This is a genomic window from Delftia tsuruhatensis, assembly GCF_903815225.1.
Lineage (GTDB): Bacteria > Pseudomonadota > Gammaproteobacteria > Burkholderiales > Burkholderiaceae_C > Comamonas > Comamonas tsuruhatensis_A.
In genome coordinates this window covers 502,978-559,750 of sequence record NZ_LR813084.1, presented here as the reverse complement: position 1 = coordinate 559,750, position 56,773 = coordinate 502,978, and the positions used below count along the sequence as shown (strand labels likewise).

The 56,773-nt window shown below is 69.6% G+C and carries 48 protein-coding genes and 1 riboswitch (2 of these 49 running past the window's edge); of the genes, 19 read left to right on the top strand and 29 right to left on the bottom strand.

The genetic code is table 11. The features are described from left to right. Positions 1-88 carry the 3' end of a uroporphyrinogen decarboxylase gene (gene hemE / locus L1Z78_RS02595; RefSeq protein WP_234640013.1) on the top strand. 1,025 nt of this gene lie to the left of the window's left edge, so 88 of the gene's 1,113 nt are visible here — the last part of the coding sequence; its start codon lies beyond the left edge, outside the window; the stop codon is at positions 86-88. Here the strand turns inward: hemE and L1Z78_RS02590 are convergent, their stop codons facing one another. Then, positions 89-922 carry a hypothetical protein gene (locus L1Z78_RS02590; RefSeq protein WP_234640012.1) on the bottom strand — a complete coding sequence of 278 codons (834 nt, stop codon included), beginning with the start codon at positions 920-922 and terminating at the stop codon, positions 89-91. Between the two features lie 712 nt (positions 923-1,634). Here L1Z78_RS02590 and priA point away from each other — a divergent pair. Then, positions 1,635-3,827, top strand: coding sequence for a replication restart helicase PriA (gene priA / locus L1Z78_RS02585; RefSeq protein ID WP_234640011.1), 2,193 nt, complete (start codon positions 1,635-1,637; stop codon positions 3,825-3,827). 212 nt (positions 3,828-4,039) lie between these two features. Beyond that, positions 4,040-5,176, top strand: coding sequence for an asparaginase (locus tag L1Z78_RS02580; protein ID WP_234640010.1), 1,137 nt, complete (start codon positions 4,040-4,042; stop codon positions 5,174-5,176). A gap of 166 nt (positions 5,177-5,342) precedes the next feature. Here the strand turns inward: L1Z78_RS02580 and L1Z78_RS02575 are convergent, their stop codons facing one another. From L1Z78_RS02575 to L1Z78_RS02535, 9 genes are all read right to left on the bottom strand, one after another. Then, entirely contained in the window at positions 5,343-6,182 is an 840-nt protein-coding gene (locus L1Z78_RS02575) for a ChbG/HpnK family deacetylase (protein WP_234640009.1), read from the bottom strand. Continuing rightward, positions 6,179-6,601 carry a GtrA family protein gene (locus L1Z78_RS02570; RefSeq protein ID WP_234640008.1) on the bottom strand — a complete coding sequence of 141 codons (423 nt, stop codon included), beginning with the start codon at positions 6,599-6,601 and terminating at the stop codon, positions 6,179-6,181. Before L1Z78_RS02570 ends, L1Z78_RS02575 begins: the two co-directional genes overlap by 4 nt. Before the next feature lie 2 nt (positions 6,602-6,603). Further along, entirely contained in the window at positions 6,604-7,608 is a 1,005-nt protein-coding gene (locus L1Z78_RS02565; protein ID WP_234640007.1) for a glycosyltransferase family 2 protein, read from the bottom strand. After that, complete coding sequence (locus L1Z78_RS02560) at positions 7,605-9,218, bottom strand: glycosyltransferase family 39 protein (protein WP_234640006.1); 1,614 nt, start codon at positions 9,216-9,218, stop codon at positions 7,605-7,607. The genes L1Z78_RS02565 and L1Z78_RS02560 overlap by 4 nt, the downstream gene beginning before the upstream one ends. A gap of 124 nt (positions 9,219-9,342) precedes the next feature. Next, complete coding sequence (locus tag L1Z78_RS02555) at positions 9,343-10,293, bottom strand: AEC family transporter (protein WP_234640005.1); 951 nt, start codon at positions 10,291-10,293, stop codon at positions 9,343-9,345. A 121-nt stretch (positions 10,294-10,414) separates the two neighbouring features. Next, the gene (locus L1Z78_RS02550; RefSeq protein ID WP_234640004.1) at positions 10,415-10,774 is read right to left on the bottom strand and encodes a hypothetical protein; all 360 of its coding nucleotides are present in this window, start codon (positions 10,772-10,774) and stop codon (positions 10,415-10,417) included. A 92-nt stretch (positions 10,775-10,866) separates the two neighbouring features. Then, entirely contained in the window at positions 10,867-11,268 is a 402-nt protein-coding gene (locus L1Z78_RS02545) for a roadblock/LC7 domain-containing protein (RefSeq protein WP_234640003.1), read from the bottom strand. Then, the gene (locus L1Z78_RS02540; protein ID WP_234640002.1) at positions 11,265-11,828 is read right to left on the bottom strand and encodes a GTP-binding protein; all 564 of its coding nucleotides are present in this window, start codon (positions 11,826-11,828) and stop codon (positions 11,265-11,267) included. The genes L1Z78_RS02545 and L1Z78_RS02540 overlap by 4 nt, the downstream gene beginning before the upstream one ends. Further along, the gene (locus tag L1Z78_RS02535) at positions 11,825-12,571 is read right to left on the bottom strand and encodes a hypothetical protein (RefSeq protein WP_234640001.1); all 747 of its coding nucleotides are present in this window, start codon (positions 12,569-12,571) and stop codon (positions 11,825-11,827) included. The genes L1Z78_RS02540 and L1Z78_RS02535 overlap by 4 nt, the downstream gene beginning before the upstream one ends. A gap of 289 nt (positions 12,572-12,860) precedes the next feature. Here L1Z78_RS02535 and L1Z78_RS02530 point away from each other — a divergent pair, with 289 nt between their 5' ends. From L1Z78_RS02530 to L1Z78_RS02515, 4 genes are all read left to right on the top strand, one after another. Next, positions 12,861-14,927: an ATP-dependent helicase gene (locus L1Z78_RS02530; RefSeq protein ID WP_234640000.1), complete on the top strand. Its 2,067-nt coding sequence runs from the start codon at positions 12,861-12,863 to the stop codon at positions 14,925-14,927. 22 nt (positions 14,928-14,949) lie between these two features. Continuing rightward, positions 14,950-15,450, top strand: coding sequence for a hypothetical protein (locus L1Z78_RS02525; RefSeq protein ID WP_234639999.1), 501 nt, complete (start codon positions 14,950-14,952; stop codon positions 15,448-15,450). A 28-nt stretch (positions 15,451-15,478) separates the two neighbouring features. After that, the gene (locus L1Z78_RS02520; protein ID WP_234639998.1) at positions 15,479-16,699 is read left to right on the top strand and encodes a phospholipase A; all 1,221 of its coding nucleotides are present in this window, start codon (positions 15,479-15,481) and stop codon (positions 16,697-16,699) included. 166 nt (positions 16,700-16,865) lie between these two features. Further along, complete coding sequence (locus L1Z78_RS02515) at positions 16,866-17,279, top strand: hypothetical protein (RefSeq protein ID WP_234639997.1); 414 nt, start codon at positions 16,866-16,868, stop codon at positions 17,277-17,279. Between the two features lie 21 nt (positions 17,280-17,300). Here L1Z78_RS02515 and L1Z78_RS02510 read toward each other — a convergent pair whose 3' ends face one another. Further along, a complete protein-coding gene (locus L1Z78_RS02510; RefSeq protein WP_234639996.1) occupies positions 17,301-17,765 on the bottom strand; it encodes a universal stress protein in 465 nt (154 codons plus the stop codon). A gap of 140 nt (positions 17,766-17,905) precedes the next feature. Here L1Z78_RS02510 and tgt point away from each other — a divergent pair, with 140 nt between their 5' ends. After that, positions 17,906-19,078, top strand: a complete 1,173-nt coding sequence (tgt, locus tag L1Z78_RS02505; RefSeq protein WP_234639995.1) for a tRNA guanosine(34) transglycosylase Tgt — start codon at positions 17,906-17,908, stop codon at positions 19,076-19,078. Between the two features lie 19 nt (positions 19,079-19,097). Here the strand turns inward: tgt and L1Z78_RS02500 are convergent, their stop codons facing one another. Then, positions 19,098-20,048 carry a LysR family transcriptional regulator gene (locus L1Z78_RS02500; protein WP_234639994.1) on the bottom strand — a complete coding sequence of 317 codons (951 nt, stop codon included), beginning with the start codon at positions 20,046-20,048 and terminating at the stop codon, positions 19,098-19,100. Between the two features lie 113 nt (positions 20,049-20,161). Here L1Z78_RS02500 and L1Z78_RS02495 point away from each other — a divergent pair, with 113 nt between their 5' ends. Together L1Z78_RS02495 and L1Z78_RS02490 are read left to right on the top strand one after the other, a co-directional pair. After that, complete coding sequence (locus tag L1Z78_RS02495) at positions 20,162-21,292, top strand: aryl-sulfate sulfotransferase (protein WP_234639993.1); 1,131 nt, start codon at positions 20,162-20,164, stop codon at positions 21,290-21,292. Next, entirely contained in the window at positions 21,289-22,296 is a 1,008-nt protein-coding gene (locus L1Z78_RS02490; protein WP_234639992.1) for a Bug family tripartite tricarboxylate transporter substrate binding protein, read from the top strand. Before L1Z78_RS02495 ends, L1Z78_RS02490 begins: the two co-directional genes overlap by 4 nt. On the opposite strand, the gene L1Z78_RS02485 is transcribed toward L1Z78_RS02490, so the two are convergent. From L1Z78_RS02485 to L1Z78_RS02455, 7 genes are all read right to left on the bottom strand, one after another. Next, on the bottom strand, positions 22,293-23,045 hold the full coding sequence (locus L1Z78_RS02485) for a hypothetical protein (protein WP_234639991.1): 753 nt from the start codon (positions 23,043-23,045) through the stop codon (positions 22,293-22,295). The two genes, L1Z78_RS02490 and L1Z78_RS02485, sit on opposite strands and share 4 nt — an antisense overlap. A 57-nt stretch (positions 23,046-23,102) precedes the next feature. Then, positions 23,103-24,299, bottom strand: coding sequence for a GGDEF domain-containing protein (locus tag L1Z78_RS02480; protein WP_234639990.1), 1,197 nt, complete (start codon positions 24,297-24,299; stop codon positions 23,103-23,105). Between the two features lie 160 nt (positions 24,300-24,459). Continuing rightward, positions 24,460-25,641 (bottom strand): GGDEF domain-containing protein, encoded by a 1,182-nt coding sequence (locus L1Z78_RS02475; RefSeq protein WP_234639989.1) that lies wholly within the window; start codon positions 25,639-25,641, stop codon positions 24,460-24,462. A 135-nt stretch (positions 25,642-25,776) separates the two neighbouring features. After that, entirely contained in the window at positions 25,777-26,871 is a 1,095-nt protein-coding gene (locus tag L1Z78_RS02470; protein ID WP_234639988.1) for a zinc ribbon domain-containing protein, read from the bottom strand. Between the two features lie 62 nt (positions 26,872-26,933). After that, positions 26,934-27,734, bottom strand: coding sequence for a DUF2145 domain-containing protein (locus L1Z78_RS02465; protein ID WP_418921668.1), 801 nt, complete (start codon positions 27,732-27,734; stop codon positions 26,934-26,936). A gap of 17 nt (positions 27,735-27,751) precedes the next feature. After that, on the bottom strand, positions 27,752-28,222 hold the full coding sequence (locus tag L1Z78_RS02460; RefSeq protein ID WP_234639987.1) for a hypothetical protein: 471 nt from the start codon (positions 28,220-28,222) through the stop codon (positions 27,752-27,754). A gap of 38 nt (positions 28,223-28,260) precedes the next feature. Next, positions 28,261-28,734: a YiaA/YiaB family inner membrane protein gene (locus L1Z78_RS02455; RefSeq protein ID WP_234639986.1), complete on the bottom strand. Its 474-nt coding sequence runs from the start codon at positions 28,732-28,734 to the stop codon at positions 28,261-28,263. A gap of 295 nt (positions 28,735-29,029) precedes the next feature. Here L1Z78_RS02455 and L1Z78_RS02450 point away from each other — a divergent pair, with 295 nt between their 5' ends. After that, complete coding sequence (locus L1Z78_RS02450; protein WP_234639985.1) at positions 29,030-30,202, top strand: saccharopine dehydrogenase family protein; 1,173 nt, start codon at positions 29,030-29,032, stop codon at positions 30,200-30,202. Here the strand turns inward: L1Z78_RS02450 and L1Z78_RS02445 are convergent. Together L1Z78_RS02445 and L1Z78_RS02440 are read right to left on the bottom strand one after the other, a co-directional pair. After that, positions 30,199-32,151 carry an MFS transporter gene (locus L1Z78_RS02445; RefSeq protein WP_418921667.1) on the bottom strand — a complete coding sequence of 651 codons (1,953 nt, stop codon included), beginning with the start codon at positions 32,149-32,151 and terminating at the stop codon, positions 30,199-30,201. The genes L1Z78_RS02450 and L1Z78_RS02445 overlap by 4 nt on opposite strands. Before the next feature lie 11 nt (positions 32,152-32,162). Then, positions 32,163-32,966, bottom strand: coding sequence for a hypothetical protein (locus L1Z78_RS02440; protein WP_234639983.1), 804 nt, complete (start codon positions 32,964-32,966; stop codon positions 32,163-32,165). A 115-nt stretch (positions 32,967-33,081) separates the two neighbouring features. Here L1Z78_RS02440 and L1Z78_RS02435 point away from each other — a divergent pair, with 115 nt between their 5' ends. From L1Z78_RS02435 to L1Z78_RS02415, 5 genes are all read left to right on the top strand, one after another. Further along, the gene (locus L1Z78_RS02435; protein ID WP_234639982.1) at positions 33,082-33,822 is read left to right on the top strand and encodes a helix-turn-helix domain-containing protein; all 741 of its coding nucleotides are present in this window, start codon (positions 33,082-33,084) and stop codon (positions 33,820-33,822) included. A gap of 182 nt (positions 33,823-34,004) precedes the next feature. Next, positions 34,005-34,394 (top strand): YXWGXW repeat-containing protein, encoded by a 390-nt coding sequence (locus L1Z78_RS02430; protein WP_234639981.1) that lies wholly within the window; start codon positions 34,005-34,007, stop codon positions 34,392-34,394. Between the two features lie 159 nt (positions 34,395-34,553). Continuing rightward, the gene (locus L1Z78_RS02425; protein ID WP_234639980.1) at positions 34,554-35,558 is read left to right on the top strand and encodes a Bug family tripartite tricarboxylate transporter substrate binding protein; all 1,005 of its coding nucleotides are present in this window, start codon (positions 34,554-34,556) and stop codon (positions 35,556-35,558) included. A gap of 54 nt (positions 35,559-35,612) precedes the next feature. Then, positions 35,613-37,094 carry a SidA/IucD/PvdA family monooxygenase gene (locus L1Z78_RS02420; protein ID WP_234639979.1) on the top strand — a complete coding sequence of 494 codons (1,482 nt, stop codon included), beginning with the start codon at positions 35,613-35,615 and terminating at the stop codon, positions 37,092-37,094. A 7-nt stretch (positions 37,095-37,101) separates the two neighbouring features. Continuing rightward, positions 37,102-38,268 carry a CMD domain-containing protein gene (locus L1Z78_RS02415; RefSeq protein ID WP_234639978.1) on the top strand — a complete coding sequence of 389 codons (1,167 nt, stop codon included), beginning with the start codon at positions 37,102-37,104 and terminating at the stop codon, positions 38,266-38,268. Positions 38,269-38,371: 103 nt separating this feature from the next. On the opposite strand, the gene L1Z78_RS02410 is transcribed toward L1Z78_RS02415, so the two are convergent. Beyond that, complete coding sequence (locus tag L1Z78_RS02410) at positions 38,372-40,948, bottom strand: PepSY domain-containing protein (protein WP_234639977.1); 2,577 nt, start codon at positions 40,946-40,948, stop codon at positions 38,372-38,374. Between the two features lie 290 nt (positions 40,949-41,238). Continuing rightward, a riboswitch (glycine riboswitch) is annotated at positions 41,239-41,349 on the top strand. Positions 41,350-41,440: 91 nt separating this feature from the next. Here L1Z78_RS02410 and L1Z78_RS02405 point away from each other — a divergent pair. After that, entirely contained in the window at positions 41,441-42,772 is a 1,332-nt protein-coding gene (locus tag L1Z78_RS02405; protein ID WP_234639976.1) for a D-amino acid dehydrogenase, read from the top strand. A gap of 15 nt (positions 42,773-42,787) precedes the next feature. Here the strand turns inward: L1Z78_RS02405 and L1Z78_RS02400 are convergent, their stop codons facing one another. The 4 genes from L1Z78_RS02400 to L1Z78_RS02385 all read right to left on the bottom strand — a co-directional run bounded on the left by L1Z78_RS02400 (position 42,788) and on the right by L1Z78_RS02385 (position 46,093). Then, entirely contained in the window at positions 42,788-44,023 is a 1,236-nt protein-coding gene (locus L1Z78_RS02400) for an FIST signal transduction protein (RefSeq protein WP_234639975.1), read from the bottom strand. A 76-nt stretch (positions 44,024-44,099) separates the two neighbouring features. Further along, positions 44,100-45,011: a PhaM family polyhydroxyalkanoate granule multifunctional regulatory protein gene (locus tag L1Z78_RS02395; RefSeq protein WP_234639974.1), complete on the bottom strand. Its 912-nt coding sequence runs from the start codon at positions 45,009-45,011 to the stop codon at positions 44,100-44,102. Between the two features lie 145 nt (positions 45,012-45,156). Then, the gene (locus L1Z78_RS02390) at positions 45,157-45,648 is read right to left on the bottom strand and encodes a copper chaperone PCu(A)C (protein WP_234639973.1); all 492 of its coding nucleotides are present in this window, start codon (positions 45,646-45,648) and stop codon (positions 45,157-45,159) included. Between the two features lie 76 nt (positions 45,649-45,724). Then, a complete protein-coding gene (locus L1Z78_RS02385; RefSeq protein WP_234639972.1) occupies positions 45,725-46,093 on the bottom strand; it encodes a hypothetical protein in 369 nt (122 codons plus the stop codon). 113 nt (positions 46,094-46,206) lie between these two features. Here L1Z78_RS02385 and L1Z78_RS02380 point away from each other — a divergent pair, with 113 nt between their 5' ends. Further along, positions 46,207-46,869, top strand: a complete 663-nt coding sequence (locus L1Z78_RS02380) for a glutathione S-transferase family protein (protein ID WP_234639971.1) — start codon at positions 46,207-46,209, stop codon at positions 46,867-46,869. A gap of 4 nt (positions 46,870-46,873) precedes the next feature. Here the strand turns inward: L1Z78_RS02380 and recD are convergent, their stop codons facing one another. From recD to recC, 3 genes are read right to left on the bottom strand one after another with little or no spacing between them, the layout of a single operon-like run. After that, the gene (recD, locus tag L1Z78_RS02375) at positions 46,874-48,937 is read right to left on the bottom strand and encodes an exodeoxyribonuclease V subunit alpha (RefSeq protein WP_234639970.1); all 2,064 of its coding nucleotides are present in this window, start codon (positions 48,935-48,937) and stop codon (positions 46,874-46,876) included. Further along, on the bottom strand, positions 48,934-52,731 hold the full coding sequence (gene recB, locus L1Z78_RS02370; RefSeq protein WP_234639969.1) for an exodeoxyribonuclease V subunit beta: 3,798 nt from the start codon (positions 52,729-52,731) through the stop codon (positions 48,934-48,936). Before recB ends, recD begins: the two co-directional genes overlap by 4 nt. Then, entirely contained in the window at positions 52,728-56,243 is a 3,516-nt protein-coding gene (gene recC / locus L1Z78_RS02365; protein ID WP_234639968.1) for an exodeoxyribonuclease V subunit gamma, read from the bottom strand. The genes recB and recC overlap by 4 nt, the downstream gene beginning before the upstream one ends. Before the next feature lie 415 nt (positions 56,244-56,658). On the opposite strand from recC, the gene L1Z78_RS02360 reads away from it, so the two are divergent. Continuing rightward, positions 56,659-56,773: the 5' portion of a cupin domain-containing protein gene (locus L1Z78_RS02360; protein ID WP_234639967.1), read on the top strand. 221 nt of this gene lie beyond the right edge of the window; only the first 115 of its 336 coding nucleotides appear in the window; it begins with the start codon at positions 56,659-56,661; its stop codon lies beyond the right edge, outside the window.

Sequence of the window (56,773 nt, the reverse complement as noted above, 5' to 3'; positions counted from 1 at the left end):
TGGCATCAGCCAGTTCACGCCGCCCGAGCATGTGGCGGCCCTGGTGGAGGCCGTGCACAGCCAGTCGCGCGCCTTGCGCCTGGCCTGACTACCGACCGCCCCTTCGCTGGCGGCGGCGCGCCATGACGCCGCCCAGGCCTCCCATGGCTGCGCCGGCCAGCCACAGTGCCGCCCCGTCCAGCGCGGGCACCGCCACGGCGCCCCCGCCCGGGCCTGGCGGCACGACAGGGCAATGGTGGGTGAGGCTGATGTCATCCAGGCCCAGGTCGGCGCCGGATGCGCTGGGGTTCCGGGCCTCGTGCAGATGGATGTCCTGCGTGGTGTGGCTGGCCGTGAAGCGCAGGCTCACCTGCTGCCAGGGCAGGTCCGTGGCCGTGTTGTCCGTGACGTTGGGCAGCAGCGGGCTGGCCTGCTGCACGACGCTGCCGCCGCCATCGAGCAGATCCACAGTCACCTGGGGCGAATTGGCATGGTAGGTGCTGCTCAGCCACAGGCTTACCGTGTAATCCTGGCCGGGGACCAGGTTCGTCAGCTGGTTGGAATACACCGTCTGGTTGCTGTTGGCGACGATGTCGAACAGCAGAAAGTAGCCATCGCGCGGCGTCTGTCCCATTGAGCTGTGGTCGCCGCCAACGCTTGGCCACCAGCCCGAGCGGGCCGCCCTTGGAGTCACCGTCTGCCACCACTCGCTCGCGGCCGCGGGGTTGATCTGCCCTATGCCGGCGGCTGCGCCGGGCATGTAGATGCTGGAGCTGCCACCATGCGCCCTCGCGTTCGAGAAATCCAGGATGGACACGCCGCAGGACACGGCGGCTATCTGTGCCTGGGCCGGCATACCGGCCAGACCTGTGGTCAGGCCTATCATCAGGGCGGCGCCAAGCGCCAGGCGGCGGCGTGGCCGCGTCGTCTTCCATCGTCCCATGTGCAACTCCCTCCGGTGAAATCCGGGCGAGGAAAGACATCCGCTGCGGACCTCCTGCTGCAGCCGCATGGAACGGGCGCATGCGCCAGACCCCTCGCCATTCGTCTTGTTATTTGTCTTTCCCGGACTTCGCCAGCCTTCCAGGAAAGTGAGAGTTGATTCTCGATGAAATAGCAAAAATCAATTGAAAAAAAATATCAATATTTCCAATCAATTGAAACAAAAGATGACGTACCCCTTCCCGCTGCCGGTTGCCCACAACGGCCACCGCCAGCGCCACCACTGTGGACAACGCCCCCGGAACCAGGGGCGGACGGACTCCAACCAGCCCATGCACAGATGGCCACAGACCATCTTATGCACAGAGAGGCCCGGGCACCGCCTGCCGCCGTGCACTTGTCATCCACGCCTACACATTGGCGACATATCGATATAAGCCTTTGTTTTTGAATAAATTTCTTGATAGCACCCCTTTCAACCAAAGCCCAGTGGCCCGAGGAGTCCAGACCATGCAGGCCCATAGCCCCGAATAATCCCCACAAAGTTATCCACAGAAATTCATGATCTACCCAGAAACCCTCAGCCGTGGGCCGACCGTCTGGTGTAATAGGTCAGCGACCCGCTTTTTTGACAACCGGAAGGCTTATGCTTGATGGCCTTGCCGCCGTGGCGCCGCTGCCGGTCGCCCGCGCTTTCAGGCCGTTTTCCCCGCATGTCACTCCCCGCCCATACTGTCCATGTCGCCGTTCAGACGCCGGCGCACAGCGCCGTTGGCGAGCTGCTGAGCTACGCCAGCGCGCAGCCGCTGGCGCCCGGCACGCTGGTGCGCGTGCCGCTGGGACGCAGGGAATTGCTGGGTGTGGTCTGGGACACGCCGGCACTGCCGCCCGACATGCCTGAAGGCCTGGAGCTGCGCCCTGTCAGTGCCGTGCTGGATGGCATCGCGCCGCTGGCGCCGGCCTGGCGCCGGCTCGTGGCCTTCGCTGCCTACTATTACCAGCGCAGCGTGGGCGAGATCGCCGTGACGGCGCTGCCGCCGCAGCTGCGCGACATGACGGCCGAGCAGTTGGCGCGCCGGCTCAGGCCACCCAAGGCTGCGACGAAGTCCAGGGCTTCCTCCAGGAAGGCGGCCCAGGCATCCGCACCCGATGCAGGGCAGGTGCAGGCCCCGTCGGCACCTGTCCCGGATACCGCCCCCATTGCCCTCAGCGCCGAACAGGCCGACGTGTTCGCACAGATCGCGGCCCATCCCGGGCCCTTCCTGCTCCATGGCAGCACGGGCAGCGGCAAGACCGAGGTCTACCTGAGGGCCGCCCAGGCCGCGCTGGAGGCGGACCCCGGCGCCCAGGTGCTGGTGATGGTGCCCGAGATCAACCTCACGCCCCAGCTGGAGCAGCGCTTCACCGCCCGCTTCGCGCCGCGGTACGGCGCATCCTGCGTGGCCAGCATGCACAGCGGCATGACCAACCCACAGCGGCTCAAGAGCTGGCTGGCCGCGCACACGGGAACGGCGCGCATCGTGCTGGGTACGCGCATGTCGGTCTTCGCCAGCCTGCCGGGGCTGTCCCTGGTCGTGGTCGACGAGGAGCACGATGCCAGCTACAAGCAGCAGGAAGGCGCACGCTACTCGGCCCGCGACCTGGCGATCTGGCGCGCGCGCGACTGCGGTGCCAAGGTCATCCTCGGAAGCGCCACGCCTTCGCTGGAGAGCTGGCATGCCAGCCGCCCGCCCAGCCCCGAGGAACCGCAGGGCGGGCGCTACCTGCGGCTGCACATGCCCAGCCGCATCGGTGCCGCCGCCCTGCCGCGCGTGCACCTGGTGGACATGGGCCAGCAGCCGCGCAAGGCCGTGTTCTCCCCGCCGCTGATCGAGGCCATCACCGAGCGCGTGCGGCGCGGTGAGCAAAGCCTGGTGCTGCTCAACCGCCGCGGTTTCGCGCCCGTGCTGTTCTGCGCGGACTGCGGCTGGAAAAGCGACTGCCCGCACTGCAGCGCCCACCAGGTCTTCCACAAGGCCGACCGCACGCTGCGCTGCCACCACTGCGGCTTCACCCAGCGTGTCCCCAGGGCCTGCCCCGGCTGTGGCAACCCCGACATCCTGCCGCTGGGCAAGGGCACGGAACAGCTGGAGGAAGAGCTGGCACGGCTGCTGCGCAACGTGCAGCGCCCTGATCGCGAGCCGGCCCGCGTGGCGCGCATAGACGCCGACACCACACGTGCCAAGGGGGCACTCGAGCAACAGCTGGCCCAGGTGCACGCGGGCGACATCGATGTGCTCGTGGGCACGCAGATGGTGGCCAAGGGACACGACTTCCGGCGCATCACCCTGGTGGCCGCCGTCCAGCCCGACAGCGCCCTGTTCTCCAGCGACTACCGTGCGCCCGAGCGCCTGTTCAGCCTGCTGATGCAGGCGGCCGGCCGGGCCGGGCGCGATGCGCAGTACGTGGCGGCCCAGGCCAGCCATCCACAGATGTGGATACAGACCCACGACCCTTCCCATCCCGTCTACACGGCGCTGCGCTCGCATGACTATCCGGCCTTTGCCGCGCGCCAGCTGCGTGAGCGGCGCGACGCCGGCATGCCGCCCTTTGCCTTCCAGGCCATCGTGCGCGCCGACGCGCGCAGCCAGCAGGAAGCCCAGGCTTTTTTGCTGGCCGCCACCGAGGCGGCGCGCGAGGCCGGCCTGCCCCATATGGACGAGGTGTTCCTCTATCCGCCGATTCCCATGGCCGTCCAGCGCGTGGCCAACGTGGAGCGCGCCCAGATGCTGATCGAGTCGGCCCGGCGACCGGCCTTGCTGCGTTTCCTCTGTGCATGGCAAGGGCATTTGCACTGGATCCGGGCACAGCCGGCGCACCGGGCCCTGGTGCGCTGGCTGGTCGATGTGGACCCCCTGTCCATCTGAAGCGCGGCAAGCCCGTGAAATCACAAGGTTTTCATTGCACCACACCGCATCAGCAATGAATTGCATGCTATTTATTCGGAAGCGCTTTTAGCGCAAACACCAAGCAGCTCCCATCGGGATTTGCGCCAATGCGGCCACGGCATGTTTATTGCATCGTGCCGGACTTCAGCCCACAAGGCTGGAACATCCAAATGCAATTCCAGGAGCGATACATGCCGTTCACCCCCTTCCGTTTGTCTCTGGTGGCCGTCGCGCTGGCGCTGGCCGGCTGCGCGTCCCAGCCCGGCGCGGGCCAGTCGTCCGCCAGCACGGCCCCCATCACGGCGGTCGCACCTTCTCCCGCGCCCGCTGCCCAGGCCGGCAAGCCCAACGTGGTCGTCCTGGCCACGGGCGGCACGATTGCCGGCGCCGGCGCCAGCGCCGTCAACAGCGCCACCTACACGGCCGCCAAGGTGCCCGTGGACAAGCTGCTGGCCGGCCTGCCCGAGTTGAGCAACATCGCCAACGTCTCCGGCGAGCAGGTCTTCCAGATCGCGTCCGAGAGCTTCACCAACAAGGAACTGCTGACACTGGCACGCCGCGTCAACGAACTGGCCAAGCAGCCCGGCGTGGACGGCATCGTCATCACCCACGGCACGGACACGCTGGAGGAGACCGGCTACTTCCTGAACCTGGTGGTGCCTACCGACAAGCCCATCGTCGTGGTCGGCTCCATGCGCCCCGGCACCGCCATCTCGGCTGACGGCGCGCTGAACCTGCTGGGCGCCGTGGCCACGGCCGCCTCCAAGGATTCCGCCGGCAAGGGCGTGCTGGTCAGCATGAACGACAACATCGACTCCGCGCGCGATGTGTCCAAGCTCACCAACATCAAGACCAATGCCTTCGCCAGCCAGTGGGGTCCGCTGGGCATGGTGGTCGAGGGCAAGACCTACTGGTTCCGCGCCCCCGTCAAGCGCCACACCAAGGGCAGCGAGTTCAACATCGAGCAGATCACCGACCTGCCCGCGGTGGACATCGTCTACGGCTACGGCAACGTGCCCGCCACGGCCATCGACGCGCTGGGCAAGGCCGGCGTGAAGGCCATCGTGCATGCCGGCACGGGCAATGGCTCGGTGGCCGACCGCATCGTGCCCAAGCTCAACGAACTGCGCCAGAAGGGCGTCATCATCGTGCGCAGCTCGCGCGTGCCGGCCGGCTTCGTGCTGCGCAACGCCGAGCAGCCCGACGACAAGTACGACTGGGTCGTCGCCCATGACCTGAACCCGCAGAAGGCCCGCCTGCTGGCTGCCGTGGCCCTGACCAAGACGCAGGACACCAAGCAGTTGCAGCGCATTTTCTGGGAGTATTGAGCCCCCCCTGAGGCGCTGGCGCGCCTTCCCCCTCTCTCGCTACGCGGGAGGGGGACGACAGCCTCGCTGCGGGGCGGCCCTTGCTCGCTGTCCCTGACCTGGGGACAGCGCCAGTCTCTACGGCCCCGCTCAAAGCTCCGTTCGCGGAGCTTTTTCTTTTGTCTTTTCAGTTCGATGTGAACAGCGGGGTCAGGGGGCCCTGGGCGATGTGGCAATGGGCCTGCTCCAGGGCCTGGGCGAAGGCGTCGGATGAGAGATAGGCGTATTCGATGGCGCGCTGGGTGCCTATGGCGTCGCCTTCCACGGGGGCAGTGGCGGGGTGGCACATCATGAGGCTGGCGGGCGGCAGCTGGGCCAGCCATCGGGTCATGTGGTGGCCGTAGCCTTCGGGCGTGGGAGCGTCGAAACCGTAGACGCCGCCGAAGCCATGGTTCGCCGGCACGCCCTGGCGGCGCAGGCGGCGGGTGGTGGCCCAGCCGCCGAGCAGGGCGATGATGGCGGCCTTGGGGTCGCGCCACAGTTGCCCCGCCGGCGCGGTGGAGCGAACCCAGGGCAGGCGGCCCGCCTTGGCACTGTAGCGTTCATGCAGTTCCTGCATCAGCGCCGCGCGCACGCCGGGCAGCTGGTGCACGTGCTGGTGGCCGTCGATGAAGTCAGGGGCCATGCCCAGGGCGTCCTCGAAGGCATCGAGTTGCTGTTTCCATGCACCGCGCAGCGCGACACGGCCCAGGCGGCCCGTGTAGGCTTGCGCGATCACCGCGCCGATGCCGGTGCCGGCATGCACGCCGTGGCCTTCGGTCAGGTTGAAGTGCAGGCCCAGGGACAGGCGCGGATGCAGGTCGGCCAGGGCCGGCGCCGCCTGCCTCCAGCGTGGCGAGGTGGTCATGCAGCTCGTGGCAGAGAGCCGGCCTTGCCGCGCCAGCTGCTGCACGGCTTCATCGACCAGGGGATGCAGCGCATAGTCGTCGGCGCACAATGCGATGGCCTTGGGGGGCTGGGCGTTCATGAAGGCTCCTTGCGTGCGGGCACGGCGAAGGCCCAGAACTTGGCGAAGACGAAGGTCCCCACGGCCACCAGCACCAGCACCAGGGCCAGGCTCCAGAAGTAATGCCAGCCCAGCCAGTGCAGGGCCACCCAGTACAGCAGCTCATTGGCGACGAAGGAGGCGCAGGCCACGGCGAAGTACCGCGCCACCACGGACCAGCCACGGGCGCCGGCCTGCACGAAGGTGAACAGCGCATGCCCGTTGTAGCTGACCACGAAGGCCACGAGAAAGGCCAGTACGTTGGCCTGCAGCGGGGCCATGCCAGCCCCTTGCACCAGCAGGGCCACCACAGCAAGGTGGGTGGCCGCCGCGCAACCGCCGACGAGCACGAACTGCAGCGCCTGCGGCAGGCGGCGCAGTTGCGCGATCACTGCATGCATGGCTACTCCCGCTGCGCCAGCGGGCTGCGGTCCTCGTCGCGTGCCAGCAGGTAGGTGGGGCGGCGCTTGACCTCGTCGTAGATGCGGCCGATGTACTCGCCCAGGATGCCGATGGACATCAGTTGCACGCCGGAGAACAGCATGATGCTGGCCGCCAGCGTGGGCCAGCCGTCCAGCGGATTGCCGAAGATCAGCGTCTCGACGGTGATCCACAGGCCGTAGAGCAGGGCCACCAGCGAGATCATGCCGCCGACGATGCTCCACACGCGCAGCGGCAAGGTCGTGAACGAGGTCAGCCCCAGCAGGGCCAGCGAGCCCAGGCGCCGGAAGTTGAAGCTGGAAGCACCTGCCGTGCGGTCCGCGGGCACGAAGGGCAGGGCAGCGGCCTTGAACCCCACCCAGGCGTACAACCCCTTCATGAAGCGGTGGCTTTCGGGCAGGGCCTTGAGCGCATCGGCCACGCAGCGGTCCAGCCAGCGGAAATCGCCAGCATTGGGCGGGATCTTCACGAGGTTGCCGGCGTTCATGAGCCGGTAGAACAGATTGGTGCCCACGCGCTTGGCGCCGCTTTCGGCCCCCCGGTCCGCGATCACGCCATAGACCATGTCGTAACCTGAGCGCCACAGCTCGCACATCTGGGGCAGCATCTGCAGCGGATGCTGGAAGTCGGCGTCGATCAGCACCACGGCATTGCCGCGCGCATGGTCGATGCCGGCCGACAGCGCCGCCTCCTTGCCGAAGTTGCGCGACAGCGCCAGATAGCGTACGGGAAGCTCCTGGGCCATGCGCAGCGCGATCTCGTGCGTGGCGTCGCGGCTGCCGTCGTTGACGACGATGAGCTCGTAGTCGGGTGTCAGCGTGCGCACCGTCGCATCGAGGGCGCGCAGGAAGGCCTCCAGGTTGCCCTCCTCGTTGTGGGCAGGCACCACGCAGCTCAGCCGCAGCGGCGGACGCGGCAGCATCCCCTTGGGCGCGGCCGGAGCGATGTCAGCATGCAATTCGGTCATAGGCCAGCATTGTCAGCGGGCTGGCCACCCCCGCGGGGCAACACGTCAAAAACCGCATAGGCATAGGGCCTGGCCAGAGGAAAGCGCCAACCCGAGCGTTGCACGGTAAGCACACGCGGCTGCGCGGGCAGGCCCAGCCCCTCCAGCCAGTCGCGGGCCTGCCGTTCGCATGCGAGCGATTGCGCGGTCGGCCCCGGCTCGCCGCTCGCGGGGCCGCGCGGGCACAGCAGCAGTCCGTTCTGGTGCTGCCAGTCCAGCGGAGCCAGCACGCGTGCGTACTCGCTGTGCGGCAGGCCGGGCACGGTGCGCAGATGCGGTTGCGCATAAAAGGACAGCATGGCGTTCTCGGCCCAGTCGCCACCCACCCATTGCAGGGCCTGGCCCGGGTGCCGCTGGCTCCAGGACTGCACGATGGCCTGCGCCGCTTCGGCCGAGGGACGGTAATAGTCCGAGCCGCTCTTGCGCGCATTGCCCCACCCCACGGCCAGCCCGACCAGGGCCACCACCGCCAGGCTGGGCCACCAGGCCCGGCCCAGCGCGGCCAGCGCCGCCTCCGTCACGGCGGGCGCCTCGATGTCCAGGTTGCGCAGCCACAGCAGCACGAAGGCATAGCCTATGGGAATGGCCCAGGGCGTGGACAGCTCCACCACGCCGGCGATGCCGAAGGCCAGGGTTGCCAGCCAGGGCATGAGCGCCAGCCAGAACAGCACGTCCGCCCTGCCCTGCCATGCCCAGCTGCGGCGCAGGAAACGCGCGCTCCAGCGCAGCCAGCCACCCCCCTGGCGGCGCGCCTGCATGAAGCCATAGACCAGGCACACGGCCAGCCAGGCCGGCAGCCAGTAGAAGATGGGCGACAGCGCGAAGCGCAGCACATAGCCCCAGACGACCCGGCCGCCCCCCTGGTCCATGGCATAGCCCAGCGTCACCCAGTGGTGGTGGGCGATCCAGGCCACGTGCGGGGCCAGGGCCAGGCCGAAGGCCAGCAGGGCCACGTAGGGCCGAGACGTCAGCAGCCACTGCCGGCCGGCCGGCGCCAGAAAGATGGGCAGCAGAAAGCCCGCGAGGAACACCCCGCTGTAGTACTTGCTGAGCATGCAGGCGGCCGAGACCACGCCCAGGGCCAGGCTGAAGGCCAGGCCGCGCAGGCCCTTTTCCTGCCAACTCGCCAGCAGCAGCGCCGCGGCCCAGGGCCACAGCGACAGCAGCTGGCTGTTGGCATTGAACTTGCCTGCCAGCGTCGTGTAGGGAAAGCACCACAGCAGCAGGGCGGCGCCCAGCGGCGCCAGGCGCACCAGCCCCAGGCGCCGGCCCAGCACATACACGCCCCAGATGCCCACGCCCACGTTGGCATAGGACAGCAGGCGGTAGAAGCCATCGCTCTGCGGAAACACCATGAACCACAGGCCGACCACCCAGGCGAAGAACGGCGGATGCTTGTGCGTCCCCAGCTGGAGCGGCTGCGACCATGCGTAGTTCTCCAGCATGTCGTTGTAGCCGTCCAGATTGCCATTGGCCAGCCAGGACACCAGGGTCCAGGCCAGACAGGCCAGGGTCACCATCCACAGCGCGCGTGCGCCTGACGTGGACGCGGGAAGCGAAGATGAGGTCATGCGGGACGTCCGCTGCAGGAAAACATGGCCGGCATTGTAGAGAGCAGACCTTTCCAATGCGCCCTCAGACAAGTTCCATGGCTTTTGCGGCAGACCGAAGATTGACAGCCTCCCCTACAAGCGGCTATGTCATCAGTGCCACCGCACCCGAAAAACTCACAAAGGCCAGGGCCGTGGAGACCAGGATGATGCGCGCCACACGCCCCCCATGGGCGCCGAAGCGCTCCGTCAGCAAAGACACATTGCTGGCGCTGGGCAGTGCCGCGAGCAGCACCAGCACCACGAGCGTCTGCCCGTCCATCGCCAGGCCCAGGGCCATGGCCGTGCGCGCGACGGCCCAGACCAGCAGCGGGTGGATGACCAGCTTGGCCATGGCGATAGGCAGGTAGTCGCGCACGGCCACGCGCTCATGGCTGTTCATCTGCGAGCGCGCCAGCACCGCGCCAATGGTGAACAGGGCCACGGGCGAGGCCGCGCCGGCCAGCATGGCCACCGTCCTGTCCAGGGGACCGGGCAAGGTCCAGCCGGCCGCCGACGCCAGGCCGCCCAGCACGATGGACCAGGGCATGGGATTGGAGACCATGCCGACCAGGGCCCTGCGCAGCGCCACCGCCATGCCATGCCCCCCCGACAGGCCCAGGCGCGACAGGGCGATGCACAGCGAGGTGGTGACCACCATGTCGATGGCCATGGTGACGATGACCGGACCTGCGGCGCGCTCGCCCAGCAAGGCCACCAGCATGGGCACGCCCATGAAGCCGGTATTGGGGAAGGCGGCCACCAGCGCCCCAAAGGCCGCATCGTTCCAGCCCACGCGCCGCAGCGTGAGCGCCACGGTCCCCCCCACCATCAGCAGCGCGCACAGCAGGTAGACCGCGGAGACGCCCACATCCAGCAGTTGGGCAATTGGCGTCTGCGCGCCGAAGCGAAACAGCATGCAGGGCAGCGCGAAATACAGGACGAAGGCATTGAGCCCCGGAATCGCCGCCTGCGGCAGCACGCCGCGCCAGGTGGCGGCGAAGCCGCAGGCCACGAGCGCGAAGAAGGGGAAGGTGATCAGCAGGACGGACAGCACGCGGCGATTCTGGCAGCAAGCTGCCACAAACACCGCGCGCCCGTGGCGCCACGGTGACGCCGGAGAAAAAAAACCTGCCGCAATGCGCTTGCGGCAGGCTGGAGCGCGGGACCGCGCGCGCTTACAGCGCCAGGTCCTTCTCGATGTCCTGCACCTTGCGGCGGGCCAGGGCCAGGTTGGAGCGGGCCTTGTCCAGCACCAGGTAGAAGAACACGCCCTCATGGGCCGCCACGGGCCGGATGATGTGGTACTGGTGGGTCAGGGTGATGAGGATGTCATCGATCGCATCGTCGAGCTTGAGCATGCGCATGGTCTTGAGCTTGGCGCGCACCACCTCGGTGTTGCCGGCCGCGGCCAGTTCCATGTCCAGGCCGGAGCCCACGCTGCCCATCAGCATGCCGCTGGTGCTGTCCACCAGGGCCGCACACAGGGCGCCATCGATGCCCAGCAGGCCGTTCAGAGAATCATGTATCGAAGCCATATGCCACCTTTTCAAATTGCGAGGGCGGGCAGTGCGATGGGCCACCGCACCCGCGCCTCGGGGGAGAAAACACCTGGAAAAATATGCGCAAGTCAGCGACGCGCCAGATCGGCGGCCACCTCGCCCGCCGCCCACAACGCGCGGCCCAGCAGGGCGCTCTGGTCCATCACCATGCACAGGATGGCCGGCTGGCTGCCGCCCACGGCCTGGAACAGCACGGTGCCCAGTTCGGTCTCGAAGGTCAGCCGCCGGCAGGACTTGTGGCCTATCTCGGTGGCCACCGCCTTGGCCATGGCCATCAGCGAACCCGCCATGGCTGACAGGCGCTCCGTGGGCAGTTCGCTCTTGACCCGCAAGGCCGTGATCTCGAAACCGTCCAGCGTGCACAGCAAGGCGATGTGCACCCCGTCCAGGGGGGCGACCACGCGGTTGAGCACATCTCTGCCAGCTTCGATCACGGAGGAGGAAATCTGGGGAAGCGTCGGTGTCTTCATGCCTGACTTTGCAAGGAAAGCAAGGAAACGAGCACCCCCAGCGCATCCAGCAGTTGTTGCCGGTCGCGGGGGTCCGCCTGGATGACAGGCACTATACCGTGACCTTTGCCCGCCAAGGCGGTGCTGAAGGCTTCCATCTGTTGTGCGCTGGCGTCACGGCAGCTGAGGACCACGACCAGGGGCTCGGCCTCCAGGCCGGCGATCTCCTGCAGCCGCTGCGCGGCGTAGTCCAGCGCGGCAGCATCGTTCAGGTCCACCATCAGCAGCACGCCCACCGAGGCGGCAAGCACCCAGCGGCGCACGAAATCGAAGCGCTCCTGCCCGGGGCTGCCCACCAGTTGAAGCCGCTCACCCCCGCCCAGATCGATCTCTCCGAATTCGGCGCCCACCGTGGTGAACGCCTTGGAATGGGCCGCCTGGTCGAGGTTGGGGACATCGGAGGCCGCCATCAGCGCTCCGCACAGGCTGCGCAGCGCCGTGGTCTTGCCTATGCCCATGGGCCCCACCAGACTCACGCGCACCAGGCCGGCCGCGGGCCGCGCCTGCATCCACTGGCTCATGCAAGGCCTCCGCGCCGGATCCAGCCGGCCAGCCTCTGCACCCATTGGCGCGGCAGGCCCGCCGCCGTGGCGGGCACCGACGCACGGCCGCGCTGCGCTGCGGCAGCATCGTCCTCGCGCGCTGGCCGCAGGCTGCACTCCAGCAGGCCCTGCAGGCGGGGGTGGCGCAGCAACTCGGCCACGGCGGCCGGCTCCATTCCGCTGTGCTCGCACAACGTGGCCACATCCATGGGACCACGACACAGCATGGCCAGCGCCCTCAGGCATTCGGAGCTGTTCCATGGCGCGGGCAGCGCCACCCAGGCCTTGAGCTGGAAACGGTAACGGCAGTCCTCGCCCTGCTGGCGCACGAGGTCCAGAGCGCGCTCCAGGGCCTGCGAGGATGCCAGCTGCTGGCGGACCTTCCAATCCATCAGGAACACGGCCGCCCTGTCCAGCATGTCGATCAGGTCGGACAGCGTGAAGTCCAGGTCCAGGTAGGTGGCCAGCCGCTGCTGTGTGCGCTCCAGATGCTGGCCCTGGGGAACGCCGCCCACATAGACCACGCAGGGCATCCACACGGCGGCCTCGGGCACGGGCAGGCTGCCATCGACGACCAGCACCTGGGCGCTGACCAGGGGAACCTGCCGCCAGCCGCGCAGCGACTTGCGCGACGCCACGGCGAACAAGGCCTCGAAACGCTGCTTGAGCGAGGGGGACCACAACTCGGCAGCCAGGCCGATCTCGTCCATTGTGCGAGTCATCTTCACCACCTCACCGGATAGGGAAACGGGGTATAGGCAAAAAATATTCATCCACCGCAATTCATTGGCGGATGCTAATATTTTCGATAGTTTTTACACATTGCTCACAAGAACAATGTGAATTTTTCTACCCCTGATGGTATTTGCCGACATCCGCGTGCCCTGCCGCGCCACGGGGATTTGTCGCCAATTTCCCAGGGGGCTTACACCTGGCTCGGTGGCCTGACACCCCGAAGCGGTATGCTCCCGCTTCCCTCACTTTCACGGTTCTCCCCGCGCAGTCGCTCCCATGTCCGCAGGACTCAATCTGGCCCAGCTCCAGGCCGTCCACTACACCGAAGGCCCCTGCCTGGTCCTGGCCGGCGCGGGCTCGGGCAAGACGCGCGTGATCACGCACAAGATCGGGCGGCTGATCGAGACGGGCATGGCCCCGCGCCGCATCGCGGCCATCACCTTCACGAACAAGGCCGCCGCCGAAATGCGTGAGCGCGCCGCCGGCCTCATCGGCCGCCAGGCCAAAGACGTGCTGGTGTGCACCTTCCACGCGCTGGGCGTTCGCATGGTGCGCGAGGACGGCCATGTGCTGGGCCTCAAGCCCCAGTTCAGCATCCTGGATGCCGACGACGTGACCGGCATCCTCAAGGACTGCTCGGGCGGCACCACCGACCTGGCCACCGCCCGCCAGTGGCAGTGGACCATCAGCAACTGGAAGAACGCCGGCTGGGACAGCCGCAAGGCGCTGGCCATGGCCCAGGACGACAACGAGCGCAGCACGGCGCTGATCATGCAGCGCTACGAGGAGCGCCTGACGGCCTACCAGAGCGTGGACTTCGACGACCTGATCGGCATGCCCATGCGCCTGCTCAGAAACCATGCCGAGGTGCGCGAGAAATGGCAGCGCCTGCTGGGCCATGTGCTGGTGGACGAGTACCAGGACACCAATGCCACGCAGTACGAGCTGCTCAAGCTGCTGGTGGGCAGCCGCGCCCACTTCACGGCCGTGGGCGACGACGACCAGAGCATCTACGGCTGGCGCGGCGCCACGCTGGACAACCTCAAGAAGCTGCCCGTGGAGTTCCCGCAGCTCAAGGTCATCAAGCTGGAGCAGAACTATCGCTCCACCTCGGCCATCCTGCGCGCGGCCAACAACGTGATCCAGCCCAACCCCAAGCTCTATCCCAAGACGCTGTTCTCCGAGCTGGGCGAGGGCGAGCCAGTGCGCATCGTGGACTGCGACACCGAGGAGCACGAGGCCGAGCGTGCCGTGGCACGCATCCAGAGCCTGCGCGCGGCCAGCAACCCGCCGCCGGACTGGAAGGACTTCGCCATCCTCTACCGCGCCAACCACCAGGCCAAGCCCTTCGAGAAGGCCTTGCGCAAGGCCAGCATTCCCTACAAGGTCTCGGGCGGCACCAGCTTCTTCGACCGCGCCGAGATCAAGGACCTGTGCGCTTGGTTCCGGCTGTGGATCAACAACGACGACGACCCGGCCTTCCTGCGTGCCATCGGCACGCCCAGGCGCGGCATAGGCCACACCACGCTGGGCAAGCTCGGGGAGTTCTCGTCCCAGCACAAGCTCAGCATGTTCGGCGCCCTGTTCTCCCACATGCTGGAAGCGGCCCTGCCCAGGAAGGCCCACGACAGCCTGCTGGAATTCGGCCGCTACATCAACGACCTCGAATACCGCGCGCGCCACACGCTGGGCGCCGAGCAGTCTCGCGGCTTCATGCTCGACTGGCTCAAGGAGATAGGCTACGAGCAGTACCTCTACGATAGCGAGGACAGCGAATCCGTGGCCGCCGCGCGCTGGAGCAACGTGCTGGAGTTCTGCGACTGGATGGCCCAGCGCGCGGGAGGCCAGATCGAGGATGCGGCGGGCACGACCACGCACACCGAGGTCAAGAGCCTGCTCGAGGTGGCACGCAACATCGCCCTGCTGTCCACCATCAGCGAGCGCGAAAAGGAGCAGGACATGGTCATCCTGTCCACGCTGCATGCCTCCAAGGGCCTGGAATGGCCGCATGTGATGCTGGTCGGCGTGACCGAGGGCATGCTGCCCTTCAAGCTCGACGACGACGATGGCCGCCAGCAAAAGGTCAGCGACGAGACGGCCCAGCGTCTGCAGGAAGAGCGCCGCCTCATGTACGTGGGCATCACGCGCGCCCGGCGATCGCTGGCCGTGAGCTGGACCAAGCGCCGCAAGAAGGGGCGCGAGATGGTCGCCACCCTGCCCAGCCGCTTCATCAAGGAAATGGGCCTGGACGCCGCCACCTCGCGCGAAGACCCGCGCGAGAAGCTGCGCCAGCTGCGCGCCGAATTCGCGCGCAAGGCCCAGCAGCCGACACCAGCCGACTGAACCACGAGACCACCTCCACACCATGCGCCTGCACCGCACTGCCTGCACCCTGGCCCTCATGGCCGCATCCACCTTCCTGCTGCCCGGCGCACATGCCGAACAGCCCGCCGCCCGCATTCCCGGCAAACCCGTTGAACAGCCGCCCGCCAAGGCCACGGAGAAAGCCGCCGACAAGGCGGCCTGCCCCTTGAACGCCGACATGAGCGATGCCCAGTTGCTCGGCGAATGGACAGGCTCCGTCGAGGGCCTGCCCCAGGCCGTGCGCCTGCGGCTGGACACCCACCCCAGGTGGAAAGGCTCGGTCAAGGGCACGATCGAGCGCGCGGGCGCCAGCCGCCCCATGGTCGGCGATGTCGCCGACGGCGAGGTGACGCTGGAGGAAAGCGCCGATGGCCAGCGCATCACCGCCACCTGGCTGGGCGACGTGGTCGAGGGCAGTTGTGCCCGCGAGATACGCGGTGACTACATCGAGGGCGAGGATGCTCCGCGCCGTCCCTTCGTGCTGCGCAAGGTCAGCCCCTGAGAACACGGCCCAACACAGGAAACCATCCATGAAGAACGTCACGCACCTGGATCGCCGCAAGCGCCTGCCCGGCGCCCCTGCCCCCTCGCAATGGGCCCTGGCCCTGGGCCTGTGCGCCGCACCCTGGCTAGGCGCACAGGCGCAGACCGCGCCCCGCCCCCTGCCCGAGGACGCCTGGCGCCAGTGCGCCGCCACCACGGACAACCAGTCCCGCCTGGCCTGCTTCGACGCCTGGGCACAGCAGCAGCAACCGCTGACCGCGCCGCCGGCCACCGGCTGGAGTGCTCCGGCCGCCAGCGCTGCAGCCGATCCTGGCGCCCTGCCCACGCCCGCCCCCGTGGTGACAGCCGACAGCGGCCAGGGCCTGGCGCTGCCCACCACCCCCACCAACGGCGGCTGCCGCGACCCGCGCTACAGCGAACTGTCGCGCTACTTCGAGCTGGAACCGGGCAGCGACTGCGGCACCTTCAGCTTCCGCGGCTATCGGCCCATGTCCGTGTCCGTGGTGACGGCCGACCATGTCAACCGGCAGCCCACCACGCCCGGCAAGGACCCTGCGCAGCCGCAGCCCTACAAGACCGAGGAAATGCGCGTGCAGCTGTCGGTGCGCACCAAGGTCGCCCAGGGCCTGCTGACCGGCAGCACCTCGGCGGGCAAGGACTCGCTGTGGGTCGGCTACACCCAGCAGTCGTACTGGCAGCTGTTCAGCCCCGCCATCTCGCGGCCCTTCCGCAACACGGACCACGAGCCCGAGATCTTCTACGTCTACCCCACCGATGCCCGGTTGCCCTTCGGCTGGCGCTGGCGCTACAGCGGCGTGGGCCTGGCGCACCAGTCCAACGGCCAGAGCGATCCGCTGTCGCGCAGCTGGAACCGCTGGTATCTGATGACCGGCTTCGAGCTGGACAACCGGTGGCAGCTGCACGCCAAGGCCTGGCAGCGCATCCGCGAAAGCGCCGAGCATGACGACAACCCGCGCATCCAGGACTACATAGGCCGGGGCGAAGTGAAGCTGGGCTGGAACGTCAATGCGCAGAACTACCTGGGCTTCACGGCACGCGGCTCCCTGGGCCAGGGACGCGGCTCCGGCCGCATCGAATGGCTGCGCACGCTAGGCGAAGGATGGAACGGTGGCAAGAGCAATTTGCGCCTGCATGTCCAGCTTTTCAGCGGATACGGTGACAGCCTGATCGATTACAACTACAAGCGCACCGTGCTCAGCGTGGGCTTCAGCCTTCTGGACTTCTAGCAGGCCCGCCCTCGCGGGCACGCTTTGCCGCTTGCCCTTCGCCGGGAAGCCCCGCCCCGCTGGCTGCATTGCCAGTGGCGGGGGCCATGCGTCAGAATGCGCCGATGCCCCGGGCCTATCCAGGCAGGCCCGGAAACCGCCCCAGAACGAACCCCGGAGGTCCGCCATGGATTTGCAATACCAGCTCAAGTCCGGCAGCTACTGCCTGTACGACATGCGCGAGACGCCCAGTGCCATCACGGGCGAGCGCCGCTGCCGGCTCAGGACCGAGCTGGTGGCCATCGCCTTCGACCTGGTCACGGGACAGGTCCACGAGCATGGCTCGCCCACCCGCATCCATGCATGGGCGCTGTGCACGCGGCGGCGCCTGCGCGCAGCCGGCGACTGGGAGCAGGCCGACAGCATCGTCGTGGTCTCGGGCCCGTTGCCCGTGGACGAGATCAACAAGTGCCTGGGCATACGCGGCTACTGCCGCCGCATGTTCCAGCGCCTGTCCAGCCTGCCGCACGGCAAGATGCAACACCCTGCCCATGGCGCCTACGCCGGCCGGCACCAGGGGCAGCAGCGGCGGGCCGCCTGAAGGCATCGGCACCTTTCCTGCTCATTCCAGATCCGGCTCCTCGTCCTCGTCGCGGGGCTCCGCATGCTTGACGATGGTCACGGGCAGCGGGCTGTTGCGCGCCACCTCCCGCGAGACCGAGCCGATCAGCACCCGCCGCAGCCCGCCCTGGCCCAGGGCGCCGATGATGATCTGCTCGCAGCCCGTACTGTCGGCGATGTCGGCCAGCACCGCCGCGGGCTCGCCCAGGCCGATCTCCACCTCATGGGAAATGCCCGCCGCCTGCACCAGGGCGACGGCCGAAGCCACCAGATGCGTGCCGGCTTCCACGCTGGCGGCGGCGATCATGTCGGAGTCCTGCGTTGCCAGCTCGAACAGCGAGGCCTCCTGCTGCACATGGGCCAGCACGAAATGGGCCTGCAAGCCCTGGCGCACCAGGGAAATCGCGTGGCGCACGGCGTCGAGCGAGGGCTCGGAGCCATCGACGGCAATCATGATCTTCAGCATGTGGACCTCCTTGTTCTGATGAGAATGGCGAATCACGTTGCATCGCAGTGTAGACCCCGGCAGGCCATGCCGGACGGACGTCGGGGGCAGCCGCGGCGCGTCCGACACGCGGATGCGCCCATCTGGGACAATGGAGGGCTATGCTGCAATTCGACCTGCTCAAGACCGATCCCTCCAGCCACGCGCGCCGCGGCCAGCTCACGCTCAACCACGGCGTGGTGCAGACTCCCATCTTCATGCCGGTGGGCACCTATGGCACCGTCAAGGGCGTGATGCCGCGCAGCCTGCAGGAAATGGGCGCGCAGATCATCCTGGGCAACACCTTCCACCTGTGGATGCGCCCGGGGCTGGACATCATGCAGAGCTTCGGCGGCCTGCACGGCTTCGAGAAGTGGGACAAGCCCATCCTCACCGACTCGGGCGGATTCCAGGTCTGGAGCCTGGGCGCCATGCGCAAGATCACCGAGGAAGGCGTGCACTTCGCCAGCCCCGTCAACGGCGACAAGCTGTTCATGTCGCCCGAGGTCAGCATGCAGATCCAGACGATCCTGAACTCGGACATCGTCATGCAGCTCGACGAATGCACGCCCTACGAGACCAACGGCCACAAGACCACCGAGGCCGAGGCTCGCAAGAGCATGGAGATGAGCCGCCGCTGGGCCAGGCGCTCGCGCGACGAGTTCGAGCGCCTGGGCAACCCCAACGCGCTGTTCGGCATCGTGCAGGGCGGCATGTACGAGAACCTGCGCGAGGAATCGCTGCAGGCCCTGGTCGAGATGGACTTCCCCGGCTATGCCGTGGGCGGCGTCTCGGTGGGCGAGCCCAAGGACGAGATGCTGGCCATCATGGCCCACACGCCCCACCGCCTGCCGGCCCACAAGCCGCGCTACCTGATGGGCGTGGGCACGCCCGAGGACCTGGTGCAGGGCGTGGCCGATGGCGTGGACATGTTCGACTGCGTGATGCCCACGCGCAATGCGCGCAACGGCACCATCTTCACGCGCTATGGCGATCTGAAGATCCGCAATGCACGCCACAAGACCGACCACCAGCCGCTGGACCCCAGCTGTACCTGCCACGCCTGCGCCGGCGCCAGCGGCGTGAGCTGGGAGCAAGGCGGGCGCGACGGCTTCTCCCGCGCCTACCTGCACCATCTGGACCGCTGCGGCGAGATGCTGGGCCCCATGCTCACCACCATCCACAACCTGCACTACTACCTGAACCTGATGCAGGAAGTGCGCAACGCGCTGGAGGCAGGCAGCTTCGGCGAGTTCCGGGCACGGTTCAAGGCGGACCGCGCGCGCGGCGTCTGACGCAGGTGCCGGCCCGCTCTCAGGTTGCCAGGTCCTTGAGCGACCAGGACACGCCGGTCTCGAAGCCGGCCCGCATATCGTCGGCCATGCGTTCCAGTTCATCGAGGAACAGACGCATGGCCGCCGCCTTGGCGTAGCCGGTTCGCTGGTACAGGCAGCTGGGCAGCTGCGCGCCCGCATCGTGCAGTGCGCGCCAGACCAGTCGGCCGGCCGCCACATCCTCGGCCACGTTGTCGGGCACCAGAAACCCCAGGGCCATGCTGCCGGCCACCAGGCGCCGCACCATGGGCACGGAACTGGTCTCCACCAGCGGCCGCTGCGCATGCAGGGCCGCGCTGTCGATGTTCTCCAGCATGCTGCGCAGCTCCATGCCGGGCGCCATCATGATCAAGGGATAGTCCCCGCAGTCGCGCAGCCGCAGCAGGCGCGGCCGCGTGCTCAGCGGGTGCCCGGGCGCCATCACCGCGCCCAGCGGCTGGGGCCAGGCCCGCACCTCCTGCACGCCGGGCGGCGGCGGCCGGCGCAGGCAATAGGCCACATCGATCTCGCCCTGGGCCACGCCACGCAGCAATTCCTCGCCCGTGCCCGAGCGCACGCTGAAGGTGATGCCCGGATAGCGCGCATGCAGGCTGGCGATGACCATGGGCAGCAGGTACTCGGCCGTGGCATGCGACACGCCCACGCGCACATGGCCCCGGCGCAGGGCGCGCAGGTCCTCGACCTGGGCCAGTGCATTGTCGAAGTCGCGCTGGCTGCGCCGCACGGCGGCCAGCATGAGCTCGCCCGCCGTCGTCAGCTGCATGCCGCGCGGCAGGCGGTCGAACAGCGGCACGCCGACCTGGGCCTCCAGGTTGAGGATCTGCTGGTTCACGGCCGCCGCCGTCAGGTGCAAGGTGACCGCCGCCTTGCGCACCGAACCGCGGCGCGCCACTTCATCGAAACAGCGAAAGGCCTGTGAGATTGCCGGCATGGGCGCGAGTGTAAATTTTTTTCTTACGCCTCATCCAAAACAAACAGCTATTCCTGACGCTGGCAACTGCCTAGAGTGGCGTGCATTCCCCGTACCGCTTTGAAAGCAAGCCCATGGCCAGCACCGTAGACCAAGTCACCCAGCGCCGCCGAGGCGTCGGCCTCATCGCCCATGACCCGACCCTGTCGGCCGGCGGATACACCCTGATCGCGCCACAGACGGCCGACGGCCGTGTCTATCTGATCGATACCGAGGGCCGCGTGGCCCACGAATGGAAGCTGCCCGTGCGCGCAGGCCGCCATGCCGTGATCCTGCCCAACGGCAACCTGGGCTACAACGGCAACCATCCGCGCTCGCCCGACCGCTATGCGCCCTGGTCCATGTGGCATGGCGGAGATTTCTACGAGGTCACGCCCGATGGCGAGATCGTCTGGCGCCACGAGGACCCGGACCACCACCACGACGCCCAGTGGCTGCCCGACGGCCACCTGCTGTATGCCGCCTGCGCACCTGCCCCCGAAGGCTTTGCCCGCCGCGTGCCCGGAGGGACCGCCCACAGCCCCGACGAAGTCATGTACGGCGACGTGATCCGGGAAGTGGACCGCGCCGGCCGCCTGATCTGGGAGTGGAAGGCCTGGGAGCACCTGGACCCGGAGGCATTTCCCATCCATCCCGGCTTCGGCCGCTACCACTGGCCCCTGGTCAACGGCCTGGGCGTCATGGCCGACGGCAGCGTGCTCATGAGCCTGCGCACCACCTCCGGCATCATCGGCGTGGACCGGGCCAGCGGCGCGGTGACGCTGCACATCCCGCCTTCGGTGGTCTCGCACCAGCATGCGCCCGTGCCCCTGGCCAACGGCCATATCCTGGCCTTCGACAACGGCAACTTCCGCGAGGGCGCCCATGTGGCCTTCTCGCGCGTGGTGGAGATCGACCCGGTTGACCACCGCATCGCCTGGAGCTACCAGGACGAAATGGTCAACGCCTTCTACACGGCCTTCATGGGCAATGCCCAGCGGCTGTGGAACGGCAATACCCACATCACGGAATCGGCCACGGGCCGGCTGTTCGAGGTCACACCCGCGGGCGAGGTGGTCTGGGAGTACATCCTGCCCTGGTTCGCCGAGTACCCTGATGCCGCCGCGCGCCGCACCGGGCCTGGACGGCTCAACAGCGTGTTCCAGACCTGGCGCTACCCGTCCGGGCAACTGCCCTGGCTGCATGCATCGCGGAGGAGCGCATGAGCCTGCGACGCCGGCAACTGGCCCCCCTGGCTGCCTGGATGCTGGGTACGCCTCTGCTGCCCCCATCCGCCCGGGCCTCCACGGCAGCACCCGATGCCTGGCCCGCCCAGCCGCTGACGGTGGTCGTTCCCTTCTCGCCGGGCGGCAGCGTGGATGTGGCAGCGCGCCTGGTCATGCCACTACTGGCCGAGCGGCTGGGCCAGCCCGTGGTCATCGAGAACACCGTGGGCGCCTCGGGCACCATCGCCACACAGCGCGTCATCAAGGCCCGTCCCGACGGCCACACCCTGCTGTTCGGCGTGGCCAGCTGCGTGCTCATCGCCCCGCTGGTGTCCCCGCAGCGCTTTCGCTATGACGGCCTGCGGGAGCTGCTGCCCGTGGCCCCCGTCGCCGCATCGGCCTTCGTGCTGGCAGGCCGCCCCGACCTGCCGGCCACATCGGCGAAAGAGCTGATCCGGCTGTCGCGCCAGCAAGCCGGCCAGTTGACCATCGGCACCGATGGCGTGGGCACCAGCCTGCATTTGGCCGCTGAAATGCTCCAGCAGCAGGCAGGACTTGCGTGGACGCACGTGCCCTACAAGTCGGGCCCGCAGGTGCTGACCGAACTGGCGGGAAGCCAGATCGACCTGGCCCTGCTGCCCGTGGCCCTGGCACAGTCCTTCGTGCGCGAAGGCAAGGTCCGGGGCCTGGGCGTGACCTCGCGACGGCGTGCCGCCACCCTGCCACGCACGCCCAGCCTCTCGGAGACACCCCCCTGGCAGACCTACGAAGTCGAGGCCTGGCAAGGCCTGCTGTTGCCTGCCCGCACCGATGCACGCATCGCCGGGCGCCTGGCGCGCGAGGTCGCCGCCGTACTGGCCGATCCCGCCCTGGTGCGCAAGCTCGCGGAGGCCGGCTTCCAGCCCATGGCCATGGCGCAGGACCGGTTCATCGCCCATCTGGAGCACGAAAGGCAACTGCTGGAGCAGGCCGTGCGGGCCGCCCAGATCCGCAGCGACGGCTAGAGCGTGTCACGCGCCAAGGCCTGCGGCGCATCGTCCGGCCTGCCGAATACCAGGCAGGCCATCTGCACCAGCGTCCTGCCATCTCCCCAGGGAGATGGTCCATGCGCCATCGCGGGCTGCGGACGCAGCCTGAAGACCCCCTGGGAGCCGCGGCCCTGGCCCTGCATCTGGAAGTTCGCGCCCTCCAGGCAGCAGCCCACCCGCAGGCCGGGCGCCGGCTCATGGGTGATGGTGCGCAGCCCGGACATGGCATGCAGCAGCGCATCGGGCTCGGGCATCACCGTCTGCACGATGCTGCCATCGACATGCTCGACCTGGATGGAGCGGCCTGCCAGCCCCTGGCCCGGATAGAGGATTTCCAGCCCGGCCCCGGCGCTACCGCCGCGCCCGATACCTCCACGCGTGCAAGCCCATGCGGCCAGGTTCAGGCCGTGGGCGGTGCCCAGGATGCGCACCCGCCAGGCCAGGCTGCGCCCCTCGCAGACCGAAACCGCATCGCAGAAGACCTCGAAGCGGCCCACCTCCTGGCGGACATCGATGTCACCCGGCTCGGCCATGCACTTCTCGCCCTCTCCGTCCCGCACCACGAAAGCCAGGGAACGCAGGATCTCGATGCCCCCGTAGCGGACATGGCGCAGGCCACCGCCCGCCAGTTCCGCACGCAACGGCCCTGCCTGCAAGGGCCGCGGCGCGGACAAGTCCCGAGCAAGGCCCGCCATGCCGGCCCCATGGGCCGGTCCATCGGTCATTTCAGCTATCTGATGATTCATGTGCATCCCCCATCGTCCTGAGCATGGTGGTGGATGCTATGGAGGTTCCAGGCGTTTGAATAACGATGTTTTCTGGCCAATCTCGTGATTTGAACTGACAGATCGGCCTGCAGACCCTGTCAGGCCGGACTTCCCCCCCGGGGGCGGTTCGGGCATGGTGCAGTTGCGCCCCGCTGCCTTGCCACGGTACAGCGCGGCATCGGCTCGTGCGATCGTGGTCTCCACCGACTCTCCCGCCCGGTACCGGGCCAGGCCCAGCGTGCAGGTGACCTGCGCCCCCTTGCCCAGGGTCTGCTCCCACGGCGCCTGTGCAATGCATCGACGCAAGCGCTCCAGCAGCTCGCCGGCGCGGTCCAGATCGGTGTCCGGTAGCACCATCAGGAACTCCTCCCCGCCATAGCGGCCGATGCCGTCGCTGGCACGCAGCTGCGAAGTCAGCAGCGTTCCGAAGGCACGCAGCACCCGGTCGCCGCCCTCGTGGCCGTAACGGTCATTGATCTGCTTGAAATGATCGATGTCCAGCAAGGCCACGCACAGCGACAAGCCGCCCTGCTGCGCCGCGCTGCACGCTTCGTGCAGCCGCTCCATCACGCCGCGGCGGTTGCTGACACCCGTCAGCTCGTCATGGCGCAGCAGGGCCTGGATCTGTGCCAGGGCCGTGGCCAGCTTGTCGTTGGCCACCCCCAGCCGGTACTGCATGCTGCGAAAGAAGGTGGCCTGCACGCTGCAACGCACCACGGAGCCCAGCACCACGCCGATGGCCAGCACCTGGCCCGCCGGTGCGTCGGTGGTCATTCGCATCTGTGGCCCCCTCCAGCAGATGATGGAACCCACGGCGACGAGCGTGGCTATCCAGGTCAGCCAGAAACTGGTGCGGCTGCGCGCGAGAAAGCCGTCGGCACTGAAGGCGATCAGCATCACCATGGCCTGGAACGCCAGTGCCGGAGCCGCTATCACCAGGCCCAGCACCCCGATGATGGACACCAGCTGGTGCGTGAGGAACATGCCGGGATCGCGCCGCGTATGGCACCAGTCGCTGGCATAGGCCCAGGTGATGAAGCCCATGCCCATCGCCACCCACAGGCCATAGCACAGCACCGCGGGCCAGGGCGCGTACCCGGCCCAGGCATGGCCCACGAACAGCGAAAAGGCATAGGCGTGGCTGACCAGCACGGACACATGCAGCTGCCAGGTCCGTCGCTTCCAGCGCTGCAGCTGCTGCGCTTCGTCCACCAGGGACGAAGCCGGCCTGGGGCCCCACAGGAGACGGTCCGGGAAATTCCGGGAAATGGAGGAAAGCACGGGCATGCGATGAAGCGCGGCGGGCCGGCGGCCCCGATGGGCGCCCATTGTGACCGCATCCGGGAAATCCCGTAGATCCGGTCTGCCAAGCCTAGGAGGTACGCGGCGGCCGGACATCCTCGGCCACCACGATCTGGTTGCGTCCGCTGGCCCGGCCGTGCATCAGCGCCATCTCAGCGCGCTGCACCAGCCGCTCGGAGGTTTCCCCCGCCTGGAACTCCGCCACGGCCAGGGTCAGTGTCAGCGGATCCCTGTCGGGGTCCGGCACGGGAGCCTCGCTCCAGTGCTGCTGCCGAACGCCTTCACGTACCCGCTGCAGGGCCCAGACGGCCTGGACCGATGCGGTATCGGGCATCACCAGCATGAAGGTATCGTCTCGGTAGCGACCTACGCCATCCACGGCACGCAGATGGGTGACCAGCAGGCCGCTGAGCATGAGCAGCACCCGGTCCTGCAGCGAAGGCCCCTTGGGCGGCCGGTGCGCGCCGGCGCGCTCCACCCAGGGGTCCAGTTCCAGCAGGACCACGCAGAACGGCTCCGGCTTGCGTGCATGGCGCTCGCGCAGTCCGTCCACAGCGTCCATGAGCCGCGAGAAGTTGGCCACGCCCGTCAGCGTGTCGCGCCCCGTGGGCAATTGCAGCGTGCTCACGCGCGCCTGCAACTGCTGCACGTCCTCGGCCAGTTGGCCGCAGTAGCTGGACAGCTGGGCCAGTTCCCGTCCATAGTGGCGCTGCATGCGGTGCAGCGCCTGCCACAGGGCCAGGGCATGCACCGCCAGCGGCAGCATCACGCTGACCATCCACAAGATGCGTGCGGCCACCGAGCCCGGAGCCATCTGCGGCATGGGCCTGGCCACGACCACGGCGCAGAGGATGGCGAGCATGGCGCACAGCAATACCACCTGCGCGGCGGGAAGGTGCAGTGCCTGCTCGCGCTCCCCATCCCAGGGCAGCCAGGCAATGGCCGCCAGCCACATGAGGGCGGATGCCCAGGCCAGGGAAGGCTGCCAGGCGGCCAGCAGCAGGGCCGTCGTGGCCTGGATCCAGCCATGGCCGCGCAGCACGCCGGTCAATGGCAGCCGGACCACATGGCAGCGGACGATCCAGGACAACCCGGCCAGCGCCGACAGTCCCGCATAGGCCGCCCAGGCCTTCCACGAGGCAGGGCCGAAGGCCACATGGCAGGCCAGCAGGGCCGCGCCAGCGGCCCAGGCCAGCAGGGGAGGAACATGCGCAGCCGCCGTGGATGGCGGTGGGGCGGGCTGCGCCGACATGTGTGTTGCGATCTCCGGCATCTGGCGTGACATGGCTTCCTCGCTGAAGACGGGTCTGCGCCCCGGCCGAGCGCGCATGCCATGGTGTACCACAATCCCGCGCCGCTTCAATGGCCTTTGCAGGCCTGCGCCGCCTCAACCCGGTGCCGGCCGGGCAACCTGTTGCGCAGGCTGTACTCCGCGCGTGGCAGAGTCGCCACCCGCCTGCGCGCCGCAGCTGTGGCAAAAGCGCACGAACGCGCTCTTGCGGGTCCCGCAGCCGCCACACCGGTCGAACAGGCCGATGCCGCAATGGGGGCAGAAATCGATGGAGCCATCCTTCAGGTCCACGGGACGCTCGCAGCCCGGGCACACGCCCTTGGCCAGCCGTGCCAGCGCCACGTCATAGCCCAGCTCCTGGCGTCGCTGTGTCTCGGGCAGTGACTCCTGCTGCCTTTGCCGCTCCAGGTAGCGGTTCAGCCCCAGGATGGCTGCGCGCCCCAGCAGCACCGTCACCACGATGCCGACGATGTAGCGCACATAGCCGCCATAGTCGGGCAGGTAGGGGACCAGCTCCACGAAGAAGGCGAACAGCGCAAAGAAGATGAACCCCCAGACGAAGGGCCACCATGTGCTCTTGCGCTGCCTGGCGAACAACCAGCCGGCCACCAGCAGCAGCGGCAGGGTCAGCGCCAGCCGGTACAGGAAGACGCGCAGCTCGATGGCCCGCATCTCCTTGCGCCATGCCTCGCCGGCACCGTCGCGCAGCCCATCCCACTGCCGGTTCGCCGCATCCAGGCGCTGGCGGGCCCGCAGGCTGGCATCCTGCAATTGCTCCACGGATGCGCGTGCCGTGTTCTCCTCCTGCTTGATGGCATCCAGGACCTGGGTGCGCGACAGCAGTTCCGTATCCTGTTCCGGCCGGGCGGTAGCGCGGCGCGTGGCCACCCAGTTGTCGAAGGTCTCGCGCGCCGAGCGGTAGCGCGCCTGCGTGGCCTGGTACTTCAGGCGGGCGTTCTCCAGCGCCGTCTCCGCCTTGTCATGGTCCGCATCGGCGGCCTTGATCTCGGCCTTCACGGGCTCGGCCGCGCCAGGCGCGATGAAGTCCTCCACCGTGCGCGGCGACTCGACCTGGGGCAGGTCGCCCACCACCAGGCCGCCCAGGCCGATCAGAAAGGACGCGAACACCACCGCCACCAGCCACAGGCCGCGGCGGAACCATTTTTCGGGCAGACGCAAGGCCTTGCTCATGGGATGACTCCTGTTTCAATGCCCTGCGGCACCCCCGGGGCCGCAGGTGGTTTCGCGGGGGCTCAGGGCAGCTTGCGCACCGGGCCGGCGAGCTGGCTGCGCTGCAGCCACTGGGTCACCGACTCCACGGTCACGGTCTCTATGCGGCTGGCATAGCGTTTATCGTTGGGATGGTCGTCGAAGGCGATGTTGGCCGCCGTCACGCGCCCTCCCAGCCGGCTCAGCGCACGGATGACCAGCACGCCGGGCTCATAGCCCTTGAACTGCAGCCAGGCCTGGGCCTGCTCGCGCCGCTGCACCGTGGCCGGCTCCATGGCGGCGGCCAGGGTCTCGGTCGCCCACTGGTTGGACTGCTGGTAGCGCTGGCCCCAGGCGTAGCTGACCATGCTGTAGGGCTCGTGCTGCAATCGCAGCACGGTCTGCGGCTGGGTCAGGAAGGTCCACAGCGCCTGCTGCACGGCAGGCGTGGGCACCTGGATGCCGGCCTCATGGCGCCACAGGTCATCGAGAAAGAACTCGCCCAGGCCCTGGCGGTAGACATGGCCGCCGGCCGTGCCGCACTCGTTGAGCTTGTGCGCCACGCGCCAGGGGCCCTCGGGTGTCCTGTACGCCCAGCCATAGTGCGAGTAGTAGAGGTCGTACTTGCTCAGGTCCTGGCCCACGCGCGCCAGCAGCACGACACGGGTGCCGTTCTTCGCGTACTCGGCATCCAGCGCCTGCGACGTGCGCTGGGCCAGGTCCAGACCCTGCTGCAGGGACTGGGGCGTGAGGGGCTTGTCCTCGCAGCTGCGGCCCGCATGGGCCGTGCCCAGCGCGGCGGCCAGCAGCAGGCCCAGGCAGACAGGGCGGGCGGAGGGGGTCATCGGTCGCATGGCGGGCATCACAGTCGTTCGTTGTGCAGCAGGGCCTTGCCCATCTCGTTCGGGATGAAGGCCAGGACCTTGCCGGCGGCCGAGAGGATGGTGCCCGCGCCAATCACGCTGCAGGCCACCACCGTGCCCACGGCATAGGCCGATGCGGACGCGCCACGCCCCACCACCTCCACGCTGGCCTGGGCACCGTCGGAGGCGCGTTCCAGCAGATAGACCGTGCCCGTGGCCGAGGCCTGCACGGCCTTCACGGTCAGCACCGCGCCCCCCACCGACAGCGCCGCGGGCACGGCCACCACGGCGCCGGCGGCCGTCGATGCCACCGAAGCCGTGCCCACCACGGAGGCCACGGGCAGCATGGACAGCGCGACCGAGGCCTCGCTGTGGGCATGGGCCGGTGCCGCGGCCAGGGCGGCGCACAGCGCGCCGGCGGCCAGCAGGGCACGCGGCAGGCGGGCGAAAACGGACGGATCGATCATCATTGCCTGGACTCCTGGAAATTCGGGGAAAGCCGTGGTCATCACTCGGCGTCGACCGGCTGCGAGACTTCGCGGCGGCCCTGCATGCGGGCCTGGGACAGATCGGCCTCGTGGCGGTCGCGCAGCATCTTGGCCAGCGTGAAGGCGGTGGTGATCAGATACAGCCAGCTCACGCCCAGGAAGGCCTTGTAGGTCACGTTGATGTCCATGCTCAGCAGGCCCCAGCCCGTCAGCGCCATGGACACGGCAAAGCCGCCCCAGACCACCAGTTTCCACAGGGGGGTGTCGCCGGCCGCGCGGCGGCTGCCCTCGCTGTCACGCACGAACTTGGCCAGCACGAAGGCGGCCGAGAGGCAGAACACATAGCCCATCACCATGAAGGCCCGCTCCAGCTGCTCGCCCGGCAGCCAGGCCAGGCCGACGGCGCACAGGAAGACCGCGATGCCGAACGAAATCCAGACCTGGAGCTGCCAGGCACGGGTATCACGCTGAACGACGATGGGAGAAGAGGACATTTGCCGAGGCGCCCCTCAAGGGCATTGGTTGAACACGGAACGCATGGTGCCCAGACGTAACTTGCGTGTCTGCATTGAACAGTAACAGTGGCTGCTCGCAGGACATCAAGTATCAAAGTACGATACTTTTCAAGTTTCGAAGCGTTGTTTACAGCCCACCAGTGCGTTCTGATGCCACCCTGCCGGTCCGGCGCCTCGGCGACAGCGTGCGGACGAGAGGCCCCGGAAAATGCCGCCAACCGTGCTGCGACACGGCCTCCTGCCCACTTTTGCGGCCAGAACAGCGGAGACCTCCATGACCAAACCCTTTGACCTCGTCGTCCACGGCGCCACCGGCTTCACGGGCCGGCTGGTGGTCGAATACCTGCTCAGGCGCTACCCGGCAGGCAGCGGCCTGCGCTGGGCCATGGGTGGGCGCAATGCCGGCAAGCTCGCCGCCGTGCGCGACGAGCTGGGCGCGCCGGCCGATACCCCGCTGGTCGTCACCGACACCGCCAACCCCGCCAGCCTGCAGGCGCTGATGGACCAGACCCGCCTGGTGCTGACCACGGTGGGGCCCTACCAGCTGTACGGCAACGCGCTGGTGGCCGCCTGCGCCCGGACCGGCGTGGACTATGTGGACCTGTGCGGCGAGCCCGCCTGGATGCGCCGGATGATCGACGCCCATGAAGCCGAGGCCCGGGCCAGCGGCGCTCGCATCGTGTTCTCCTGCGGCTTCGACTCCATTCCGTTCGACCTGGGCGTGTTCATGCTGCAAGGCGAGATGAAGGCCCGCTTCGGCCATCCGGCCAGCCGCGTGCGCGGCCGGGTGCGCAAGATGAAGGGGACGTTCTCCGGCGGAACGGCCGCAAGCCTCAAGGCCACCATGGCCGCCGCCGCCTCCGATCCCGGCGTGCTGGAGCTGCTGCGCAATCCTTTCTCGCTGACGCCTGGCTTCGAGGGCCCGCGCCAGCCCTCGGGCAACAAGCCCATGGTGGATGAAGCCCTGGGCCTGTGGGTCGCGCCCTTCGTGATGGCGGCGATCAATACGCGCAATGTGCACCGCTCCAACCTCCTGCTGGGCCATGCCTATGGCGCCGACTTTGTGTACGACGAAATGATGGTGACCGGCGCCGGCGAGAAGGGCGAGGCCCTGGCCAACGCCGTGGCGGCCGACAGGTCGCTGGGCTCGGACAGCGGCCCCAGGCCGGGCGAAGGCCCCTCGCGCGAGGAGCGCGAGTCCGGCTTCTACGACGTGCTGTTCCTGGGCACGGATGCGGCCGGCAACAGCCTGCGCGTGGGCGTCAGGGGCGACCGCGATCCGGGCTATGGGTCGACCTCGAAGATGATCACCGAGGCCGCCGTCTGCCTGCTCCAGGATGCTACCGACACCCCCGGCGGCATCTGGACCACCGCGCCGGCCATGGGCGACGCGCTGATCGCACGGCTCAAGGCCAGCGCCGGCCTGAGTTTCACTGTCGAGGATTAGGCCGCCAGCAGCCGCATCACGCGCTCGCGCAGCAGTGCGGGCTGCACCTCGGACTGGGCCATGGGCTGGCCCACGTTCAGTCCCACGCGGTTGAACATGCCGCGCCGGAAGGGCCGTACCATGGCGCCGCCCTGCTCGATGCGGCTGAAGTACGACCCCCAGAGGTTGGTCAGCGCCATGGGGATCACGGGGACCTGCAGGCCCTCGGCCTGGGCGCGCTCGACGATCTTCATGATGCCGCCCCGGAACTCCTGCAGCTGCCCGTCGCGCGTGATGCCGCCCTCCGGGAAGATGGCCAGCAGATCCCCTTCGCGCAGCACCTGGGCGGCGCGCTCGAACGCGGCCTCGTAGGTGGCCGCATCCTCCTTCTGGGGCGCCACGGGAATCGCCTTGGCCAGGCGGAACAGCCAGCCCAGCACCGGCACGCGGAAAATGCGGTGGTCCATCAGGAAATAGATGGGCCGGGGACTGGCGGCCATGAGCAGCACCGCGTCGACGAAGCTCACATGATTGCAGGCCAGGATGGCCGCACCCGTGGCCGGAATATGCTCGTCGCCCCGGACCTTGAAGCGGTAGACGAAGCGCGAGGCCACCCAGGCCACGAAGCGCAACAGGTACTCGGGCACCAGCAGGAAGATGTAGGCCGCCACGACGGCATTGGCGATGCCGGTGATCAGGAACACCTGGGGGATGCTGAAGCCCGCCGCGAGCAAGGCGCCGGCCAGCACGCTGGAGGCGATCATGAACAGGGCATTGAGGATATTGTTGGCCGCGATGATGCGTGCGCGGTGCGTGGGCAGGCTGCGCATCTGGATCAGCGCGTACATGGGCACGCTGTAGATGCCTGCCGACATGGCCAGCAGCCCCAGGTCGGCCATCACGCGCCAGTGCGCGGGCCTGGCGAAGAAGGCGCCCACGCCCATCAGCTCGGAAGGCGGCAAAGCCCGTGCGGCGAAGAACAGGTCCACGGCGAACACGCTCATGCCGATGGCGCCCAGCGGCACCAGGCCAATCTCCACATGGCGGCGGCTGAACACCTCGCACAGCAGCGAACCGATGCCGATGCCCACGGAGAACACCACCAGCAGCAGCGAGGCCACATGCTCGTCCCCGTGCAGCACCTCCTTGGCGAAACTGGGGAACTGGGCCAGGAACACGGCGCCGAAGAACCACATCCAGCTGATGCCCAGCAGCGAGCGGAACACCACGGGCTGCCCGTGGGCCAGGCGCAGATTGCGCCAGGTCTCGGTGAACGGGTTCCAGTTGATGACCAGGTGCGGATCGGTGGCCGGCGCGTTGGGAATGAACTGCGCGCACAGGCGCCCGATCACCGCCAGCGCCAGGCAGGCCACGGCCACCTGCAGATGGCCGACCTGGGGCACGGCCACCAGCAGGCCGCCGGCCACATTGCCCAGCAAGATGGCGACGAAGGTGCCCATCTCCACCATGCCGTTGCCGCCCGTCAGCTCGCGTTCGTCGAGGACCTGGGGCAGGTAGGCGAACTTCACGGGACCGAACAGCGTGGAATGCACGCCCATCAGGAACACACAGCCCAGCAGCACCGGCACCTGGGCCTGCACGAAGCCCCAGGCCGCCAGCGCCATGATGGCGATCTCCAGGTTCTTGACGAGGCGGAACATGCGCGTCTTGTCCCACTTGTCCGTCAACTGCCCCGAGGTCGCCGAAAACAGCAGGAAGGGCAGGATGAACAGCGCCCCGATCGCCAGGCCCGCCAGCGAGGGCGGCAGCCAGGAGACGCTGAGCTGGTAGGTCACCATCACGGTGAGCGCGAACTTGAACAGGTTGTCGTTGGCCGCGCCCGAGAACTGGGTCCAGAAGAACGGCGCGAAGCGCCGCTGGCCCAGCAGGGCGAACTGGTTGGGATGCTCTTGCGCGGCCGATGCCATCGTCTCTTTCGCAGACGCTCTGCCGGTCTCTTGCTGGTACATCTTGTCTTCCCTCAACGTTTGGAGGCGCCGCGCAGGCGGGCATCGGCGCACATTGTGCCTTCAGCGGCCGACCGCAGCGCGGCCACCACGGGCCAGGCCGCGGCGGCAGCCAGCACATGCTTGAGGCTGTGGCCGGAGACCAGGCCGGCCGTGGCCTCGAAGACCGCCGCGTCACCCCACTCCAGCACTTTGGCCGCCGCATACCAGGCGATCACCGCGCCCAGCCGCAACGCCAGCGCGCCATGGCGTGGCGCCACGCAAGCCAGGCCCAGAATGGCCAGCATGCCGCCGCCCTGCACCAGCGCCCAGGGCAGCAGGTTGCCGCCGTACAGCCACACCAGCACAGAGGCCACGGCTGCGGCCAACATGGCCGCTGCGGCGCGCAGGGCCACGCGGTCGGCGATGCGCGATTGCAGCGCCAGCCCCAGCATGCCCGCGAAGGCCATGGACATGCCCAGCCGGTCGCCGGCCAGCGTGGCATCGCCGGGCACCCAGTGGTAGATGGACGAGCCGATGGCCGAGCAGGCCAGGCCCGTGAAGAACAGCGCCGCCAGCCAGCGCAGGGCGGGCGCCAGCCCCTGGCTGCCCGCGCCCAGGAGCAGGCGCGCCCCGGCCACGGCCGCCCAGGCGAAGCCCAGGTTGCTGAGCACGTCCAGCGCATGGGGCAGCGGCCCCCAGGCACGCTGGTCGGCAAAACCGTGGAAGTCCTGCGGCTGCGGCACGCTGGGACCGAACAGCGCGACCAGCAACAGCAGGGCGGCTCCCCAGTGCAATGCGCGCAAGGCGGTGGCGGGTGAGATCAAGGCGGTTGGCATGGGCTGCTCCTGGTGGAAAGTTGGAGCGCAGTGTGACGAGCCACCCACCCTCCAAGCATCGTTTTTCTGCACCCGATGCACCCCGCAGCACTTCTGGTATCGATAATCGCTACCCATGAGCACCACCGCCGATCTCGTCATCGCCCTCAAGAAGGAACTCAAGGCTGCCCAGATGACCTATGCCGACCTGGCGCGAGCCCTGGGCATGGCCGAGTCCAGCGTCAAGCGCATGCTGGCCAAGGGCGACATGCCGCTGTCGCGCATCGATGCCATCTGCCGCGCGCTGAGCCTGGACTTCGCCGACCTGGCACGCCGCGTGGCCGACAGCCAGCCCCTGCTGCAGGAGATGACGCCCGAGCAGGAAAACGCCGTGGTCGCCGACCGCAAGCTGCTGCTCATGGCCATCTGCGTGCTGAGCCAGTGGACGCTGGAGCAGATCGTCGCCACCTACCGCCTGACCGAGGCCGAAGGCATCCGCTACCTGGCCCAGCTCGACCGCATCGGCATCATCGAGCTGCGCCCCGGCAACCGCTACCGGCTGCGCCTGGCCAAGACCTTCCGCTGGCGCGCCCGCGGCCCGGTGATGGAATACTTCCGCGAGAACGCCGTGCTCGACTACTTCGGTGGCGGATTCGATCAGCCCGGCGAAGGCATGCTCATGGTCCACGGCACCATTGCGCGCCACCTGGCGCCCAGCTTCGTGGAGCGCATACAGCGGCTGGCACACGATTTCTCGCAGCAGCATCTCATGGACCAGCGCCTGCCACCGCAGCAGCGCGAAGGCTATACGCTGGTGCTGGCCATGCGCAGCTGGGAGTTCTCGGCCTTCACGGCATTGCGCAGAGGCACGGCCTGACGCTGGCTCCGGCTGGCGGCCGGTTGCATGTGCAGCGCCTGGCAACAGGGCTTCACCAAGGCGATACACAAGATTGCAAGACTTCGCGCCCCGGCAACCCGGGGTTGACGCGGCCCCTGCACCATGCAGTCATGGATGCCTTGCAGGTGTCCTGACAGAAGCAACGCAGACAAGGAGCCGCCATGATTTCCCTTCGCACACCGCTGATTGCCGCCACCCTGGTCCTGGCCGGCTGGACCGGGGCCGCACAGGCCCAGGCCAGCGTCACCTATGCGGCACCGGGCGCCGCCGTCTCCGTGCAGTTCGGCGCACCGCCGCCCATGCGCTACGAGGCCGTGCCGGCACCGCGCCGTGGCTATGTCTGGACCCCGGGCTACTGGCGTCCCCAGGGCCACCGCCACGCCTGGGTCGCCGGCCACTGGGTCAAGGCCCGGCCCGGCTATGTCTATCGCCAGCCCGTGTGGGCGCAACACGGCGGCCGCTGGGACTACGCGCCGGGACGCTGGGACCGCGACCGCGACGGCGTGCCCAACCGCTACGACCGCCGTCCGAACAACCCCCACCGCCACTGATCCGCCACCATGCGAATTCGAGCCCGCCCCATCGGCGGGCTTTTTGCTGCTGGCCAGGCACATGTCCCCACTGGCTTCATACCAACATATGCATATGAAAGTGAATCATTAAGTTCTCACGAAAATAAAGGAATTGATTCACCGGATTCCCTGCATACCATGCGCCCCTCGCTCTTTCGCTCCTGGATTCCCGCCGCCGCCGCGGCCCTGGCCGTCTTCGGCGCCGCCCCTGCCGGCGCCGCCGAGCATGGCGCCTGGCCGCACCAGCCCGTGACCATGATCCTGGGCTTTCCCGCAGGCTCGGGCGTGGACGTGATCGCGCGCGGCGTGCAGGAGCCGCTGTCCCAGCGCCTGGGCCAGCCCGTCATCATCGACTACAAGTCCGGCGCGGCCGGCAACATCGCCAGCGAGATCGTGGCACGCGCCAGACCCGACGGCTACACCCTGGCCTTCGGCACGGCAGCCACGCACGGCAGCAATGCCGCGCTCTACAAGAAGCTGCCCTTCGACGTGGAGTCCGACTTCGTGCCCGTGGCGCCGCTGATCGACGTGTCCAACGTGCTGACCATCAACCCCAACGTGATCAACGTCAGGAACCTCAAGGAGTTCGTGGACGAGATCAAGGCCAACCCCGGCAAGTACAACTACGCCTCCACGGGCAACGGCGCGGGCACGCACATGGCCTTTGCCGAGTTCAATGCGCGCCTGGGCCTGAACATGGTCCACGTGCCCTACAAGGGCGGCCCCGAGGCCATCACCTCGGTGCTGCGCGGCGAGACCTGCTGCATCATGAACCAGGTCCAGACCGTGCTGCCCCACTACAAGAGCGGCAAGGTGCGCCTGCTGGGCGTGACCACGGCCAAGCCCGTGGAAGTCATCAAGGAAGTGCCGACCATCGCCTCCAGCGGCCTGCCCGGCACCAAGGGTTTCGACAGCTCGATCTGGTTCGGCATCTTCGCGCCCAAGGGCACGGACCCGGCCATCGTCGCCCGACTCAGCCAGGCCGTGCGCGAGGTGCTGGAACTGCCCGAGGTGCGTGCGCGCTTCGAATCCCAGGGCAATGCCATCCGCATCGAAACGCCCGAGCAGTTCAGGAAAACCGTGCACAGCGACCGCCTGAAGTGGGCACAGGTGGTCAAAGACGCGAAAATCAGCATCGATTGATGCCCCGCGCGTCCGTCGGCATGCTCCTGCTGGCGCGCTTTCTCTGGTGAGTTTATGTCCCTGACCGATACGGCAGCCACGGCCCCCGCAGGCCTGGCGGCCCTTGAAGAACGCCTGCGCGACGACCTCGTCGCCCTGGGCTGGCCTGCCAAGGCCTGGATCCCCCCTGCCACCCGCGACGGCCAGCCCGTGCACGATGTCCTGGTCATCGGCGCCGGCCAGGCGGGCCTGGCCCTGTCGGCCGCGCTGTCCCAGCTGGGCATCGCGGCCGTTTTGCTGGACAAGGCCCCGCCGGACTTCGAAGGCCCCTGGGCCACGACGGCGCGCATGGAAACCCTGCGCTCACCCAAGGAGCTGACCGGCCCCGCGCTGGGCCTGCCCTCGCTGACCTTCCGCGCCTGGTTCATCGCCCAATGGGGCCGAGAAGCCTGGGCCGCGCTGGACAAGATCCCGCGCCTGCAGTGGATGGACTACCTGCGCTGGTACCGGCGCGTGATGCGCTGCGACGTGCGCAACGGCCACCAGGTCACGGCCGTGCGCCCGCAGGCGGATGGCGTCGTCGAGGTCGATGTGACGGCCGACGGTGCCTCCCGTACCTGGCTGGCGCGCCGCGTGGTGCTGGCCACGGGCCGCGACGGCCTGGGCGGCCCGCAGATTCCCGCCTTCATGCAGGGCGTGGAGCGCAGCCGCTGGGCGCATTCCTCCGACGCAATGGACTACGCCCGCCTGGCCGGCCTGCACGTGGGCGTGGTGGGCGCGGGCTCCTCGGCCATGGACAGCGCGGCCACGGCGCTGGAGCACGGCGCCGCCAGCGTGGACCTGCTGGTGCGCCGCCATGACCTGCCGCGCATCAACAAGTCCAAGGGCTCGGGCACGCCGGGCCTCACGCATGGCCAGTTCCTGCTGCCCGATGCCTGGAAATGGCGCATCCGCCACTACATCAACGTCCAGCAGGTGCCGCCGCCGCACGGCAGCACGCTGCGCGTCTCGCGCCATGCCAACGCCCACTTCAACCTGGGCTGCGCGGTGCAGAAGGTCGAGCAGGCCGGCGACAGGCTGCGCGTGAGCACGCCACGCGGCGTCTTCATGCTGGACTTCCTGATCGTCTCCACGGGCTTTGCCATCGACTGGAGCCAGCGCCCCGAGTTCGCAGGCATCGCGCCCCATGTGCGCTTGTGGAGCGACCGCTTCGCGCCCAAGGCCGGCGACGAGGACCAGGAACTGTCGGACTCGCCCGACCTGGGCCCGCTGTTCGAGTTCCAGGAAAAGACGCCCGGCGCCCTGCCCGGCCTGGACCGCGTGCACTGCTTTTGCTATGCCGCCGCGCTGTCGCACGGCACGGTGTCGGGCGACATCCCGGCCATCAGCGATGGCGCGCGCAAGCTGGCCCAGGGCCTGTCCGCGCTGTTCTACCGCGAGGACATGGAACACCACTACGCCCAGTTGCAGGCCTACAGCGAGCCTGAACTGGACGGCGGCGAATGGACGCCCGCCGACCCCGAGGCCCGCGTGCGGGCCCTGGCCGACAAGAACTGAGACCGATATGACCGCCCAACACAACGACACCATCGACCGCCTGGCCGGCCTGACCGCCTCCTCCCCCGTCTTCGCCACGCGCCGCCAGCGCGACAAGGTGGCCATCGCCACCCAGGCCTGCGAGGACCTGCTGCTGGGCAACGCCCTGGGCGAGCACCTGACCCAGGCCGAGCGCCTGGTGCTGGCCAGCGAGCAAAGCCGCGTCAGCGGCGTGCAGGCCCTGGCCGATGAATACCGCCAGCGCGCCGAAGCCCTGGGCGAGGCCCTGACGCCCGTGCTGCGCAGCGTGCTGGCCCAGCCCGGTGCCCAGACGGGCGACGCGCGCCTGGATGCGGCCCTGCACTTCGTGCGCACGCTGGCCCTGCATCCCGCCGAGAGCGACCGCGCGGCCCTGCTGGCCCTGCCCGAATCCGGCCTGTCCGTGGACGACACCGTGCTGCTGGCCCAGCTCGTGGGCTTCGTCGCCTACCAGCTGCGCCTGTTCGCGGGCGTGCGGGCCATGGACGCCCTGGGCGGCCAGGCCAGCGCCCCGGCGGCCGAAGCCGCCGCCGCACCCTTCGTTCACCCCGCCAACCTGCCGCCGCCCGGCGAGCCGCTGCGACGCAACGGCTACACCAGCGAGACGCTGGACTGGAAGTCCTGGCTGCCCGTGCTCGACCCCGCCACGGCCACGCCCGAGCAACAGGCCGTGCTGGACCTGAGCCACCCCAAGGCCCGGACCTCGGACTTCTACCTGCTGCTGGCCCGCCAGCCGCGCGTGCTGTCGGAACGCTCGCAGGCCTTCAACGCCATCATGTATGCGCCGGGCGGCCTGTCGCGCCCCGAGCGCGAGGTCGCGGCCACGGCCGTCTCGCGTTCCAACGGCTGCGTCTACTGCGCCTCGGTCCATGCCCAGCGCTTCGAGCAGCTGGCCAAGCGCAACGATGTGATGGCCCAGATGTTCGACGACCCGGACACGGCCGGCACCAATGCCCGCGAGCGCGCCATCATCCAGTCCTCGCTGGCACTGACGCGCGCACCCGGCAGCTTTGGTGCCGCCCAGCTGCGGCCGCTGCGCGATGCCGGCCTCACCGACCAGGAAATCCTGGACATGCTGCATTCGGCCGCCCTGTTCGGCTGGGCCAACCGCCTGATGCTGAACTTGGGCAAAGAGGTGTATCTGAACACCCCCTGAGCCGCTGCGCGGCTTCCCCCGTGGCTCGGCACCTCTCTACTCGCTACCGCGAGGGAGGGGGAAGACACCCTCGCTTTGGGCCCGCCAGTTTTTGGACCGCGCCTCAGTACACATCCCTGCGGTAGCGGCCTTCGACGATGAGGTCTTCGACGGCCGTGGCGCCGAGCACTTCGGCCAGCGCGGCGTCCACGCCGGCGGCCATGCCGTCGGCGCTGCCGCAGACGTAGAGCACGGCGCCGTCGGCGATCCAGCGGCGCAGGGGTTCGGCGGCGTCCAGCAGGGCGTCCTGCACGTAGCGGCGCTCGGCCTGGTCGCGCGAGTAGACGAAGTCCGCGCGTTCGAGCTGGCCGGCCGCCAGCCAGCCCGAGGCCTCGGCCTCGCAAAAGCCGTCGTGGGCGCGCTGGCGTTCGCCGAACAGCAGCCAGTTGCGATGCCGCCCGGCACGCAGGCGCGCCAGCAGGTGGCCGCGCAGGCCCGCATAACCCGAGCCGTTGCCGATGAACAGGGCTGGCGCATCGCCATCGTCGCTGGGCGCGAAGGCCTTGTTCTCGACCAGGCGCAGGGACACGGACGCCCCCAGCGGCGCATGGAACGTGAGCCATCCCGAGGCCAGGCCCAGGCCCGCGTCGTGGCGCACCTGGCGCACCAGCAGTTGCACATGGCCGTCCTGCGGCAGCGAGGCGACCGAGTAGCTGCGCGGCGCCAGCGCCCGGAGCGCATCGGCCACGGCCTGGGGCGCGGTGCCCGCAGCGAATTCACCGGGCAGGGGCAGCACGCTGGACGCCAGCGCCTCGCGCAATGGCATGGACTGCCCTCGCCAGCGCACCACGGCCATGCCGTCGCAGGCCTGGCGCAGCAGCCAGGCATCGACCATCTCGGGAGCATGGCGTGGCAGGACCTCGACCAGGGCGCCGGCCTGCCACGCGGGAACCGCGCCTTCGGGCGGGGCCAGCCGCAGCGTGTACAGGCCCGCGCCCTGGCTGCCGGGATTGCAGTGCTCGCGCGCCTGCAGCCGCCATGGCAAGAACACGGGTGCCACCGCCTCGGGCGGCCCGGACACGCCGGGCTCCACGCCAAAATGCCCTGCCAGCGCCTGCTGCCAGGCGCTCCAGGCGGCGGCATCCTCGCCATCCATTTCGATCAGCGGAAACACCGGCTGCGCGCCCAGGCGGCGCAGCTGGTGGTCCAGCGCATGGCCGAAGCCGCAAAAGGCCGCGTACTGCCGTTCGCCCAGCGCCAGCAGGCCGTACTGCAGCTGCGGCAGGGCAGATCCCGAGGCCGCGCCCAGCAGGCGCGCGAAGCGGCGCGCGGCATCGGGCGGGTCGCCTTCGCCAAAGCTGCTGGCCACGAAGAGCACGCGCCGGTGGTGGCGCAATTGCTCGGCATCGAGCCGGGCCACGGACTGCAGCGTCGCGGCCAGCCCCGCGCCGCGCAATGCGGCCACCGTGGCCACGGCCAGCCGTTGCGCATGGCCGGCCTGGCTGGCGAAGGCCACCAGCACGGCATCCTGGCCGGCAGGCGGGATGGCCGCGCCCTGCGCCAGCGCCTGGTGCTCGCGCGCCACGGCGCGCGCCTTGCGGCGGCGGTCCAGGTAGAGCATCCATCCCGTGATGGCGAACAAGGGCATGACCAGCGAGGCCAGCGTCATGACGATGCGCCCCGGGAGGCCGAAGTAGGTGCCCATGTGCAGCGGATAGATGGCCCCCACGGCGCGCCGCCCCGTGGGCAGGTCGGCATGGCGCTCGTCGCGCTGCACGGTGCCGTCTGGCAGCAGGGCCATCTGGTTGCGGGCGCGCTCGTGGGCGGCATCGGCATCCAGCCAGCTGATCTGCAGCGGCTGGCCCGCGCGTTCGGGCAGGCGCAGCTGCGCCAGTGTCCAGCCCCGGGCCACGTGTTCGAAGCCAGCCCAGCCTGGGCCGATGTCCACGGGCTGCGTGGCGGCCGGCTCCGGCCTCGGGCCGCCGCGCGCAGCGGCTTGCGCGGGCGCGGCAGCGCGCGGCGGAACGCCGGCCCAGCCATCCACCGTGCTGCGCACCACGCCGAAGGCCCAGTACATGCCCGTGAGCGTGAACACCACGTAGGCCACCAGCGCCCAGGTGCCCAGCACCGAATGCAGGCCCCACAGGAAGGAGCGGCCCTTGAGCGCCGGATCGAAGGTCAGCCAGGCGCGCCAGGACAGCGGCCGGCGCGGCCAGCGCAGGTACAGGCCCGACAGCGACAGCATCAGCAGCAGGCCGGCCAGCGTGCCCGTGACGGGCTTGCCGTCGTCGCGCGGCAGCAGCAGCCAGCGGTGCAGGCGCTCCACCCATCCGAAGAACTCCGCGCCCTGCTGCCCGGGCAACTGCGCGCCCGTGTAGGGATCGACGAAGACGGTCTGGCCCCGGCGCTGGCCGGCCGCCGGCTTGAAGGCCACCTGGGCCGAGCGCCCAGGCTCGGCAAACACGGTGATGCGCTGGACCGCGCGCTGCTCGCCGGCTTCGCGCAGCGCGGCCACGATCTGCGGCGGCGCCAGCGCTACGGCCTCGCGCACGGGCACCGAGGCCGTGCCGGGATTGAGCCAGTCCAGGATCTCCTCGTGGAATGAAAATACCGCGCCCGACAGGCCGATGACGATGAGCACCGTGCCGGCCGTGATGCCGACGAACCAGTGCAGCTGGAACCAGATTTTCTTGAAGCGCATGAAACAGGCCGGCGACGGGAGACTGGCAGCGGACAGGGAGTGCACGGCACCCGTGCCTCGGCCCCATGGACGCGGGGAGCCGATCAGCGCGCGATTCTAAATCGTTCTCATTCATGGCCTGTGGCATGCCAACCGTTGGCCCGGATGCCGGCCTGGGGTTTTCGCCTAGGCTGGCACCCTGAGGCCAGCGCCTAGAATCGCCAGCAGCAGGAGAGCAGGCGGGTGCCGCGGCATCCGCCTCACCGAAGGCGCAAACTCCCATACACGCTCAGGTACCGTACTGCGAACACATCATGCCGTCTGGAGAGTCGCCGCCCGCAAGGTACGGCGCACCGAAGGAGCAAGCCCCGTCCCCATGGACGGCGGTGAATCTCTCAGGTACCAAGGACAGGGGGAGCGGCAGCTGCGTCACGACGGACGCCGGCTGCTTGCCATGCCCATCAAGCATCCAGCCTCCGTGTGACCGGCACATGCCTTTGAAAGGGCATCGTCATGCGCGTCATCGTTCTCGGAGCCGGCCTGCTCGGCACCACCTCGGCCTACTATCTGCAATCCCTGGGTCACGAAGTGACCGTCATCGACCGCCAGGCCTCGCCGGGCGCCGAGACCAGCTTCGCCAACGGCGGACAGATCTCGGTCAGCCATGCCGAGCCCTGGGCCAATCCCGGCGCGCCGTTCAAGCTGCTGGGCTGGCTGGGCCGCGAGGACGCCCCGCTGCTGTTCCGCCTGCGCGCCGACATGCGCCAGTGGCTCTGGGGCCTGTCCTTCCTGCGCAACTGCACGCCGGCGCGCACGCGCCACAACATCCGGCAGATCGTGCGCCTGGGCACCTACAGCCGCGATGCCCTGCGGCAGCTGCGCGCCGACACCGGCCTGCAGTACGAGCAGCGCACCCAGGGCATCCTGCACTTCTACACCAACGCCCGCGAGTTCGAAGGGGCGCTCAAGCCCACCGAGCAGATGCAGGCCCTGGGCTGCGACCGCCGCCTGATCGATGTCGACGAGGCCGTGCGCCTGGAACCCGCCCTGGCCCAGGTGCGCGAGCGCATCGCGGGCGCCACCTACACGGCGCAGGACGAATCGGGCGACGCCAACCTCTTCACGCGCGAGCTGGCCCGCATCGCCGCCACCACCGGCGTGCGCTTTCTCCACGGCCACCACATCACGGCACTGCGCACCACGGGCGCGGGCGCCAGCCGCCATATCGACCATGTGGAAGTCACCAATGCCGACGGCCGCTACGAACGCATCCAGGGGGACGCCTACGTGCTGGCCCTGGGCTCGTTCAGCCCGCTGCTGGCGGCACCGCTGGGCCTGCGCCTGCCCATCTATCCGGCCAAGGGCTACTCCGTGACCCTGCCCGTGCTGGATGCCGCCAAGGCCTACCAGGTCAGCCTCACCGACGACGAGTTCAAGCTGGTGTTCTCGCGCTACACGGGCGCGCAGGGCGACCGGCTGCGCATCGCAGGCACGGCCGAGTTCAACGGCTATGACCGCAACCTCGATCCCGTGCGCTGCGAGGCCATCGTGCGGCGCGTGCAACAGCTGTTCCCTGGCGCCGGCGACGCCAGCCAGGCCCGGTACTGGAGCGGCCTGCGCCCCGCCACACCGAGCAACGTGCCGCTGATCGGCCGTTCGCCGGTCGCCAACCTGTTCCTGAACACAGGCCACGGGACGCTGGGCTGGACGCATGCCTGCGGCTCGGGCCTGGCGCTGGCCGAGCTGGTCAGCGGCCGACGCCCGGCCGTGGATTTCGATTTCCTCGGGGTGCAGGCACTGGAACCGGCACCCGGTGCGGGCGCCGCGCGTCCGCGTGCCATCTGAGACCTGCTGACGCCGCTACGCCGTGAATACCGTCAACACACCTGCGAAGCGGTGCAGGCGCGCGTCCATGATCTCGGCCTCGGCCACGAAGCCGATCAGCGGCACGTCGCCCAACGCGTGGCGCAGGGTGCGCAGTTCGGCATCGGGGCCTCCGAACAGGCCGCCACCGCGGCCCCGGCAGCTGATGTAGATGGCGCCGCGGATGGGCGGCTGCGATGGCTCCGGCGCCTGGCCGTCGCCGGGCTCCGCCGCATCGCGCAGCGCCGCGCCCAGCTGCAGCAGTTCCTGGCGTGCGACCTGGGCCTGGCGGCGACAGAAGATCACGGAATGCCCGGCCTCCACGGCGCAGGACAGGGCCACGCCCTGGCGCAGCGGATCCAGGCCGACCAGGGTCAGCACCTGGGCCTCTTCCGTCAGCACGCCATGGGCCATGCCCCGGCCCGGCGGCGCAATCGCCGCCAGCGTGGTGCGCACCGTGGTCAGCGCGGGCTGCCAGTCGCTGCCTTCCAGCTCCACGCCCAGCAACTGCAGCAGGCGCTGCAGTGCCGGGTCCCCATCCAGGCCGGTGACCAGGGCGCCACGCGCCTCGGTGATCTCCAGGCCCTCGCCCAACGGCACGCAGCCCTGGGCCATGCCCGTGATGCAGGGCACGGCGGAGCCGAAGGCCACGCCGGAGAAACCGCCCCGGAAGATTCCACGGGCATCGCCCTGCTGCGCGTGCAGCTCTTCGGTGCGGCAGGCGATCTGCACGCCTTCGACGCCGTCATCCCCGCCGCTGCCCAGGCCACCGAACAGCAGACCGGACTCGGTGCGCTCGGACAGCTCGTACAGCAACTCCGCCAGTTCCGGCTGACCACCCTCGGCATGAACCAGCGCGCAGCGGGCCGTGAAGCCGGCCTCCCCGCCCGGCGCGTGCAGCGGTGCCAGGCCGGAGTACAGCCGGTAGTGGGCCGCCGGCACATCGAGCAGCATCACCGCGAGCGCGGGCCCGGACTGGTATTCATGGGACATGGCCAGCACGCCGCCGGCCGAGCAACCGGCCCAGTCCGCCACATGCGGCAACGCCCGGGCCAGATGCTGGAGCAGCGCACGTGCGTGCGCCGCATGTTCATGGGACAGGTACACCAGGCCCAGCCGGGGCCGCTGCGCGTGGTCCGGCCCTGACAGCTGCGCGCGCAGCTGGCGCAGCACCGCATCGGCGGCGACGCGCCAGTCGGCATGGCTGGCATGGCCTACAGGAAACAAAGACATTCCCACCTTCTTTCTGCGCTTGCCGGAAACCGGCCTGCGGCCGGCACGGGCCTTGCGTCCATGGGTCCGCCCCCGTTCAACGCGACGGCCGGCCCTTGGCCGCGGCCTTGCCGGCAGCCGGGGCCCTGGCTGCCGTCTTTGCAGAGCTCTTGCGGGCCGCGGCCTTGGCGGGCGCCGCAGCCCTGGCCGCCGTCTTCGCGGGCTCCGCCTTGGGCTCCTTCTTGGGTGCCGTCGACTTGCCCGCCTGCACCGCCTGCGCCGCCTGCGCCGCGAAGGCACCTGCCTGGGCCGTCATGCGCTCCATGGTCGCCTTGGCCAGGTCCCCGGCCATGCCGGTGGCCCGCTGGGCGGCCGCCACGGCTTCCGGGGCCAGCGGCTCGGCCATGGCCTTGGCCGCGATCTGCTGGAACTGCTGGGTCAATGCGCCCCACCACTGCATGGCCTGGCCCATGGCCGCGGCCTGGGCAGACGCATCCCCGCCCGTCGATGCCTCGGAGGCCGATGCCTCGGGGGCCGGTGCCTGCGAAGGCTTGGAATCCGTGCTCCTGGCTGCGGCCGGCGCCGGGGCGGCCGGCGGTTTTCCCGACTTGCCCGCCTTGGTGCCAGCCGAGGACATGGGCCAATCCGAATGGTCGGCCTGCCCCTGGCCTGCGGCGCCCTTGGCGGCAGCAGCGGGGAACTGGAAGGCCTGGGCCAGCTCGCCCATGCTGACGTTCATGCCCTGCAGCGTGGACAGCGTCATGCGCTGCACCTCCAGCGCCTGGATGGTCGCCGCCAGCGCCTTGCCATTCTGTTCCAGCCAGAACTGCACGGCCTTGAGCTCGGTGATGCGCTTGTCCACCTCCTCGATGCTCACCGTGGGCGCCACCCATTCGGGCAGGCGCCCCAGCGGGCGGGCGGTGGCCGATCCCGCACTCTGGGCCAGGCCCTGCAGGAAGTCGAAACCGGGGATGAACTTGCCGAATCCGAAGGAGGATGCATCACTCATGGCCGCACTCGCTCAAAGTCTGGGTTGGAAGAGCATGCCGGCGGATCCCGCCGGCCATGCTCCCAGCTTAACCCAGGCGCGGCGCAAGTCCACGGCATGTCATGCCGGCGCGGCTGCGCACAAACCCGGTGGATGGCAGAGGGTCTCAGTGCGAATGGCCTGCATGGCCGCCGCCATGGGCCGCGGGCGCCATGGCGCGCACGGGGACCTGCAGGCTCAGGCGCGAAGTCTCGCCCTTGGCGTCCTTGAACACCAGGGTGATGGGCACCTGGCTGTCCTTGACCAGCGGGCTCTTGAGCTGCTGCAGCATGACGTGATAGCCACCCGGCTTGAGCTCCACGGCCACGCCCTTGGGCAGGTCCAGGCCTTCGATGGCACGCATGCGCATCACATCGCCTTCCATCTTCATTTCATGCACCTCGGCCACGCCGGCCACCGGCGATTCGACACCGACCAGGCGCAGCGGCTCCTCGGCCGTGAGGCGCATGAAGGCGCCCGAGGCCTGCTGGCCCGGCACGCTGGCGCGGGCCCAGGCGGCCTCGGCCTTGACATGGGCGGCATCGGCGTGGGCATGGGCCAGGCTCATGGACAGGGAGGCGGCGATCATGAAAGGGGTGGTCCATTGACGCAGTGTCATCACGGTTTCTCCAGAAATTTCAGTTCGTTGCGGCACGGTCTGCGTGCCTTGCACAGGGAAAGGGGGCAGGTTCGAATCAGGAGATCACCGGGGGCGGTGCGCGGGCCTGCGGCAGGGCCGGCAGGGCTGGCAGATGGCAGGATGCCGGGCGTGCGGCCGGCCGCGTGTCCGAGGCCGTCGGCTCCGGCAGCAGCCGGCCCTGAGCAGCCGGCGGCGCCAGCGGCGGCAGGCACAGCGGGCAGTCGATGCCATGGCCGATGGCCTGGGCGCCATCCTGTCCACCGGGTGCTGGCACCCAGACGGCCTCGCCCGAGGCCGAGCACAGGCGCTCCCAGCCCGAGGCGCGCGCCAGCGGCGCGAAGGCCGATGCCAGCGCCAGGCACAGCCACAGGCCCAGCACCCAGCGGGCGCAGGCATGCAAGGCAGTGTGCAGGCGAAGCGGCATGGCGCCATTCTAGGGGTCTGCCCCAGGCCGTCATCTGCGAGACGCCATGGCGCCATGCCACCCGCCTACCATGCGGCCAGGCACCAGCCCCATCACAACCCAAGGAGACCAACATGCTTACCCTGTGCGGATTTTCGGCCAGCAACTACTACAACAAGGTCAAGCTGGCCCTGCTGGAAAAGCAGTTGCCCTTCGACGAGGAACTGGCCTGGATCGGCGAGACCGACATGGCGCTGTCGCCGCTGGGCAAGGTGCCCTATCTGCGCATCGCCGATGGCCGGGGCCTGTGCGAATCGGCCGCCATGGCCGAGTATGTGGAGTCGCTGTCGCCCTCCCCCGCCCTGCTGCCCGCCGATGCCTTCGAGGCCGCCAAGGTGCGCGAGCTGTGCGTGTTCCTGGACCTGCATCTGGAACTGGTCGCACGCAACCTCTATCCGCAGGCCTTCTTCGGCGGCCAGGTCAGCGACTCCCTGAAGGAGCGTACGCTGGCCCAGCTCGACAAGAACGTGGCGGCCTTCGCCCGACTGGCGCGCTTTGCCCCCTTCGTGGCGGGCGACCGCTTCACGCTGGCGGACTGCTGCGCCATCGTGCACCTGCCCCTGGTCAGCGCTGCCAGCAAGATCGTTGGCGGCCGCGACGTGCTGGCCGACCTGCCCGTGCGCGAGTACCTGGCGCGCATGGGGGAGCGGCCCACGGTGCAGCAGGTCAACGCCGACCGCAAGACCAACACCGCGCTGATGATGCAGCGCTACGCCGGCGACAAGGCGTCGGCCTGAGCCCTCAGTCCTCCAGCCAGCGCAGCAGCCCGCTGGCGCGCTGCGTGGGGCTGCCCACTGCGGAGGCCAGCAGGCCCGGCACCTCGGAAAACAGCGAAAAGGCCTGGCGGGCGCGCGTGATGCCGGTGTAGACCAGCTCACGCCCGAGCACGCTGCCTGCGCGCGAGGGCAGCACCAGGGCCGTGTGCTCGAACTCCGAGCCCTGGCTCTTGTGCACCGTCATGGCGAAGGCGGTCTCCACATGGGCCAGCCGGCCCACGCCGACCGAACGCAGTTCGTCGCCCTGGAGAAAGTACACCCGCAGCGGCTGCCCCGGCTGCAGGCCGGGCAGCGCGATGCCGATGTCGCCGTTGAACACGCCCAGTTGCGCATCGTTGCGCGTGACCATGACGGGCCGTCCCGCATACCATTCGCCGCCCCTGCGGATCACGCCTTGCCCGTGCAGCGCCTGCTCGACGGCATGGTTGAGGCCCGCCACGCCCCACTCGCCTTCGCGCACCGCGCACAGCAGCCGAAAGCGCTCGAAGGCCTGCAGCACACCGACCACCCAGGCGCGGTGCGCAGCCTCGTCCGCAAGGCCGCCCTCCGGCCTGGCTCGCAGCGCCTGCGCATACAGGGCATAGCTGGCAAGCCCGGCGCGGCCGTGCACTGCCAGTTCGGTCACGGCCTGCACGCCGCCGCCCTGGCGCTCCCACAGCTCGGAGTGCGGCCCGCCCCGCGTGCCGGCATCCAGCAGGGCCTGCGCCCGCACCGCATCGCCCTCGTTCACGGCGCGCGCCAGCTGGCCGATGGGGCCGCCGAAGCGCCGGCTCTCCCGCAGCATGACCGTGTGTTGCGCGAGCGCCGGTGCGCGGTCCCCCGCGGCCGCGGCGAAACGGTCGGGAATCCGCAGGCCGGCCACGCGCCGCGCATAGTCCATCGTGTCCGGCAGATAGCGCCCGGCCTGCGCATCGCGGCACAGGTCGCCGAGCACGGCGCCGGCCTCGACCGAGGCCAGCTGGTCCTTGTCGCCCAGCAGCACCAGGCGCGCGCCGGCAGGCAGGGCGTCGAGCAGGGCGGCCATCATCTCCAGGTGGATCATCGAGGCCTCGTCGACGATGAGCACGTCCACGTCGAGCTGCCGCCCCGCATGAAAGCCCCAGTGCCGCGTATCGGGCCGCGCCCCGAGCATGGAATGCAGCGTGCGGGCCGCACCCATGCGCTGCACCAGGGCCGCCAGGTCGATCTCGCCGCCCATGCCGTCCTGCAACTGCAACAGGGCTGCGTCGATGGACTGCTTCAGGCGCGCCGCGGCCTTGCCGGTGGGCGCGGCCAGGGCCACGCGCAGTTGCGCGGCATCGGGCGCAGTGGCGAACAGCAGGGCCAGCAGCCGCGCGGCCGTATAGGTCTTGCCCGTGCCCGGGCCACCCGTGATCACCGACAGCCGTCCACGCAGCGCCAGCGCGCAGGCCAGCTTCTGCCAGTCCACGCCGGCATCGCCCCGGGCGTGCGGGAACAGCCGGTCCAGCCAGCGACGGGCCAGGGACTCGTGCAGCGCGTCGGCCGATGCGGTGCGCCGCATGACCTGCGTGGCCACGGCACGCTCGTAGTCCCGGTACCGGCGCAGATACAGCAGCGGCGCGGTCCCGTGCGCGCCGGCCAGCACCAGCGGCTGGCCACGGTCCTCGGCGTCCGGTGCCTCCACGCGCACCACGGGGCTCGCGCGCAGCGCGTCGACCCAGCCGGACAGGCTGCGGGGCAGCCTCTCCCACAGGGATTGCTGGGCCGCCAGTGCCTCGGCGGGCCAGGCCAGCACCTCGTTGGGGTTGCCGGCCAGCGGCGCCAGCGGCAGGCAGCTGTGGCCGCGCCCCTCCATCTGCGCCAGCAGCGCGGCCGCCACGAGCAGGGCAGGCCGGGCCTGCGCGTCCTGGCCGGCGACGAAGGAGGCCAGCGCCACGTCCAGCCGGCGCAGCAGGCCTGCATCGGCCCAGCGGCGCAACAGGGCCAGGATGTCATCGGTGTCCGGACGCTCGTCGAACAGGTCCAGCGTGGCGGTATCGATCTGGCGCGAGCGCGGTCGCGGGCTCATGGCTTCTCCTCCGGTTCCAGCTGCCCGAGGCCCAGCAGATCGTCGAGCGCATCGAGCAGGTCCGGCTCGGGCGCCAGGACATGCAAGCCGCCGGCCGGCCCGTCGATGCCGCGCAGAAAGTAGTACAGCGCGCCGCCGAGCTGGCGCTGCGGCGCGTAGGCCGCGCCCAGGCGGCTGCGCAGCAGCCGGTGCAGGGCCAGCAGGTACAGCGCGGCCTGCACGTCATAGCGGTGATGGAGCATGGCCCGCGCCAGGGCCTCGGCACCATAGGCGCTGCCATCGGGCCCCAAGTGATTGCTCTTGTAGTCGAGCACCCAGTAGCGGCCCTCGTGGCAGAACACCAGGTCGGCAAAGCCCATGAGCATGCCATGCAGCGAACGCTGGGGCAGCGCGGGCCGGGCCTGGCCGGGCAGGATGAAGCGCCGGCACAACTGGTCGATGCGCTCGGCAGGCAGCTGGCGCGCGGGCAGCCAGAACTCCATCTCGGACAACTGGGGCCCCAGGGTGGCCAGCGTCACGTCGAGCGGTGCCAGCGGCTGGTGGACCACGGCCGTGAGCCAGGCCAGCAGGTCCTGGGCCTGCTCTGCCCGCCCCGCGCGCTCACAGCGGCGCAGCAGGCGCTGGGCCAGCATGCCCTGGCCATCCATGGGCAGGCCAAAGCCCTCGCCGCCCAGCCATTCGAGCTGCTCGTGGACGAAGTTGCCCACCACGGGACCGCGCAGGAAGCGGTGCCAGACGGCCGCGCCTGCCGGCTGCGGCCGGTCCGCCATGGAGGCCATGTCGTGCAGATCCGGGGATGGCGGCTCCAGGCCCTGTTCATCCTCGGCCGGGCGCTGCACGGACACGGGCAGCACGGGCAGGCTGGGCGCTGCCATGGCACGGACCAGAGCCGAGAAGCTGCCTATGCCCCAGCGCGTGTCGAAATGCGCATCGTAGGGCGCGGCCTCCAGCAGCGGCGCGGCGTCGGCCGGTGGCTGCCAGCGGGTACACCGCAAGGGCACGGCGTCCAGATCGCGCCAGGCCATGGAGCCGCCGTCACCGCACAGCTGGCGCAGCGCGTCCAGCCAGCCCTGGGCCGAACGCGGCCCGGTGCCGCCCAGCAGGTAGCCGGCCGCCCCCTGTTCATTGACGCAGGCCTTGCCGCCGCCGCGCCTGAGCGGGGCCAGGCCCAGCCACAGCGCATGGCGCGGGCGGGTGAGCGCCACGTAGAACAGGCGCAGGTCCTCGCGCAGCCGGTCGCGGTCGGCACGGGCCAGTTCCTCGTCGCTGTAGGCCAGCAGCAGCCGGCGGCCCGTGGCCGCCTCGCCTTCACCCTCATGGGAGGCCAGGCTCAGGTAAGGCGTCCTGGCCCGCTCCAGCGGCCGGAAGCTCCCCGCGAAGGGCAGGCACACCAGCGGGTACTCCAGGCCCTTGCTCTTGTGCACGGTGACGACCTTGACCAGGTCGGCATCGCTTTCCAGGCGCACGACCTGCTCTTCGCTGCCGCTGCCCGGCGCCTCGATCTGGGTAGCCAGCCAGCGGATCAGGGCCTGCTCTCCTTCCTGCTGGGCGCTGGCGGTCTGCAGCAGCTCGGCCAGGTGCAGGTAGTTGGTCAGGCGCCGCTCGCCACCCAGGGCCGGATCGCGCAGCCAGCGTGCGGGCAGGTCCAGCCGGTACAGGGTCTGGCGCAGCATGGCCAGCACGCCCTGGCGCAGCCACACGCCGTGCAGCTCGCGCAGCTGCTCGCTGCGGGCGTCGAAGGCCTCCTCGTCGGCGGCCAGCCGGGCCAGCTCGTCCAGCGACAGGCCGATGAGCCGCGTGGCCAGGCCCGCGCGCACAGCCAGGGCGTCCAGCGGCGCGGCGACGGCGCGCAGCCAGTACAGCAGGTCATGGGCCTCGTCGCTGGCGAACACCGAATCCTGGTCCGACAGATAGACCGAGGCCACGGCACGCGCCTGCAGTTCTCGGCGCACGGCCGCGGCCTCGCGGCCCGTGCGCACCAGGATGGCGATGTCGGCGGGCCGCAGCCGTGCGAAACCGCCGTCGGGCTGGACGAAACCGGCTTGCGCATCGGCCAGCCATTGCACGATCTGCTCGGCGCAATGGGCGGCGAAGCGGCGTCGCACCTCGTCGGCCGGCAGGGGCTGGGGCTCGCCGGTGTCTTCATCGTGGCCGGCGCTCCAGGCCACGGTGATGGCGGGCATCTCACCCTCGCGCGTGTGCAGCCGTTCGCGCCGGCCCTGGGCTGCGACCGGCTCGAACGGCAGGGGGTTGGCGCTGCCGCGCCGGAACATGAAGGCGCCCTCGCCCGGCCGCTGCTCGGCCTGCGCGAACCAATGGTTGACGGCGCCCACCAGCGCCTCGGTGGAGCGGTAGTTGGTGCCCAGCACGTAGTGGCGGCCCTCGGTGGCGCGGCGCGCTTGCAGGTAGCTGTGGATGTCGGCACCGCGAAAGCCGTAGATGGACTGCTTGGGGTCGCCGATCAGCAGCAGGGCACTGTGCGGGTCGTTGGCGGCCGTGCGGTAGATCTGGTCGAACAGGCGGTACTGCAGCGGCGAGGTGTCCTGGAATTCATCGATCAGCGCCACCGGGTACTGGGCCAGGATGCGCTCGCGCAGCACGGCGCCGTTGTCGCCAGCCAGGGCCGTGTCCAGGCGCTGCAGCATGTCGGCAAAGCCGAAGCTGCCGGCCTGGCGCTTGAGGAGGGCCAGCCGCTGCGAGACGCGCGCGGCCGCGTGCAGGCGCACGGCCACGCTGACGGGCGGCAACTGCTCCAGCTGCACCAGCAGCGTCTGCAGTTGCGCCAGTTCCAGCGGCATCAGCACATCGCCGGGCGCGCCCTTGAAGGCCTCGGCCAGGCCTTCGGGGCTGAGACGGTGGCGCGCGGCCTCGGTCAGTTGCAGGGGGGTATCGAGCGGCGCCCGCGCCCAGTCGGCCAGCGCCTCGAGCCAGCCCGTGTAGCGCGCGGGCTGGAGCTTGCGCTTGTCCCACAGCGCGCCCTGGCCGTCCAGCTGTGCATCCAGCCACCGCTGCAGGCGCTGGGCCTTGCCGGCCCAGCCTTCGGCCAGCAACAGCAGGGCCGCCTGGCGCTGGCCGGTGGCACGCCGCAGGCATTCGCCCAGGCTGCCTTCGCCCGCGCCAGGCTCGGCGGGCTCGCGCAGCAGCGCGCGCATGTCCTCGACCAGGGCATCGACATGGGGCCAGATCTTCAGCACCGCGTCCAGCAGCTCGTCGGACAGCGGGTAGCACTGCTGGCGCCAGTAGTCCTGCGCGGCCTCGGTCTGGCGCAGGCTTTCGTCGGGCTCCAGCGTTTCGTCGAACAGGTTGCCGCTGTCGAAGGCATGTTCGCGCAGCATGCGCTGGCACCAGGCGTCTATGGTGTGGATGGCCGCGTCGTCCATGCACTCGGCCGCCATGGCCAGGCGCCAGGCCGCGCGTTCGCGCACGGCGCCTTCAGGGTAGTCCTCGCGCAGCGCACGCAGGAAGTCGTCGTGCGGCGCGGGCTCGGCCTGGCCGCGAAAGCACTGCACGGCCTCGATCAGCCGGCGGCGTATGCGATCGGACAGCTCGCGCGTGGCCGCCCGCGTGAAGGTCATGACGAGAATGTCGGGCGGCATCAGGGCGCGCTCGAAGGCCGTTCCCTCGCCGCCGCCGTCCTGCGGCTCGCCATGGCCCAGCACGAGGCGCAGGTACAGCGCGGCGATGGTCCAGGTCTTGCCGGTGCCGGCGCTGGCCTCGATCAGCCGGCTACCCCACAGCGGAAAGCACCCGGCATCGAGCACATGGCTGGCCGTGGCGGTGACTGTGGCGCTCATGCCGCGTCCTCCCCGTACGGCAGGGCCTGCACCTGCGCGGCCACCCAGTCGAGCAGCGGCCCGTGGGCGGCGCGCGCCAAAGCCTCGAAACGGCCATCGGCGCACAGGGCCTCGAAGTCGGGATAGCAGCGCGCCCAGGATGGGTCCTCGCATTCACCGCCGATCAGGTGCCCGCCCTCGTAGGCCTGTTGCGCGGCGGCCGGCTGGTCCTCGGCCATGGCCAGGCCGGCGCGCAGCGGCAGGGGCAGCGGGCCGTCCTGGCCCGCGCGCCACAAGCCCATCAATGCTCGCAGCCCGGCCTGCGCTTCGCGGGGGTCCATGGGCAGGGCCTGCACCAGGCCGTCGCGCGCCACCACATGCAGGCGGGCCTGCGTGCCGCTGGCGGCCAGCGCCAGGCTGCGCAGGTAAAAGGGCAGCAACCTGTCGGCCCGGGGCTGGCCCTTGGCGGTGAGCAGCTTGCGCGGCTCCAGCAGCAGCCAGCACAGGCCGTCGTCCCCTTCGCACGTTGTTCCAGGTTCACCCGCCTGGCGCAGCCCGTCCATCCAGTCATCGAACACCAGGCCGTCCTGCTCGATCAGCAGGCGCCTGCGCGGTGCAGGCCAGGCATACAGCGCCAGCTGCTCGCGCCAGGCGCGCAACGAGGGCATGACCGAGGACTGCAATGCGCGCGCGCCGCGCTCGCCCAGGCCGGCCAGCGGCAGCCGCCCCGACCGCGACAGGCGCGCGACGGCGGCACGCACACCATCCTCCATGGATCGCGGTGTCTGCTGCGCGCCGGTCAGGTCCGAGGCGAGCTGCTGCTGCAATTGCTGAACCAGCAGGTATTCGGTCAGGCCGTCGAGCTGGAACAGTTCCTCGTCCACGACGGGGTTGTCCTCCTGCTCGAAGCGCACCTGCAGGCGCTGGCGCAAATAGGCGCGCGCGGGGTGGCGCAGAAAATCGATGAGCCGCGCCAGCGTCAGCGGTGCCGATGCATCGGGGACGAAGGCCGCACGCGGCAACTCGGGCCTCTGCGGCATGTGCGAAGGCGCATCCGACGGTGCATGCGCGGCCCGCCATTCGCGCGCATAGGTGGTCCAGGGCGAGCCCTCCTCGAAGTAGCGGCGGCTGAACGGCTGCAGCGGGTGCTGCTGGGTGCGCTGCTCCAGCAGGCCGCCACCGCCCTCGCCGCACCAGCCCGCTGCGAGATAGTCGCGCAGCTGGGACACCAGCACCGATGGCGGCTGCTCGCTGTTGTCGCGCACCTGGTGGCCGGTCCAGCTGATGTAGAGCGTGCGCCGCGCCGACAGCAGGGCTTCCAGCATGAGCTGGCGGTCGTCGTCGCGCCGCGCGCGGTCGCCGGGGCGCTGCTGGCCCGGCAGCGCCATCAGGTCGAAATCGCTGCGCGTGGCGCGGCGCGGGTAGTCGCCATCGTTCATGCCCAGCAGGCAGACCACCTCGAAGGGAATGGCGCGCATGGGCATCAGCGTGCAAAAGGTCACGCCACCCGCGCGAAAGCGCTGCGACAGGGATGGTTGCTCCAGCGCCTGCATCCAGGCCTCCTGGGCCACGGCCAGTTCCAGGGGGGCCGCATAGCCCGCCTGCTCGCAGGCCCGCTGCCAACCGGTCAGCGCGGCGTCCAGCGCGGCCAGCATGGTCTCGTCCTCGTCGCCCCGGGCCTTGAAGAAATCCTGCACCAGCGCACGAAAGCGCTGCGCCCAGACATCGGGCGTGGCCGGCCGTTCGGCCTCGCGCCACCAGGCCAGCATGCGCTCCAGCAGCGAGGCGAGCACGCCGGCCAGTTCGGCCGACAGCCCGCCCACCTCGTCATAGGGCTCGATCCCGCCGAAGTCCCGGCCGTCCTGCGCCGCGCCGCTGGCATAGCCCAGCAGCATGCGCTGCAGCCCGAACCAGGCGCTGTTGTGCTCACCGCAGGCCTGCAGGCCCAGGGCGCCGCGCTGGGGCGCGTTCAGGCCCCAGCGTATGCCGGCGCCGGCCATCCAGCGCGTGAGCTGGGGAAGGTCGCCTGCCGCCAGCCCCATGCGCGCCGCGATGGCAGGCACATCGAGCAGATCGCACAGCTCGCTGAGCCGGCAGCGCTGCTGGGGCAGGCGCAACAGCCACTGCAGGGCCACGGCCAGCGGGCTGCTGGTGCGTGCCCCGAGGTCGGCGATATCGAAGGGGATGTGGCGCGGATCATGCCGCCCATACTGACCGAACACCGCGCGTATCGACGGCGCTGCCGTCTCGATGGAGGGCAGCATCACCACCACGTCGCGCGGCGCCAGCGGCCGCTGGCCCGCCTGCGCGGGGTGGGCCAGCATCTGCAGCAGCTGGTCGTGCAGCACCTCCAGTTCGCGCACCACGCTGTGCGCGCCATGGAACACGATGGAGCGGTCCGCGCGCGCCACCTCCAGCGGCGGGTGCTCGGCCAGCGGCACCAGGTCGCGTATGCGCTGCTGCACCTGGACCAGCAGGGGCGCCGCATGCAGGTCCCGGGCATCGGTCTCGTCGAACAGGTCCACGCGCGGCATCTGCAGGTGGGCCGCGGCGCCGGTGGTGTCGAAGGCATCGAGCTGGCGCACATAGTCACGGCTTTGACGGCCCCAGGCCGCCAGCAACGGGTGGGCATGGGCATGCATGGCCTCCAGCGGCAGCTGCGCCAGATCGCGCCCGCCGCGCAGCGGATGGCGCCGCCGCGCCATGCGCAGCAGCTCGCGCCCATCGATGGCATCGGCCCAGTGAAAACGGCAGGGATTGGGCACGGCCAGGAGCACCTGGCTGTGGCGCGCGATCGCGGCCAGGAACTCCAGCAGGCTCAACGGCAACTGACTGATGCCGAACACCACCACGCGGCGCGCCAGCGGCTCGACGGGCGCCTGGCCGGACTGCAGGGCCTCCAGCACCCTGCCCTGGAGCCTCGCGCGCGTGGTGCCGCGCTGCTCCTCGTCCAGCTCGGCCAGCACGGCACGCCACAGGCGCGGCTGCCACAGCTGGCCGTCGGGCACGGGGCCCTGCGGCACTCCCGGACGCAGCGGCATGGGCAAGACATCGCCGCCGGCTTCCCAGGCGTCCAGCCAATCGGCACGGTAGATCTGGTACTGGTCGAAAAGGTCGGCCAGGCGCTGGGCCAGCTGCAGCAGCCGCTCGGGCTCGCCGGGGCGCAGAAAGCCCGCGATGGGAGCGAAGACCGGGTCGTCGAGGCATTGGGGAAGCAGCCGCATCAGCCGCCAGGTCATGGGCGTCTTGTCCAGCGGCGACTCGCGCGGCACGGCCTGGCGTCCCAGCACCTGGCGGTAGCTGCGCCACACGAAGCGCGCGGGCAGTTCCACGCGCGCCGCGGCGCATATGCCCAACTGCTCGGCCATGCGCATCTTGAACCACTCGGCCATGCCGTTGCTCTGCACCAGCACCACCTCGGGCTCCAGCACGTCCAGCGGATGGGCGGCCAGCCACGCCAGCACCGTGTCCGCCAGGACCTCGGTCTGGTTTCCGTGCAGGGCGATCAACCCCGGCTGCCAATGCGTTGCCACCCTTGTGCTCCCGTGCTCCAAGTCATGCGAGCAGCGAGCTTAACGCGGCCGGGCCCCGCCCGGGCCGTTGCCCTGTCCACCAGACCAGATAGAACATCGCCTTGGCCGGCAGCACGAACCAGCACATGGCCGAACACGCTCAGGTGCAGCCGATGCGAGCGGCGCCCACCCAAGCCGCCCGGGCTTGCGCGCCAGGTGCATGAGCGATCTCCTCAGGCGGTTCGGCCTGCACGCGGCATGGCCCAGGCGACGCCCTGCAGTTCCAGCTGCGCCTCCAGTCGCAGCCATCGCGCCATGATGTCCACTCCTTCCAGCCCGCCGTGCGCCTGCATAAGATGTATCGCGCGTACATCTTCAGCCGCCCGCGCGGGCGGCCGCGCCACCACCTTCTGATCCACATCAAGCGGGAGCAAGCATGGCCCTCGAACACGCGAAACCCCTGGAAGTCATTGCCCTGCATGCCCGGGACGGCATGTCCATGAGCACCAGCCTGATACGCACCCCACGGCTGCAGCTGCTGCGGCTGGTGC

Bases quoted from the DNA above. Each gene is read 5' to 3' on its own strand.
- L1Z78_RS02415 (WP_234639978.1), top strand. From the start codon at position 37,102: ATGACCGCCCAACACAACGACACCATCGACCGCCTGGCCGGCCTGACC.
- L1Z78_RS02560 (WP_234640006.1), bottom strand. From the start codon at position 9,218: ATGACCTCATCTTCGCTTCCCGCGTCCACGTCAGGCGCACGCGCGCTG.
- L1Z78_RS02455 (WP_234639986.1), bottom strand. From the start codon at position 28,734: ATGTCCTCTTCTCCCATCGTCGTTCAGCGTGATACCCGTGCCTGGCAG.
- L1Z78_RS02435 (WP_234639982.1), top strand. From the start codon at position 33,082: ATGAGCACCACCGCCGATCTCGTCATCGCCCTCAAGAAGGAACTCAAG.
- L1Z78_RS02485 (WP_234639991.1), bottom strand. From the start codon at position 23,045: ATGACCGATGGACCGGCCCATGGGGCCGGCATGGCGGGCCTTGCTCGG.
- priA (WP_234640011.1), top strand. From the start codon at position 1,635: ATGTCACTCCCCGCCCATACTGTCCATGTCGCCGTTCAGACGCCGGCG.
- L1Z78_RS02475 (WP_234639989.1), bottom strand. From the start codon at position 25,641: ATGTCGGCGCAGCCCGCCCCACCGCCATCCACGGCGGCTGCGCATGTT.
- L1Z78_RS02530 (WP_234640000.1), top strand. From the start codon at position 12,861: ATGTCCGCAGGACTCAATCTGGCCCAGCTCCAGGCCGTCCACTACACC.
- L1Z78_RS02535 (WP_234640001.1), bottom strand. From the start codon at position 12,571: ATGACTCGCACAATGGACGAGATCGGCCTGGCTGCCGAGTTGTGGTCC.
- L1Z78_RS02495 (WP_234639993.1), top strand. From the start codon at position 20,162: ATGGCCAGCACCGTAGACCAAGTCACCCAGCGCCGCCGAGGCGTCGGC.
- L1Z78_RS02445 (WP_418921667.1), bottom strand. From the start codon at position 32,151: ATGTACCAGCAAGAGACCGGCAGAGCGTCTGCGAAAGAGACGATGGCA.
- L1Z78_RS02440 (WP_234639983.1), bottom strand. From the start codon at position 32,966: ATGCCAACCGCCTTGATCTCACCCGCCACCGCCTTGCGCGCATTGCAC.
- L1Z78_RS02420 (WP_234639979.1), top strand. From the start codon at position 35,613: ATGTCCCTGACCGATACGGCAGCCACGGCCCCCGCAGGCCTGGCGGCC.
- L1Z78_RS02590 (WP_234640012.1), bottom strand. From the start codon at position 922: ATGGGACGATGGAAGACGACGCGGCCACGCCGCCGCCTGGCGCTTGGC.
- L1Z78_RS02525 (WP_234639999.1), top strand. From the start codon at position 14,950: ATGCGCCTGCACCGCACTGCCTGCACCCTGGCCCTCATGGCCGCATCC.
- L1Z78_RS02575 (WP_234640009.1), bottom strand. From the start codon at position 6,182: ATGAACGCCCAGCCCCCCAAGGCCATCGCATTGTGCGCCGACGACTAT.
- L1Z78_RS02500 (WP_234639994.1), bottom strand. From the start codon at position 20,048: ATGCCGGCAATCTCACAGGCCTTTCGCTGTTTCGATGAAGTGGCGCGC.
- L1Z78_RS02540 (WP_234640002.1), bottom strand. From the start codon at position 11,828: ATGAGCCAGTGGATGCAGGCGCGGCCCGCGGCCGGCCTGGTGCGCGTG.
- L1Z78_RS02565 (WP_234640007.1), bottom strand. From the start codon at position 7,608: ATGACCGAATTGCATGCTGACATCGCTCCGGCCGCGCCCAAGGGGATG.
- L1Z78_RS02405 (WP_234639976.1), top strand. From the start codon at position 41,441: ATGCGCGTCATCGTTCTCGGAGCCGGCCTGCTCGGCACCACCTCGGCC.
- L1Z78_RS02515 (WP_234639997.1), top strand. From the start codon at position 16,866: ATGGATTTGCAATACCAGCTCAAGTCCGGCAGCTACTGCCTGTACGAC.
- L1Z78_RS02425 (WP_234639980.1), top strand. From the start codon at position 34,554: ATGCGCCCCTCGCTCTTTCGCTCCTGGATTCCCGCCGCCGCCGCGGCC.
- L1Z78_RS02510 (WP_234639996.1), bottom strand. From the start codon at position 17,765: ATGCTGAAGATCATGATTGCCGTCGATGGCTCCGAGCCCTCGCTCGAC.
- L1Z78_RS02490 (WP_234639992.1), top strand. From the start codon at position 21,289: ATGAGCCTGCGACGCCGGCAACTGGCCCCCCTGGCTGCCTGGATGCTG.
- L1Z78_RS02400 (WP_234639975.1), bottom strand. From the start codon at position 44,023: ATGTCTTTGTTTCCTGTAGGCCATGCCAGCCATGCCGACTGGCGCGTC.
- L1Z78_RS02390 (WP_234639973.1), bottom strand. From the start codon at position 45,648: ATGACACTGCGTCAATGGACCACCCCTTTCATGATCGCCGCCTCCCTG.
- L1Z78_RS02520 (WP_234639998.1), top strand. From the start codon at position 15,479: ATGAAGAACGTCACGCACCTGGATCGCCGCAAGCGCCTGCCCGGCGCC.
- L1Z78_RS02395 (WP_234639974.1), bottom strand. From the start codon at position 45,011: ATGAGTGATGCATCCTCCTTCGGATTCGGCAAGTTCATCCCCGGTTTC.
- L1Z78_RS02545 (WP_234640003.1), bottom strand. From the start codon at position 11,268: ATGAAGACACCGACGCTTCCCCAGATTTCCTCCTCCGTGATCGAAGCT.
- L1Z78_RS02470 (WP_234639988.1), bottom strand. From the start codon at position 26,871: ATGAGCAAGGCCTTGCGTCTGCCCGAAAAATGGTTCCGCCGCGGCCTG.
- L1Z78_RS02450 (WP_234639985.1), top strand. From the start codon at position 29,030: ATGACCAAACCCTTTGACCTCGTCGTCCACGGCGCCACCGGCTTCACG.
- L1Z78_RS02430 (WP_234639981.1), top strand. From the start codon at position 34,005: ATGATTTCCCTTCGCACACCGCTGATTGCCGCCACCCTGGTCCTGGCC.
- L1Z78_RS02570 (WP_234640008.1), bottom strand. From the start codon at position 6,601: ATGCATGCAGTGATCGCGCAACTGCGCCGCCTGCCGCAGGCGCTGCAG.
- recD (WP_234639970.1), bottom strand. From the start codon at position 48,937: ATGAGCCCGCGACCGCGCTCGCGCCAGATCGATACCGCCACGCTGGAC.
- L1Z78_RS02410 (WP_234639977.1), bottom strand. From the start codon at position 40,948: ATGCGCTTCAAGAAAATCTGGTTCCAGCTGCACTGGTTCGTCGGCATC.
- recB (WP_234639969.1), bottom strand. From the start codon at position 52,731: ATGAGCGCCACAGTCACCGCCACGGCCAGCCATGTGCTCGATGCCGGG.
- L1Z78_RS02580 (WP_234640010.1), top strand. From the start codon at position 4,040: ATGCCGTTCACCCCCTTCCGTTTGTCTCTGGTGGCCGTCGCGCTGGCG.
- tgt (WP_234639995.1), top strand. From the start codon at position 17,906: ATGCTGCAATTCGACCTGCTCAAGACCGATCCCTCCAGCCACGCGCGC.
- L1Z78_RS02550 (WP_234640004.1), bottom strand. From the start codon at position 10,774: ATGGCTTCGATACATGATTCTCTGAACGGCCTGCTGGGCATCGATGGC.
- L1Z78_RS02380 (WP_234639971.1), top strand. From the start codon at position 46,207: ATGCTTACCCTGTGCGGATTTTCGGCCAGCAACTACTACAACAAGGTC.
- L1Z78_RS02465 (WP_418921668.1), bottom strand. From the start codon at position 27,734: ATGACCCCCTCCGCCCGCCCTGTCTGCCTGGGCCTGCTGCTGGCCGCC.
- L1Z78_RS02385 (WP_234639972.1), bottom strand. From the start codon at position 46,093: ATGCCGCTTCGCCTGCACACTGCCTTGCATGCCTGCGCCCGCTGGGTG.
- L1Z78_RS02460 (WP_234639987.1), bottom strand. From the start codon at position 28,222: ATGATGATCGATCCGTCCGTTTTCGCCCGCCTGCCGCGTGCCCTGCTG.